The organism is Thermococcus sp. Bubb.Bath (assembly GCF_012027595.1).
Lineage (GTDB): Archaea > Methanobacteriota_B > Thermococci > Thermococcales > Thermococcaceae > Thermococcus.
This window is the reverse complement of sequence record NZ_SNUR01000001.1, coordinates 656,193-709,937: the sequence shown is the minus strand read 5'-3', so window position 1 is coordinate 709,937 and position 53,745 is coordinate 656,193. Positions and strand designations below refer to the sequence as shown.

The window sequence follows — 53,745 nt, the reverse complement described above, 5'->3', positions numbered from 1 at the left end:
GCCCGGACTGCATTATTTTGGGCAATCAGAGTCTAAAGATTGGGAATTACACTTACCTCTCCAAAGTTCATTATTCAGATGATAATTTCAAATTTGTCAGGGGTGTGGCTGAAATCGATAGCATTCGGAGGATTTCCAATCTCTCCCCGGATCTCCTCCCATTAATCGCATTCATGAAATCTGGGAATGTAACGTGCATAGCATCCGGTGGATTCTACGGTTCTATCCTTAGAAACGCCAATCTATCCCCAACCCTCGATCACCTGGTGACCGAGGGATTCCTACTCGTCTCTCCCAATAATATCAACACCTCCCTCCTGTACAAAACCCTCTATGACGAGTTCATCCCTCATTCGTACTATCCGGTTCTCTACGTTCTGGAACCGGGGTTTGTTAAGGATGTTTTGTACCCTGAAAGGACCAACTACTGGGCCGACTTCCTCAAGGCACTTGTTGTTCTCCTCCCCGCATTGCCGTTAATAGGCCTCGCAATGGCCAGGGAGGGAAGGGAGGAAGAAAAGCTCAGAAACCTCCTGGAAGTAGCTGGTGGAAATCCCATTATCTTGGATCTTCTGACGCTCTTTTTCGTTGGCACCTCGGTTTTGATAAGCCTAATCTTTGTACCAGGCGTGTATTCAGCAACTATGATGGCCTTGCTTGCAGGTATTTTTGCTTTTAGATATTATGGACGGGGGCTTAGGGTAAGTTCCAGAATGAAAAAACTAATATTGTGGTCTTCAATTTTAACCTCCGCTTTCGCCTTCATTGTCTCATCCGTTTACTGGTCCTCTTTCGTTCCCTACGACTGGTCCGCTGAGCTGACAGAATATGCAACCTTCATTTTAGTGTTCCCGTTTAAAGCTCTTGGAGAATACGTTTTTGGAATTGTTGGAGCCACGGTGTTTGGTTACCTCCCGTGGCTTGCAGGGGCGATACTTTCATCGCTACTCTTCATGGTGTACTTCTCACGTTCTGGCAGGCCCACGTGGAGAGCAACTGCCCGGGCAACTTCCTCAACGTTGGCGGTTATGATCGTCTTTGCGCTCTTTTCGGGGGTGGCGTTCTCATCTCCCGTCATGAGTCTGTACCAGAGTGTCACCAACATGAACATAGGCTCCACTGCGATAGTTCATCTGGTTGAGCCTCCCTTTAAAATGGGGGCCCCTCGGAACCTCACTGGAATATACCACGAGCAGATGAAAATATACGCTGAGCTGACTCAAGTAATAACTCAAAATGGAGGAAGATACGGAACACTCTGGAATCCCGGCTTGGTGGTTAAAAAGGCTGGTATGACAAGAGTTATGTTAGGATACGCGTACGCATACGATGAGTCCCTCATCGACTACCTGCGCTCCGCCCGTTCAAGGTGCAGGGATGCAAGATGGACGTATGCTCTTTTAATGAATAGTTACCGCTCAAAGAAGGCAATAACCTACGGATACTTCCTGAGGAGGGTTCAGCACAACGGTGAGGAGATGAGGGTAACCCTGTCCAACGAAGGAGAAGAGAAAGATATTACCTTGAGATACATGGAATCAAAGGTCTATCTTCCATTTGGGGGTGACGTCACGATTCCCCTCAACGTTCTAAGCTCGCAGAATATCACCGCTCTTCCCGGAGCAATGTTCGTGTACGGGGGTAAAAACGTGCTGAACGCAATTAAACAAATCCAGAAGGAGCATCCCGGCAGGGTGGTATACAAATCCGTTGAGTACGGAACTGAAGACGTTGTCTCAAGGTTCATTGGGAAGAGGAACATTGAAATCCCCATGGTTGCCTCAACGGTTTTGGTTGTTTTGATAGGGATAGCCCTTGGGATTAGGGACGGCAGGGAGTTGAAAAGGAAAAAGTCCCTCTTCCAGGCTGTAGGGCTGGATGGGAACGAACTCACTGCACCACTGGTGTCTTTCCTCCCGCTATCCCTTGTTGCGGCCCCAATGCTCAGGGACGCGTATGAATTTTACTCTCTTGGATTCATTAGTTCCCCTTTGAGTTTCGCCATTCTCGTGGCCCCCCTGGTGGGGGTTGTCCTTGCTCCGGTACTTTACATCTGGAGTCTGTGGAGGTGTTTGAAGTGATCGTTGCTGAGAATCTAAAGGTTATCTATAAAACTAACGGACATGTGTTCATTGGGCTGGATGGATTCAGTGGTGAGTTCGAAGAGGGAAAGATCAGTGTGGTATTCGGGCCCAGCGGTAGCGGAAAGACGAGTCTCCTCCTGAGCATAGGAACCATGCTGAGGCCAACGGAGGGAAAGGTGAAGTATGGAAACACCGACGTGTACTCTCTCACTGAGGGGGAAATACGTAAGCTAAGGCGCGGCATAGGAATATCCTTTCAGCAGCCGATGTTCGTAAATGTGCTGAGTGTCTGGGAGAACATTGAACTGGGTCTCTACGGTGCAGGAAAACTCAATGACGAATACAGACGTAGGGCGAGGGCGCTTGCCGAGGAACTTGGAATTTCAAAGATCCTTGACAAGAGGTCGGACGAGATAAGCGGCGGCGAGGCGAGAAGGGTTGCTATAGTTAGATCCCTCGCACATGATCCCAACACAATACTCCTCGATGAACCGACTGCTTACCTCGATGAAGAATCCTCCGAGAAGGTCGTTGAAGTCATTAGAGGTGAGAAAGAACGCGAAAAGACCATCGTAGTAACGACCCACGACCCATCTCTAATACGGATCGCTGACGTAAAGTTTTCCCTTAGATATGGTAAGCTGGTTGATTCTTTGGTTTAAATTCTGAATTTTTCTGTTTATCTCTAGTCCACTCGTTTTATCCGTTCGCTGTTCTAAAAATAAAAGACAAAAAGGGCCATCAGAATATCAGCGGCGCCCTGTACTCACCCCAGACCTCGCGGAGGACGTTGGTAACCTCTCCGAGCGTGGCGAGGTGCCTGTGGGCCTCGATGATGTACGGCATGAGGTTCTCGTCCTCGGTGTCCGCCGCGTTTCTGAGCTTGTCGAGTGCCTCTTCGACCTTTTTACCATCGCGCTCACTCCTAAGCTTCTTAAGGCGTTCAATCTGCTTCTCCCTGATGCTTGGGTCTACCTTGAGTATCTCCACATCCAGCGGCTCATCAACTACGAACTCGTTTACGCCGACGATTATGCGCTTCTTCTCCTCGACTTCCTTCTGGTACTTGTAGGCGCTCTCGGCTATCTCCTTCTGGATATAACCGCGCTCTATGGCCCTCATCATGCCGCCCATCTTCTCTATCTTCTCGATATACGTGAGGGCTTCGTCGTAGATGTGGTCGGTGAGCCACTCGATGTAGTAGCTCCCCCCGAGCGGGTCTATCGTGTCAACGACGCCGCTCTCGTAGGCTATTATCTGCTGCGTCCTGAGGGCTATCCTCACACTCTTCTCGGTCGGGAGTGAGAGGGCTTCATCATAGCTGTTGGTGTGGAGGGACTGCGTTCCGCCGAGGACGGCCGCCAAAGCCTGGATTGCCACGCGGACTATGTTGTTCTCTGGCTGCTGGGCGGTGAGGGTTGAGCCTGCGGTCTGAGTGTGGAAGCGGAGCATCATGGAGCGCGGGTTCTTCGCGTTGAACTTCTCCTTCATGATGTGGGCCCAGAGCTTCCTCGCCGCCCTGAACTTGGCTATCTCCTCGAGGAAGTTGTTGTGGGCGTTGAAGAAGAAGCTCAATCTCGGGGCGAACTTGTCAACGTCCATTCCCCTGTCGATGACGGCCTTGACGTACTCGATACCGTCGGCGAGGGTGAAAGCGACCTCCTGAACGGCGTTTGCACCGGCTTCTCTTATGTGGTAGCCGCTTATGCTTATCGAGTTCCACTTGGGAACCTTCTCAGCGCAGTACATTATGATGTCGGTTGTGAGCCTCATGCTCGGCTGCGGCGGAAAGATGTAGGTTCCCCTCGCTATGTACTCCTTCAGGATGTCGTTCTGGACGGTTCCGCGGAGCTGTTCCGGCTTTATCCCCTTCTCCTCCGCAACGAGGATGTACATGGCCAGAAGGTTGGCGGCGGTTGAGTTGATGGTCATTGAGGTGGAAACCTTGTCAAGCGGGATTCCGTCAAAGAGAACCCTCATGTCCCAGAGTGAATCGATTGCAACTCCGACTTTTCCAACTTCGCCCTCCGCCATCGGGTCGTCGGAGTCGTAGCCTATCTGGGTCGGCAGGTCGAAGGCAACACTAAGACCCGTCTGGCCCTGCTCAAGGAGGTACTTGTAGCGCTTGTTGCTCTCCTCTGCCGTTCCGAAGCCTGCGTACTGCCTCATCGTCCAGAACCTGCCCCGGTACATCGTTGCGTAAACGCCGCGGGTAAAGGGATATTCACCGGGGAAGCCGAGTTCTTCGAGGTAGTCCCAGTCTTCAAGGTCAGCGGGAGTGTAGAGGCGCTTTATCTCGAAGCCATCATCCGTCATGAACTTCTCCTTTCTCTCCGGCCTCTTGCTTATGAACTGTTTAACGGTCGTTTCTTCCCAGCGCTTCTCCTCTTCCTTAATCTTCTTGAGTTTCTCCTTATCGAACGTCACCGTCATCACCTGAGATGAATTTGCCTCCGAACTATAAAAACCTTTTACATACCTCAAGGAAGCCCTTGATGTTGGATAAATTGTCCATCAGTCCGGGAATTCCCTCCTCATCATCGCCCCCCACGTCAGAAGGAGCAGAGCCAGAATCATGGCCACGAACGATATGAACGTAGTTGAGGGATGCCCGGAAAAAGCCGAGAGGTTGACCTTATCAAAGCTCCCCTTGAGGAGAACCACCGTTTGATACCCCAGCGTGTATTGGCGAGGGTCGTGAACATAGGGTACCTGGGGCAGGATAAACTGAAGGAGGAAGATCACTCCGAAGGTTGTTAGGGAAGCGTAGAGGGGGCGTGAAATCGCCACAGACACGAGCATGGAGAGCGTCCCCAGCAGCGAGGCGACTAGGATTGAGACACCGAGGGCAAGGAGGAGGTCCCCCATGCTCTCCCAGAGCCCGCCCATCCCGGCACCGTAGACAACGGGGTTGTATAGCCAGATGATGACGTAGGGGGCTGCCAGCATGACCGCAAGAACCCCCAGGCCGGCGAGGAACTTCCCCGCAACCAGCTCGCTTATCCTTACGGGCCGGGCTATCAGAAGCCTCACAGTCCCCTTGTCTATCTCGCTCGCCAGGAGGTCGCTCATGAGGATGATAATGATCAGCTGTCCGATTATTCCCAGCCAGTAGTTGGGGAGCAGGTCGACCAGGAGGCCCTGAAAGGCCTTCCTCATTGCATCTATGCCCTCACCGTTCGAGTTCGGGCTGAAAAGGTAGATTATCGCGGGAAATACCATCACAGCCAAGAGAATCTTGAACCTCCTCGATTTCATTAACCGAGAGAACTCTGTTGAGAACACTATCCATAGAGGACTTTCCTTCGCTCTCTTCAGCGAATCCAAAACCCTTTGAAGTCTCTCAGTGTGATTCGTCCTATTCATTCCTCCCACCCCAGGTTGAAGCGCTTCATAAGGATTCTCTCCAGCGGGCTGGTGTGCGGCTTGAAGAGCTTGAGGGCGAGCTTGTTCTCGGAGAGGAAGAGGGGAACGTCAATGAAAAAGTTCTCCATGAAGCGCTCGTCCAGCTTGACCCTAACGACACCTTCCTCCTCCCAGACTTCGACGGCGTAGACCTTGTCCTTGAGGAACTCGATGAGCTTTCCGTTGTCGGAGACCATAACGTCGTAATCCGTGCTCTCAATGTTCACGAGCTCCCTAACGCGACCCTGCTCTATCAGCTGGCCGTCCTTTATCAGCCCCACGTAGTTGCACATCCTCTCGATCTCACTGACTATGTGTGAGCTGATGAAGATGGTCTTCCCCTGCCGGGCGAGCTCAAGAACCTTGCCTATGAACTCCATCCTCCCCAGCGGGTCGAGGTTGCTCGTCGGCTCGTCCAGGATCAGCAGCTTTGGATCCCCCATTAATGCCATTGCAAAGGTTACCCTCTGCCTCTGGCCGCTGGAGAGCTCCTTTATCTTGTTAAAGGCCAGCTTTCCAACCCCCGCGTATGCCATCAGATCCCTCGCCTCGCGGACTGCCTCCTCCTTGGGAAGGCCCTTCAAACGGCCCATGTAAACGAGGAAATCGAAGATCGTCATGTCCTCATAGGCTATCGGCCTCTCAGGCATGTAGCCAACGTACTTCATGATTTCAACCCTCTCGCGAGGCATATCCATGCCAAAAATCCTGATCTCGCCATAGGTGGCCTTTAACGCACCAGTCAGCATCTTTATCGTGGTCGTTTTTCCAGCGCCGTTCGGTCCGAGAAACCCGTAGACGGCTCCCTCTGGAACCATTAGGTTGAGGTGGTAAACCACGTTCCTCTTGCCGAAGAACTTGGTGAGCTTGTCGGTCTCGATTACGTAGGTTTCCATCTCAACACCCAGAGACCTATCGAAACGAAATTAGTTAAAGGTTTCGGAAGGATAATGAACTTAAGGTGAGAGGCGGATTTAACCTGAGTGATGTGACAATGAGGGGGATTCCATTTCTCTTCCACGAGCCAAAAGTAGGCGGTGCCTTAGCCTACTGTCCTGAAAGCGGTGGAGTATTCCAGCTCGACGAGGAAGAGTACCGAGAGGTGAAAGAGAAGAGCAAGGAAGGCCTGAAGCTCATCGAAGAAATGAAGGCTTATAACGGGAAGAAATACACCCTAAACGACTTCATCGGCCACCTCAACCCCCTTGGAATAATAAAAGAGAGGCTCTCAAGCCCAGCCTCAGTGATATTCGAGCTGACGAGGGGCTGCAACCTCCACTGCACCCACTGCATAGTCGCCGCCGGCGAACCACTGCCAAACGAGCTGAAAACTGAAGAGTGGCTCAAACTCGTTGACGAAATCAGCGAATACGCGATAAGGCTCACACTCACCGGCGGGGAACCTTTAACTCACCCGGGCTTCTTTGAAATCCTCCCCCGCGCGAAGGAGAGAGATTTGGCGGTTAGGGTACTCACCAACGGCACCCTGCTGGAGGAGAATGCCGAAAGGCTCGCCTCCCTCCTTGATGAGTGGGATGAAGTCCAAGTTTCCCTCGACGGGACAAGAGAAGTTAACGACAAAATTAGGGGGAAGGGGAGTTTTGAGAAAGCCGTCAGGGGGGATAAGAGCACTCCTCAGTGAAGGGATTAAGGTGAGCGTGGCCTTCACGCTCATTCTGGAGAACAGGAACAACACCGAGGAACTCTACCGCTTCGTTGATGAACTTGGCGTTTCCTCCTTCAACGTCGGCTGGGGAGTCCCGCTTGGAAGGCTGAAGGAAAGGGTTCCTTATGGAGAGTACCTGGAGACGGTTGAAAGGCTCAGAAGGCTCGGCCTCGACACGCCGGTTTTTGGTGGAACTTTGGGTGACCCCCTGCCTGTAAAACCCGACTCCCTTTACTCCTGCGAGGCCGGGACTTCCCAGGTCTTCATCTCATCGACGGGGGACGTTTATCCCTGCTTGATCCTCAGGCACCCGTCCTTTAGAATGGGGAGCGTTAGGGAGGAGAGCCTGATAGAGATCTGGAGGAAGAAGGAGTGGGAGAAGCTGAAGAGGAACTTAACGGGGACGAGGTGTGAATCCTGTCCGCTCTTCCCGCGGTGCAGGGGCGGCTGTCCTGGGGAGGCGCTCCTCTTCAGGGGGAGCATCAACGAGCCGGCCCCAAACTGCCGGCTGGAGGCTGGGTGGACATCTTAAAGGGCTTCAAAATCCCCCAAATCCCATACAAGCCAGCCCTCTTTCCTAAGCGTTTCCTTCCCTTCGACCTTTTTAGCAACCAGCCAGTAATGCTTCCCCCAATCATCAAGTCCAATAAGTTCAGCCTTCCTCTTCAAGTCCTTCAAAATCCCCATCGCCTCCCGCTCCCTCAGCTCCTTCCACTTTACCTCGACGAAAAGGACCTTCCTTTCATTCTCGTTTAAGGCAACTAGGTCAATCTCTTCCCCCTTATGCCACCAGCGGCCGATTTTAGTGAACCCAAAGCCGGTCAGCCTTGTGAAGACCTCCGGCTTCCTCAAGAGGCGCTCAAAGACCGCCCCCATGTACTCGTTGAAGTCCCCCCTTGAGCGCTCCCAGACTTCCCGGCCCATCCCTGCCTCAAGGTAGCTCCTGTTCGGGAAAACGTAGCGGAACCAGAAAGCGAGATAGTTGTCCGTTATCGAGTACCGGCCCCGCTTTAATGCCTCCTTCCTTGAGGCGGTGACGGGAACCTCCCGTTCCACCATTCCAAGTTTTTCAAGGACGTTTAGGTACTTCGACACGAGGCTCTTGTCAAGCCCGGTGGCGTTCACTATCTCCCCAAATCTGCTCCTCCCGCCCGCAACCGCCTGGAGTATGGCGAAGTAGTTCGCCGGCTCCCGCACCTCTTCTTTCAGGAGTATTTCGGCCTCTTCGTAGAGGAAAGCCCCCTTCGAGAGAACCCTCTCTATCACGTTTTCATCGAAGCTCTTTTCTGGGTCAAAGCGGATGAGGTAGGCTGGAATTCCTCCGAGAACTCCATAAACCTTCACGAGATCCTCGGCGGAATAATCAGGGAAGAACTCCCTCAGGCTCCAGAATGGCAGCTCATCCACCCTCCACTGGCCCGTTCTCCTGCCGTAGAGGGGGCTTTTGTAGCCGAGGGCCTCGGTCTCCATTGAGGAAACGCTCGACCCGCAGAGGATCAGCATCAGGTCGCTCTTCGAGAGCTCCATATCCCAGGCCCGCTGGATGAGAGACAATACTGGCTTATAGCGCTCAATGAGGTACGGAAACTCGTCTATTATGAGAACCACCCTTCTCCCGTTTACCCTCTTTGAGAACTCGATGAGGAGCTCGTCTATATCGCCGAACTCTATCCTCGAAAATAGCTTGTCCCCAAGGGATTTCCCCATCATCCTCTGAAGCTCGCGGAGGTTGTCCCTGTAAGGTTTCTCGCTCGCCAGAAAGTAGACGTGCTCCTTGTCCCTCGCGAAGCGCAGGAGGAGCTCGGTCTTTCCGATTCTCCTCCTGCCGTAGATTATCAGGAGTTCTGCATCTCCAGAGGAGTACCTCTCCTCCAGGAAGGCCAGCTCCCTCTCCCTGTCCACGAACTTTTGTCTACTCATGAGTATAATACCCGCGCTTCAACTATTTAAAGATTCCGGTTATCATGCTGGCGAGATAGAACGCTTCAATTATCTCTCAGAGGGCACTCTGCGAATGTCTTCCAAGTCCCAGACTAACCAGCCGTCCTCTCTAAGCCTCTCTTTCCCCTCAACTTCCTTTGCTATTAGCCCGTAGCCTTTCTCCCATCCGTCCAGTCCAACGAGTTCCCCCTTTCTCTCCAAGTCCTTCAAGATTCCTCTCGCTTCCCGTTCTTTGAGGTCTTTCCACTTCACTTCAACGAAGAGCACCTCCCTCTCCTTCTCGTTGAGGGCGACGAGGTCTATCTCTTCTCCTTTATGCCACCACTTTCCAATCCTGGTGAACTTAAAAGGAAGCTTTCCGGCTCGGTTTAACCTCAGAAGGAACTCCCTGGCAACCCCTTCGAAAACCTCCCCGAGGTAGCGGTTGTAATCCTCAAGGAACTCCCCCCAGAAGTCGAGGCTCTCAAGCTCGACCTCGTTTCTATAACGCTCGACGAAGCGGAAGTAGAAGGCCACGTAGTTGTCAGCTATAGCATAGCGCGTGTTCTTGGTCTTCGGCGGGGCAGTTACGGGAACCTCGCGCCTGAGGAAGCCGAGCCTTTCAAGCACTTCAACGTACTTGAAGAGATTGGAGCGAGGGATTCCTGTGAAGGTGCTTATCTCGTTGAAGCGCCTCCTTCCCTCAGCAACGGCCTTGAGGATCAGCTTGTAAACCCTCGGCTCCCTCAGCTCGCTCGAGAGGAGGAAGTCCCCCTCCGCGTAGAGGAAGCCCTGCTTTGCGAATGCCACCTCCTTAACGTCCTCAAAGCCGCTGAAGAGGAGAAGGTAGGCGGGAATTCCCCCAGTTACCCCGTATATCTTCACGGCCTCTTCCATGTCAACCCCCAAGAGCTTCCAAGAGCTGAAGAAGTCCAGAGGCTGGAGCCTTATCTGCCCGTCCCTCCTCCCGTAGAGAGGGGTTTTCTGGCTCAAAACGTGCTCCTCCATCATGCCAACGCTGGAACCGACGAGGATGAGGTGGATTTTAGAGTTCCTCACGACCTCGTCCACTATGTACTGGCACTCGCTCAGAACCTTTTTGTCGGACTGGATGAGGTAGGGGAACTCGTCGATGACCACGATGAGTTTCCCCTTCTCGCTAAGATACCTGAAAACGTCGGCGAAGCTTGAGAAAGAGGAGGGGGTGAGGTAGGGGCTTGGGTATTTCTCAAGAACCCCTCTTGAGAACTCCAGCAGGTTGTCGCGGTAGGTGCTGTTCCTCGCGAGGTAGTAGACTGAAGGCTTTCCCCCGATGGACTCCTTCACCAGGCGGGTCTTTCCAACCCTCCTCCTGCCGTAGATCGGGAGGAAGGAGTTCTCCTTTTGCCAGAGGGACTCCATGAAGTCGAGCTCTTTCTCCCTATCAATGAAAGTTATCAACATAGTATTATACTCAGTCTATAACTATTTAAGCCTTTCCCATGAAACGCCATCGAGATCGAGAATCCGAAAGTTCTAGAGAAACCCTATTATTGGATGCGCCCTACTTGTTAACAATGATAATACGAAACGTCGGCCTCGACAGCTCGGCACGGTTTGCCTTTCAGAGCCACGCTCACACGGATCACTTCGTCAGTGGTGAGGTTATCTTCGCCACGAAGGCAACAAAATACCTCAGCCACCTGAGGAAGGGTGGCTTTTACAGGGAGGTTCCCTTTGGGAAAACCTTCTACATAGGCGATTTCAAGGCAAAGCTCTATCCGGCCGGCCACATGCTCGGTTCGGCAGGGATAAAGCTCTGGCTGGAAAACGGCACGCTTCTCTACACTGGGGACACCAAGTGGTTCAAGCTGAGAACTGCCGAAAAGGCCCGTTTTCCCCAGGCGGACTTTCTGGTGATCGAGGCGACCTTTGGGGTTCCTCACTTCACCTTTCCGTCGCCAAGGGAAGCCGAGAAGAAGCTGGTCGCCTTCGTTGAGGAAGCCCTCGATAGGGGGAAGAGGCCGACCCTCTACGTCAACCAGATGGGAAAGGCTCAAGAGGTTATGAAGATACTCGACGTACACGGCATAACCGTTAGGCCGAGCAGGGAGATTAGAAAAGTTTCGAGGGTGTATGAAAAATTCGGGATAAGGTTCAACAACGTTGCTGCCGATGGGGATGTAATCCTCCGCTCGTACTGTTCACCCCGTCCAGAAAACTCCCTCTCGCCGTGGGAGCTCACTGTCTCCGGTTTTGGAAAGCTTAAGCTGAGTAACCATGCAGATTTCTGGGAGCTGATGAGGATAGTTGAGAGGGTTAACCCGGAGAAAATCTTCACAGTCTATGGTTTTGCGGAGGAGTTCGCGAGGATCCTTCGGGGACTCGGCTACGATGCTCTGCCGATAGAGAGAGCAACCGACCTTGAGTTGTTGGGTGTTTTGTAAATTTTGCAACTTGTCTAATTACTAGTTGGATATGCCCAACTAAATGTTCATATTCAATGTTTAATGTCCAACAATATTCTCGAAAACTTAATATACTATTAATGCACTAATTATAACTGCAGAACACGCCTAGGTTCATCCCAACCCATGTGTTTGGAATGGTGTTGCGGGCCGCGGCAGTGATGCCCGCCGTCCAGCGGCCGCAGGAGGGTTTTCAAACAACTGGACGGAGGTGGTGCGTCAAGCACCCTTTACCCCCTTGCTTCTTGTGTTCTCCCCTTCCTTTTGAGGTTGTATGCATGGTCTGTTCAGCGTGATTTTCCGTGTCTCTGTCCCTTACTCCCATAAATCTCATGCGAAAAATTTTTAAACTCTTCTCTTTTAGTTACTAATGGTGAGAAAAGAACAGGGGGGTGAGAGCCATGGTCTGGAGGAGGGACCGCTACTGGGACCCGTTCGACATAATGAGGGAGATACAGGAGGAAATTGACTCCATATTTAGGGACTTCATGCACGGTCCGAGGCTCTGGAGCTACCGTGAGCCTGGCGAGAGAACCATGGAAATGAGCGAGACCTGGAGGGAGCCCTTCGCCGACATATTCGACAGGGGCGACAGGTTCGTCATCACCGTCGAGCTCCCAGGTGTCAGAAAGGAGGACATAAAGCTCAGGGTTACGGAGGACACGGTCTACATTGAGGCTCAGGTGAGGCGTGAGAAAGAGCTCGAGCAGGAGGGGGCTATAAGGATCGAGCGCTACTACAGCGGCTACAGGAGGGTAATCCAGCTCCCAGAGGAGGTTATCCCGGAGAAGGCCAAGGCCCGCTACAACAACGGCGTCCTTGAGATAGAGGTTCCAAAGAAGAAGCCCACCAAACCTGAGGAAAAAGGAGGCTTTGAGGTTAAGATCGAGTGAATTGATTTGAGTTTTTGACAATTTTTGATGTTTATTTTATCGTTTTGTGTTGAGTTCTCTTATGTGCTATGTTTTGGGTATCTATTATCTTGAGGGCTGCCATCTTTTAGTAACCTCAGTTTGGAAAAATCGAAAAGTTTATAAAGGGTTCATCCTTTAGTAACAAACGGTAACCAAAAATTGAGAGGTGATGTGATATGACCGAGAGAAAGGAGGTTAAGCTTAAGGTTGCTCCTGCTCACCAGAGGGATGTTGGTAGGGGCATAGTGAGGATTGACAGAAGGGCTATGCGTGAGCTTGGCGTTCAGTCAGGTGACATAGTCGAGATAATCGGTACCAAGAACACAGCGGCTGTAGTCTGGCCGGCTTACCCGGAGGACGAAGGACTTGAAGTAATCAGAATGGACGGAACCATCAGAAAGAACGCTGGGGTCGGCCTTGGAGACGAGGTCACCCTCAGGAAGGCCGAAGTTAAGGAGGCCAGGAAGGTCATCGTCGCTCCAACTGAGCCGATAAGGTTTGGAGGCGACTTCGTTGAGTGGCTGCACAGCAGGCTCGTTGGCAGGCCTGTAGTCAGGGGCGATTACATCAAAATAGGCATCCTGGGTCAGGAGCTGACCTTCGTAGTTACCGCGACTACTCCAGCGGGAATCGTCCAGATAACTGAGTTCACTGAATTCCAGATCAGCGAGAAGCCCGTTAAGGAGGTCAGCAAAGCCGCCGCACTTGGGGTCACTTATGAGGACATCGGCGGTCTAAAGGACGTAGTCCAGAAGGTTCGTGAGATGATAGAGCTCCCACTCAAGCACCCCGAGCTCTTCGAGAAGCTCGGCATTGAGCCGCCGAAGGGTGTGCTCCTGTACGGTCCGCCTGGAACTGGTAAGACTCTGCTGGCCAAGGCGGTCGCCAACGAGGCCAACGCTCACTTCATAGCAATCAACGGTCCAGAGATAATGAGCAAGTACTACGGCGAGAGCGAGGAGAGGCTTAGAGAGGTCTTCAAGGAGGCTGAAGAGAACGCACCGGCGATAATCTTCATCGATGAGATAGACAGCATTGCACCGAAGAGGGAGGAGACCCACGGTGAGGTCGAGAAGAGGGTTGTCAGCCAGCTGCTCACCCTGATGGACGGCCTCAAGAGCCGCGGAAAGGTCATAGTCATCGGTGCGACCAACAGGCCGGATGCTCTCGATCCGGCTTTGAGGAGGCCGGGGAGGTTTGACAGGGAGATTGAGGTCGGCGTTCCAGACAAGCAGGGAAGAAAGGAAATCCTCCAAATACACACCAGAGGAATGCCAATTGAGCCTGAATTCAGGAAGGATGCGGTCATAAAGATCCTGGAGGAGCTTGAGCAGAACGACGCGTACAGGGACGCCGTGGAGAAGGCGCTCCTGAAGGTTAAGAAGGCAAGTGAGGCGGAGATACCTGGAATCCTCAGAGAAATCGACGAGAGGCTCTACGATGAGGTCAGGGCCAAGCTCATCGATGGCCTCCTTGAGGAGCTCGCTGATGCCACACATGGTTTCGTCGGTGCAGACCTCGCTGCGCTCGCCAGGGAAGCAGCAATGGCCGCACTGAGGAGGCTCATCAGCGAGGGCAAGATCGACTTCGAGGTCGAGCACATACCCAAAGAGGTCCTTGAGGAGCTCAAGGTCACCAGGAGAGACTTTTACGAGGCCCTCAAGATGGTTGAGCCATCGGCACTCAGGGAGGTACTCCTTGAAGTCCCGAACGTACGCTGGGACGACGTTGGTGGACTTGAGGACGTCAAGCAGGAGCTCAGAGAGGCAGTCGAGTGGCCGCTCAAGTACCCGGAGGCCTTCATGGGTCTCGGCATAACGCCACCGAAGGGAATACTCCTCTACGGTCCCCCTGGAACCGGTAAGACTCTCCTAGCGAAGGCCGTGGCCAACGAGAGCGAGGCCAACTTCATAGCCATCAAGGGACCAGAAGTGCTCAGCAAGTGGGTCGGTGAGAGCGAGAAGAACATCAGAGAGATATTCAGGAAGGCGAGGCAGGCGGCCCCGACGGTGATATTCATTGACGAGATAGACGCCATCGCCCCAAGAAGGGGAACTGATACTAACCACGTCACGGACAGGCTCATCAATCAGCTGCTCACTGAGATGGATGGAATCCAGGAGAACAGCGGCGTGGTCGTTATTGGTGCGACCAACAGGCCTGACATTATTGATCCAGCCCTCCTTAGGCCTGGAAGGTTTGACAGGTTGATACTGGTTCCGGCTCCAGATGAGAAGGCCAGATTGGAGATATTCAAGGTTCACACTAAGGGAGTCCCACTCGCCAAGGACGTTAAACTTGAAGAGCTGGCGAAGAGGACGGAAGGTTACACCGGTGCAGACATAGCGGCGGCGGTTAGAGAGGCGGCGATGCTCGCCATGAGGAGGGCCCTGCAGGAGGGCATCATCAGGCCCGGCATGAAGGCCAGTGAAGTCAGGGAGAAAGTCAAGGTAACAATGAAGGACTTTGAGGAGGCCCTCAAGAAGATAGGCCCGAGCGTGGGCAAGGAGACCATGGAGTACTACAGGAAGATGCAGGAGCAGTTCAAGCAATCACGCGGGTGAAGTACCTTAAATTTGATAAGACCAGTATCCCAAAATCTTTTAGTTCTTTTCTGTCTTTTTCTTTAGAGTCAGTAAGAGGGGGTGGACATCATGATCTACGGTGTCCTTTTGAGTATCCCGGAGAAACTCGTTTCGAAGTATGAAGACGAGGTTAGAAAGACTATTGGCCTTGGAATCGCTAGGGGAGATGTGATAAGCTTCACCGAAGCGAGATACAGGGGAGACGTTGCCTTCGTCATGCTGGCCCGTTCGAGGGGGGCCGCCCAGAGTATGGTCTCCGAGCTTGGAAGCATGCCAGTTTATGTCAAGGTCATAGAGATAGAGGGCGAAAGTTAATATCTCCTTCTTTTGTTCCATTATCCATGGGAAGCTCTTTGATGTCAGAATATTTTTAAAGAAAACATTTCTACTTCTTCTTGGTGATACGATGCAGGTAGATGTTGCAATTCTTATTATAATTTACGCATACGTAACAACTCTCGTCGTCCTCTGGTTTTTGATGAAGGTCAGACCAAAGTTTCCATCGGGGATTTCAATTGGAATCGTCGTGTTCCTAGGCATTGCGACCACTATGGCCGTGGTAACAATACTGGAGTTCGCCATTGCGCCCGTAGGCAGGCCTGCTTCGAGGGTGATAAGCATAGCTCGGGGCCTTAAAATAGCCGCCATTGAGGAGACCATGAAGCTCATTGTGGCGGCTTTGGGCATACTCATAGCAAAAAACGAGGCTAAGTGGGTTGACACAAAGCTGTCACTCGCCTTTGTTTCGGGCTTCACCTTCGGGATAACCGAGGCTCTTTTTTACGTTGCTAGGAATAGCTATTCGCTGTTCGGGCTTGTCAACCTCTTCCTCTCGAGGTTGATTCATCCGGTCTTTACCGTGAGCCTCGTAGGGGGTATACTCCTCTTCCGGTACGGAAAGAGGATTGAAGGAGTTCTTGTGGCTTCCTATTCGTACCTGGGCCATGCCCTCTTGGATCACTACTTAACCGCCTGTGCCTGTTATATTTCCTCAGCCGTTATCCTGCTGGCGCTGGCCTCTTTTGCAGGGGCTGTGTACCTTCTTATGCCGAAGATTGAGGCCGAGAGAAAGCAGCGCGGGGAGTTCGAGAAGGAAGCAACGGTTGAACTAAAGGACCACTGGCTCAACAAGATGTGATATCAAAAACTCATGGACAAAATATGTGTAGGGGGATGTACCCCCCTTCTGATTTTATCAAGGAGGGGAGGAGCGTCATGCAACCCATTCGACCTCGTACGCGACGGCGTTGAACTCTCTCATCTTCTCCTGTGCGATGGACTCCGCCTTCTTCGGGTCGTTCGTGACGAGTATAACCTCATCGGGTATGCTTCTCTTGTGATAGTATACTATTCTAGCGAGCATGGGACCACCTCCAATGTATCACTCTGAGTGAGATACTCCACGTAGCTTTTAAAAGCTTTACTGATATTTAATGTGCATCAATGAACGAAAATCCTGTTGATTTCTGGCAGTAAAATGAATCCATATGAGCATTGAAATATAAGTGTTCAGAAGAATGGAAGAAAAATCAGTCGAGTTTTTCAAGCTCGAAGATCATCGCGTTGTTGTCTTTGAGTTCCCTTACGGCAATCCTCCTGGCGTGGTCAGCGTCTTCCGCCTCGAAAACTATCTCCTTTCCGTGGTTCTCCCCACCGTGGAGTCTTACCGTCCACTTCATGATATCACCGCTCTTTCATCAAGATGACAATTGTTTATAAGGTTAATGGACGGAGATCTGTCATTCAGCCAACAAAAGGTAATTCCAGTTGACAGCTAAATAACGAGCATAAACAAAAGAATGAAGAATGGAAAGGTGCGGTCTTTAGCTGCCCAGCTTTTCTTCGAACAGCTTGAGCCCAATAACGGTTACCACGCCCGCCCCCACTATAATCGGGCTCAGCGTGGCTGAGAGAAGCCCTATTATTCCTGTGATTCCCCTGACTTCCTTTCTGAGGTGTTTTCCGAACCAGCCGGTCAGAGCTATGGCCAGCATGTACATCACGAGCAACGTTGCTCCCAGGTCGTATATCACCTGGACGGTTGTCATGAGCGTCCAGTGCTTTACTGTTATGATGAACATCTCTGGATGGGTGAAGTAGATGTAGGGGCCAATGTATCCTGCTATTGCGTACCTAACCGCGTTCATTGCCGTCTTCCAGAAGTCTCCACCGGCTAACGCTGAACCCGCGTAGCTTGCCAGTGCAACGGGCGGGGTTATGTCGGCTAGGATTCCAAAGTAGAATACGAAGAAGTGGGCTGAGAGGAGTGCTATCGCCGTTCCGAAGCCAGGAACTGGCTGGTCATAGGGTGCTAAGTTTGAGACCGCCGTGTATATTGCTGGAGCCATGACGAGCGAGGTTATAATATAGTTGGCCGTCGTTGGCACTCCCATTCCAAGGATGAGGCTGAATATCATTGTGATGACGAGCAGGAGCCAGAGGTTTCCGGAAGTGAACGACGCCATTTTGTAACCTAAGGATGAAGCCAAGCCCGTTATAGTCAGGGAACCCTGGATGAGGCCAGCGCTTGCGGCTGCCAGCATAACCGCCGTGCTGGTTTTTCCTGCCTCTATCATCGACTCGTACGTTGCCGCGTACATCACCTTTCCATCCCTCGTCTTGGAGACATAGCCAACTATGAGGGAGAAGACGATGCCGAGGATTCCGGTTAGGAGGAGTATGTTCTCCCTGTTCATCCCAATGTACTGGGCAAACGCCACGAAGAGCATGAAGAGAAGGCTGATGTGGAGCTTTTCGTTGAAGTACACCAGCTTCCTTGCCGCCGCGAGACCGATGAGGACGATCGACATCAGCACCAGCAGGTCGGCACTTATTATTGCCGTGCTCTTGCTTTGGAACATCAGAAACGTTGAGATTAAGGTGATTGCCACGTATAATGCCTCGTTTCCTGGGATGTCGTCTTTGGAAATCCACGCCACCCATATGGCAACGCCCAGTGAGGAAATTGCCGATATGTGGGCAGGGATTCCCCATATCAACGCAACAGTGATGACGAGTATTGGCAGGAGGATGTAGCTCTTTCTCAAGAAGTACTTAAGATCCTTGAAGTGCTCGCGGGGCATTCCTTTGAGTCCAAGTCTCTTGGTCTCCCTGTCTATGAATAGGTAAACTCCGGAGTAGTAAACGATGGCGGGTAGGATAGCGGCTATTATTATCTTGTTATATGGAATCCCCAGGAACTCTGCCATTATGAACGCCGCGGCACCCATGATCGGGGGCATCAGCTGTCCACCTGTGGATGAGACCGGCTCTATGGCACCGGCTATCTCTGGGGGGTACCCTGCCTTTTTCATTAGAGGGATCGTGAAGGTTCCCGTTGTCAGAACGTTGGCGACGCTGGAGCCGCTTACGGTTCCCATGAGGGCGCTCGCTATAACGGCGGACTTGGCGGGCCCGCCCGGCCTCGTGCCGAACACCGTTATCATAAACTCTGTTATGTAATCGCTGATGCCTATCTTCAGGAGGAACGCCCCGAAGAAGATGAACGCGAACACGTAGATCGTCATGACGTACAGGGGTGTGGCGAACAGTCCCTCGCTGGCAAGGTACATGTGCTCCGTGAACACCAGCCAGTTAAAGTGTATGTTGTATATGGCATACCCGAGGAACACGAGGACAACGGCCGGCAGCACCCAACCTATAACCCTCCTCGTTGCCTCGAGAACGACGAATATCGACAGCAGGGCAAAGAATATGTCTTTGTCGTAGGTCATAGCATACTGAGCGTAGCTCGGATACCTGAAGAACAGGTAGAACATGGCTATCAACGAGAGGGCTATGAAGACCCAGTCGTGCCATTCCACCTTATCGAGGTGCTTCCTCGTTCTCTTTATCGGGTACAGAAGGAACGCTATCAGGAGTATCATGGCGAGGACGAACGCTTCACCCTGCTGAGTCTGGAAAGTGTACAGGAGGGCCGAGATTTTGATGCCCATCTTTGAGAACATCGTGTATAGTGTGCCGTTGAAGTTGAATATGAACAGTATTTCGTACAGGCCGATTAGGATGGCAGCGGTTGTAACTATCTTTTCGAGTCCCGACGGCAGCTTACGCGTTCTCTCTATTATCTCCTCGACCTTTTCTATGTCAGCCTTATCCAGTTCTTCCGCCATTATCAACACCTCCTTAAGAGGACCATTATGAGGGGACATCTTCTGATTCTAAACCTCACGAGTTCGGCGTGCTTTGGGGCGACCACGAGCTTTCCGTTCACTATAACTTTGGCCCTGTTGAAGGGAATAAACCAGTAGTCTAGGCTTTTTCCGATGTACTGATCAACGTTCTTGTAGTACATTCCGTCCTCCATTCCCTGGATGTCCTCTGGCAGGCCTGCCCCGAAGTCGCTCCAGAGCATTTTTTTAACGTACATCCCGCTTGAGTTGACCGTCAGCACCTCTATCACCTCGCTGTGCTCAACGCTGTGATTGTATTCGATGGTAAGCTCCACTGTGCCCAGTCTTGTAACGTACGAAGTATTGTCATCGTGAATCGAAAGGACGTTAACCGGAAAAATCATAACCGCCAGAATGGCAATTAAAAAGAAAAGAAGGGCCTTTTTCAAAAGCTTCACCCGCTGGGTGGCTTGATCTTGTCGGGTATGGTCATGCCCTTCTCTTCGTAGTACTTGGCTGCGCCTGGGTGGAGGGGTATGCTCATACCGTCCAGAGCCGTCTGGAGGCTGATGTACTTGGCTTTGGCGTGGACAGCGCGGAGGGCATCGACGTTGTCGAAGAGAACCTTCGTCATATCGTATACCACGCTGTCTGGGAGGTCGGCGCTTACGACCAGAATGGCCTTAACGGCAACCGTTGGGGTGTCCTCGGTCATACCGTTGTAGGTGTCCTTCGAGAGGTTCTGCCTCACGTAGAAGATGTAGCCCTCGTTCTTGAGCTTGTTGAGTATATCGTCGGATATTGGGAGAACTCTGACGGGGGTGTTAACGGCTATTTCCGTAATGGCCGGGGTTGGGGCTCCGGAGACTATAACGGCCGCATCGATTTGGCCCAGTTTGAGGGCCTGGGCGGCCTGGCTGAACTTCTGGTTGACCTTCTGGATGCTGTCCCAGACACCGGCTGCCTTGAGGATCTGCTCTGCGGCAACTGCGGTACCGCTTCCTGGGGCACCTATGGCGACCTTCTTGCCATTGAGGTCCTGGAGGCTTTTTATCTCACTGTCAGCCTTGACGACGAACTGAACGGTCTCAGGATAGAGGGCGGCCACACCGCGAAGCTTCTTTATGGGCTTCCCGTTGAACATATAAAGTCCGTTGTAAGCGTAGTATGCCACATCGTTCTGCATAATGGCAGCCTGAGCGTTTCCGTTTCCGATTGCCTGGGCGTTTGACACGCTGGCACCGCTGGTGACGGCCTTTGCGTTTATGCCCGCATCATTGAGGAGCTGGGCGTATTTTGACCCAAGTGGGTAGTACACACCGCTGGTTCCGCCGGTGTAGATGGTTATCTCCCCAGTGTACTTTGAGGAGCCGGTCTGGCTCTGGCTTCCAGTGGTTGAAGAACTGGATGTTGTACCTCCACCAATGCAACCGCTGGCCACAAGGGCAAACACCAAAATGGCCACGATACTAATGGCCTTCATCTTCATTTTTTCACCTCATTCATCATTTATGTTCATTCAAATATTTCAAAGTGCATCTCAGAACATCTATATCTCTGTGCTCCGTTATATACTTTACGGTTGTAAACTTTTACGGCCCTGTAAACAATAAATGTGTGCGTATTCGCCTTTTTTCTCTGAAATCTTTTCGAAAAATCCATTACATATTTCAGTACTCCCTTCGGGTGTACCTTTTAATCTCTCCACTGATATTTACGTTTGGAAAGAAGATTGCAGGGAGATGCACTTGATTGACTACTTTAAGTGTTAAATAGTGGCTTATTCATCCCTAATGACTATCTCGATTTTTCTTCCCCCGCGGTAACCCTTCATCGCGGATAACATGCCTTTTACCGTTTTTTCAACGAGCTCTTGCACCCAGTCCTTCATTGGAAGAACCTGGCCATCGATTTTCACTGTCACTTTAGGTTTTTGGCTGAGAACAACGCAGTCCTTGAGCGTTTTCTCTCCACTGACTATCATCCTTGCCATTTGAGAACAATTGAAGCCGCAGAGGCCACAGTCTATGTTGGGGAGCATAAAAGCTCGCTTTTCTACGATGTCTGTCAGCTTTTCGGGTTCTTTGGTTGCGTCGATAACGGGGAGACTTTCAATCTCGGTTACCCCCGTGGAAGCTACAACTCCGCTTACCGCTATGGCCAGGCCGTTGTTGAGCTCCTTTACCTCCCCCGGGTTTCTGGCGCAGACCACCCTCGGCACGTGCTGGACTGATTTGAAGCCTTCTATGAGCAGAAAATCCGCAGAAACCATCGAAAAGAGGGCGTTTATATCCTTCGCCTTGAAGAGAAGGGCATCCGTGTCGTTTGCCCGGACGAGAACAGAGTCAGCCACTCTTGAGAACTTCCATGTATCCGTTCCTTCCCTGTCGAAATCGGAGTGCATGCTCTTTGCTATCGCCACGCGGTAGCCGCGCTCCTTGAGGATTCTCGCGACGGCTTCCACGGTCGTGGTTTTTCCGCTCTTCTTGTATCCAACGAATGCAACTCCCCTCATAGGAACACCTCACAGGAGGGTTATCCAGTTAATGTCGTCTATCTTCACCACGAGCTCCCGCGCCCTGTTTCCAGCGTAGTCGGTGACCTCCTTCAAGAGGAGTATCTCTTCGTCAAAGCCCCCAAGAATCCCTGAGAAACTCGCGTCGCTGCCTATGCCGACGGCTATTCTCTTCCCTTTCCATCTCTCCAGCGTTTTGTCGAGGAGATACTGCTTCTCACTCATCTTCCCACCCAAAACCAAAACCCTATAAGGCTTTTTAGCGTTTCTCCTCCGGTGGTATGAATGAGGTTGACAACGAAGAATATCGCGGTTAAGGAAGCCCTTACCCGTGAGCTCAAGGGTGCGGGGATTAAGTTTGAGATGAAAAGCAGGCCATCGTACGAGGCCTTCGTGGGCTATTTTGTTGAAGGGACGCTGGACGAGATAGGTACTATCTTGAAGGCGCTTGATGGAGTTGATTCTGCCGCCCTTATGGAGGGATACAACTCGTTTAAGGAGAGCCTCTATCACATCCTTGAGCACCTGAAGGAAGGAGCAGACTTTGGAGAGCTCCTCAACGAGGCCCCGTGGGTGGCGGACATCGTTGACCAGCTCTTCCGCGGTGGCGTAATAGAATCCGAGGGCGAACATCTGAAGCTCCGCGAGGGGGCGGACGTTGCCGGTGTGCGCTTCCAGTTTAAGTTCCCCTTTGAGCTTGTCACGGATCCCGAAAAGCTGCCGGAGACCGTTAAGCAGTTCGTCTTCACGGACCTCGTGGTCGAGTATGAGTTTGAGATACTGGAGCTCGACATAGGGCGCATTAACTCTCTGGGCTCGATAGCGGGCAAGTATTTCCCAGAGGACTACGTTTTGAAGGTCTACTTCGCCCTGATTGGGCGGGCCATCCTGGCCAGCGAAGTCCTAAACGCGCTTGGGGCAGGGAAAGTAGACCTTGAAGGTCTTGAGAAGTCGTTCCTCCGCGCCATGCCTCTTGAAATACCAACAGAGAAGGGAAGCCTTGTCGTCCATGCAACTAAGGAGTCGATGGACGAACTCCTCCGCTTCCTAGAGAAGGAGGGCTACGTGGACATCAAGGCCGGGAAAGTCCGGAAGCTCCGCGACCTCTAGTGATCTTTTCTTTCGTATATTTCTATTTCTCCCCAAGAAATCTTGTCTTTTAAAATTAGCCAGGATTGGTTTTTTATTGTATTTATCCTCTTCTGTTAAAAATGCTTAAACGCCAGTGAAAATAACGCTGAAGCTTTTGGGAAATCTTGAATGTCGTCAGCGATTTGCTAGATAATACATGGAATTCCAGAATTAGCAGGATACCACGGGTTTGTTTTTCTCTTAACGCCCGAAGGGCGTTGTACTCTGAGTAAACCCTTTGAAAATTGTCGATTAAATGTGAGAATCCCACTAGAATAAGGCGAGTATTCGCGGACATTCACTTTTCAAACAATCCAGTTGAACCAGTCAAAAACATTCCGTCATCCGTTAAGGACGCTTGAACGATAGTGAAAGCGGCGCTGAAACTTTGCAAGCAAAGTTTCATCAAAGCTTGTGGTTCTTGTCAAAAGTGCTGTTTTTAGGAGATTTTCTTTAGAAGCTTCTTCTCTCATTTTGAATTCCAGTTTTAGTGGGCTTGTTTTCTATGAGTTTGCTTTGTAATAGACGCCCGTAGGGCGTCAAAGTGAGAGAAACTCTTTTTTAGTAGGCTGAATTTTGGAATTCATGCCTTTTTAGCCTGTGTATCACGAAAATCATTGTAGAAGGGCAATTTTAAGAAGAACCACGAACTTTGATCAAACTTTTGCTTGGCAAAAGTTTGTTTTCTGGCGGGCCGGGCGGGATTCGAACCCGCGGCCACGGGGTTAAAAGCCCCGCGCTCTAACCAGGCTGAGCTACCGGCCCACAACCCCCGATGAGGTATTGGGTTGGCTTTTATAAGCTTTGCTCTTCACCCCAAGTGGAAAGCTTTTTATGTTTGGAATTTGAGATTAATACGGAGGGTCCTTCATGGAGCCAAACGAGTTCAAGCTCACGGAGGAGGGAATAAAGGCGGTCCTTCCCCCGCTTGAGGCGGAGATAATGGAATACATGTGGAAGGTCAAAGAGGCGACCGCTGGAGAAGTCTATGAGCACATGAAGACCGAACACCCGGACATGCGCCGCTCCACGGTTAGCATACTCATGAACCGCCTGTGTGAGAGGGGTCTCCTTAGCAGGAGCATGGATCACGGCAGGGGTGGCATGAGGTACGTTTACCACGTGACGACCACGAAGCAGGAGTTCGAGGAGAGAGTAGTCCGGCGCATACTGACCGCGCTCATGAGCAACTTCAGGGAAGCCACCTACGCCTATCTCTCCCAGATAAAGAAGGATTGAGGCGAGATGGATGTTGCTGCTTCCCATTGCCCTGCTGTTTGGTCTTGCGTACGCTGTTGCCGGCCAGTGGGGACTGGAGCTTGGCCTCGTCACGATGGGAGCGGTTCTTTTCATCGGGTTACTGGGTCTCCCTAGACCCGACAGGAGGTACATCCCCCTTGAAGAAACCTCCTCCGGGGAGATCTTGGAGGGCGTGCGCGCCCTTGCAGAGAGGGCGGGTATTGAGAAGTTCCGCGTCTACATCCTAGACGATTACATCCCCAATGCATACTCCTTTGGGAGAAATATTGTCCTCTCACTCGGATTGTTTGAGATACTCGATGAGGAGGAGATACTCGCAGTTGCTGCCCATGAGCTGGGACACATAAAGAACAAGGACACAATCTTCTTCCCTATCGTCACGTACCTCAGGGTATTCTCCTTCGTGATGTTCATTCTGCTGACCATTTTAAGCAGGAGTTTCTGGGTGTCCATTCTGGCGTTTATGTTCTACGTCTACTACGAGTTCGAGCGCTCGCGCTTTCTGAAAAACAGGGAGTTTAAGGCTGATGATCTCGCGGTTCGCATACTCAACGTTCCGCTGAGTCTGAAGCGCGCCCTGGAGGAGCTTAAATATTACGAGGACCTTAGGGAGGGCGTTAAAAATGAGACCCTGCCCGGGATAGAGCCCTCCATCGAGAGGCCAGAGAAGAAGAACTCAAAGCAGATATGGCACCAAAACGTCCTTCTTTTCCCCACACATCCCTCTTATGAGGAGAGAATCTTCCGCATAGTTACTAGCGTGGAGGACATGGTTCACTCCAGTAGGAGATGATTGAATGACCGTTGAGGTAGTTCTTGATGAAGCAAAGGCAGAGCGAATCAGGAAGCTTCGGCCCACAAAGGATGAGTACTTCATGCTCATAGCGAAACTCATTTCCCTTCGAGCGACCTGCCCACGCCTTCGTGTGGGTGCTGTGGCGGTTAAAGACGGCTATATCCTCGCCACCGGTTACAACGGCGCGCCGAGGGGAATGGATCACTGTATCGACGTCGGCTGTCTCATAGTCGACGGCCACTGTCATAGGGCTGTTCATGCCGAGCAGAACGTCATAGCGATGGCCGCTCGGAAAGGTATAAGCCTCGAAGGCGCTACCCTCTACGTCACCCACTTTCCATGCGACGTCTGCTTTAAGCTCGTCCTCAACGCGGGCATAAAGGAGGTAGTCTACGAGGAGATGTATCCCAACGAGGCCACCGAAATACTCTTAAAAGAGGCCCAAGAGAAAGGGATAGTAAAAATCCGGCAGTTCAAGCTGAAAAAAGAGAGGGTGAGGCTGTTCCTGGAGGAGCTCTTTGGAGGAAACTTTTGATCCTAAGGATCGATTCTTAGAGTCAGCGTTTTTCTGCTTCTTCCAACTTTTTGAGCTTCTCGTTGATTTCCTCAAGTTCGATGGCCACTTTTCTCGTGAGTTCGGTTATCTCCCTCTCTGTCCTGTCGATTTTGATGTAGAGCTGGAAAAGCAGGAGGAATATCAAGCCTATGGAGAGGACGAAGAGTGCATCCAGCCCCCTGCCGAGGCCGAGTACCTTCTTTATCTCCATTGATATCCTGATCGGGAACAGCGCTATCACTATGAACACGCTGAATATCAGGCCCCATGAGATTACTCCTGACCACTCTATCTTACCCCTTTTGTAGTCTTGGAAAACCCTCCAGAGCAGGTAGAGCATCGTAACTATCGCAACATACTGGGCCACGTACATTCCCATCACCTCAACTTGTCAAACAGTAGGTTCAGGGCTATTTTTATGCCCTCCATAACGTTCGTTCCTTTCTTCATTGAGTACTCCGTGTAAACGGCCTTTATGGGCACTTCAACAACTCGGCACTTGTTCTTAACCGCTTCTATTATTATCTCGCTTGAGACCGCGTACCTGTCGCACGTAATCCTTATCTTGGATGCACATTCGCCGCTGAAACACCTCAGCCCGCTTTGGCTGTCGCTGACGTATTTGTGTGCAAAGATCGCAGTGATGGTGTCGAGCACGAAGTTGCCGAACTTCTTGACGAAGGGCATCTGGCTCGTGTCCCCCTTCAGCCTGGAGCCAACGGCGAAGTCGGCCTTCCCCTCCGCCACGGGCTTCATAACCCTTAGCGCATCGCTTATCAAGTGCTGTCCATCGGCGTCGAAGGTTATAACGAGCTTAGCCCCCCTTCTGATCGCATAGCTCAGCCCCGTTCCAAGGGCTCCACCGAGGCCCCGATTTACGAGGTGGGTGAGAACGTGGACACCGTAGGAACGGGCTATCTCCTTCGTTCTGTCACGCGAGCCGTCGTTGACGACCACAATCTCCTCGGGCTTAAAATAGCAAAGCAGATCCTTGAGGACGGATGAAATGGTTTTCTCCTCGTTGTACGCGGGAACGACAACGTAACTCGATAGGAGGCGTTCTAAAAGTGGAACGAATTCCTTCATGGTTGGAATCTCAAAGTTTGGGGTCGCATCAACCGAGAAGCTCATCCTGCCGGATTCGTGGGAGGTGATCATAACGCTTAGTACCCCTGCCTTCCCAGCCGCTATGATGTCGTAGCCATGGTCACCAACCACAAGCGCCTTTTCAGGCGGGATTCCAAGATCCTGGAGAACCCTCATTATCTGGCCTGGCTCGGGTTTGAGGTCCTCAGGAGGAACGTCTTCCCTGGCAACGATGGAATCAAAATAGTCCATAATGCCATTCTTTTCAAGGGCAAGGAGTGCCGCATCCCTTGAGCTCCTCGTCACCACTGCGGCTTTTATGCCCCGCTCTCTGAGGAACTGGAGGGATTCCCTAACTCCATCAAAGAGGAAGCTCGCCTCCATCCTTTCCTTCTCGAGTTCAACCTGAATCGAGTGGAGTTCTTCGAAGGGAATTCCAGTGGCTTTGGATATCTTTATCAGGCTCTCGTACATTGGGGTCAGGTCGCCGATGACACTCTCTTTTAAGCCTTTCTCAAGGAGTTTCTGCCTCAACTCCTCCTTTATTTCGGAGAATGGCCTTGGGGCCCCCACAAGTGTTCCATCGAGGTCGAATATCACGAGCGTTATGTCCATGTCAGCCACGCTCCACCCAGCACTCCTTTGGGGCTTCATAAACGACGCTCCACTCTATGTACTCCAGGGTCGTTCCGAGGGAACGTTTCAGCCGCGAAGCAAACTCCTTCATACTGTCCATGTCCTTGAATTCTGCTATTATTACCGCCTGGGTTCTGCCGCTGGTTCTGTATAATGACTGCACTTCACTGGAGCTTGCTATCGATTGGAGGATTCTGTCTATATCCCTTCCCTCCACTCTGAGCTTTATCAGGAACAGAATTTTAACGTAGTTTCCGAGGAACGCAGGGTCGACGACTGCAGAATACCCTTTTACCGCCCCTAACTTTTCGAGCTTCTCAAGCCTGTTCTTGACGCTAGCTGGGGAGAGGTTCACCCTTTTCCCCAGCTCAGTTAGGGTAATCCGGCCCTCTCTCCGGAGGATTTTGAGCATTTCAATGTCCTTCTCGTCGATTCCTGGCATTTTATTCACCGAGATAGCGGTTGGGAGTAAAAGCAAAAAGAACGAAAAAATCAGCGGGTTATCTTCGCCTGGTTCATGAGCTCGAGCGGCTCGGGGTGCCTCTCGAAGTAGTCCCTGACTGGCTTGAGGAGTTCGATGAGGTAATCAGCGACGCCGTTTTTGAGGTCGAGCGGGTGAAGCTTGCCCTCTGCAAAGTCCCTCTTGAGTTCCTCGAAGGTGGTGTAGGTTATGTCCCCGCCGAACTTGGCCGGGCGGTGGATGGTGAACTCCGTGGGTTCTTCCCTGAAGATTATGTGCTCGGCCCAGTCGAGGACGGGGTTGTAGTTGACCTCCTTGGCCGGGCAGAAGGCTTTTCTGAGCTTTTCCTTTATCCCTTTGGGTCTATCGTGGATGAAAACGGCCGAGTAGGGCTTGCTCTTGCTCATCTTCATCTGGGTCTTGAGCTCCTTGAACTGCTCCTCGCTCTCTATTGGCCAGACAGGCGGTTCCTGCAGACCGAGGAGGAGGTGGTGGTGGAGCGCGATCGGCTTGAGTTTCTTCCCCTTCCATTCAAGGGCGTGGTACTTGAGTTTTTGAGCGACCTCAATGGCAATAACGTGTGCCTTCCTCTGGTCCATTCCCGCGTGTGCTATCGTAACACCCTGGTAGTAGATATCCGCCACCTGCATGGCCGGGTAGATGAGCTTGGCGAAGTCTATGGCCTCACCCATCTGGCGGCCCATGATCGTGATGGAGCGCATCATTCTGGCAAGGGTCACGTTCTTGGAGATGTCAATGACGGTCTGCCAGTAGTCGCCCTTCTCAAGTATCTCGCTGGCCAGGACAAACTCCACCTTATCCGGGTCGCCGCCCATGACTTTTATGCTCTGCTTCATGCCCTCCTTGAAGTATGTAAGCGCGACCTTCTGGATGGTCTCGAGGTCTCCACCGAGCTTGTCGTTTATCCAGCTGTGCCAGTCGGCGAGGAAGATTCTCGTCTTGACACCGGCCTTCTGGAGGTCGGCGATTTTAGCCCCCGCCATAAGTCCGGTTCCGAGGTGAATGTAACCGCTTATTTCGAAGCCTATGTAGTGCTGCATCGGGATTCCAACTTCCAAGAGGTGTCTGAGGTTCTCCTCCGTTAGAAGCTCCTCAGTTGGTTTTCTCATGATGAGCTCGATTCTCCTCTCCATGTCCATTCTAACCACCTAAACGATGAACGGCTTTGAGTTTAAGGGTTTTGCGGCCGAAAGCTTAATTAGGTTTCATGACTACAATGGTCTGAACGTTATGGAGGTGTTCGACATGAAGGTTCTGTTTCTGAGTGCCGATGAGTTTGAGGATCTTGAACTGATATACCCACTCCACCGCCTCAAGGAGGAGGGACACGAGGTCTACGTGGCCAGCTTCGAGAGGGGAAAGATTATGGGAAAGCACGGCTACACCGTCGAGGCTCAGCTCTCCTTCGATGAGGTTGATCCAGACGAGTTCGACGCACTCGTTCTCCCGGGCGGAAAGGCCCCTGAGAAGGTCAGGCTGAACGAGAGGGTAGTGAGCATAGCCAGGAAGATGTTTGAGGAGGGCAAACCCGTCGCCAGCATCTGCCACGGGCCGCAAATACTAATCTCAGCTGGCGTCCTCAAGGGCAGGAAGGGAACCAGCACGATAACAATCAGGGACGACGTAAAAAACGCAGGGGCAGAGTGGGTCGATGCAGAAGTTGTTGTCGATGGCAACTGGGTCAGCTCTAGGCATCCAGGAGATCTCTACGCATGGATGAGGGAGTTCGTGAAGCTCCTCCGCTGATGTCTGTTTTTGTATTTTTAACAATTTTTTGTGTTTTATACAATTTTGTTTACTCAAAGAAGGCATTCATTCTTCTGGTAATGAAGTTTTGTCGCTGGTATTTTTCCAAAATTTCATAAAATTTTGAAGCTTGGCGAAATTTTGTTGGATAAAATCTAGCAAATTTAATCTAATGTTGTGAAAAATTCAACATTTTGCTAATTATTTTGGAAAATCTTTAAATAGGATGAGCGCATAGTATCTCATGGAGTGATGGATATGAAGACCTGGGAAGGGGTCAAGATGTATGAAAACGTTGTCTGCAAATCATCGGAGGATCTCTTTCTGCTCATCCAGGAAGCACTCCGCATAGGGGACGGGGCCCTCGTTAGGGTGTTCCTATCGAGCGGAAACTACTACTTCCACCTCCTCTTTGACGATGAGAAGCTCCTCCTTGGGGAGGCGCGTTCGCTGAGGACGAACGGCAGAATAACCGGAAGGGCTATGCTGGGTATGCTCATGGAAACCCTCAAAGGGCCGTTCGTGGCCGACGTCATGGCAGTTACGGACTCGGACATAAAGAACACCCTGCTGGCCAACATCGACCTGTACGAGGTGACCCCAAAAGTTCTTCTCTTTGAGATGTTCACACCGAAGCTTTGGCAGTCCCCCCTCACCCCCGAGTCGGGACTCGAATCAGAGCCCTCACTCTCGCTTTAATCAGGGGCTAAAATCAGCCCTTCTTTTCTATCAGCGTGTAGAAGAATCCTATGGTTTTATGTCTGTGGGGCCAGGCCCTCATAGTTCCTTCAAGGAAGCCAGGGTCGTAGGGCCCGCTTAAAGGTATGAGTTCAGCATCAGGGTGCCTCTCAAGGAACCACTTCACAACTTCCTCGTTCTCCTCCGGGAGTATCGAGCATGTCGAGTATAGAAGCCTTCCACCGGGCTTTAAAATTCTCCAGGCGCTCTCTATGAGCTCCTTCTGAAGGGCAACCACCTTGGAGATATTCTTCTCGCGGAGGCGCCACCTAAGCTCCGGGTTTTTGGCTATCGTGCCGTCGCTGGTGCAGGGGGCGTCGAGGAGGATCCTATCTACCGTTTCTTCGCCGAGGATTTCGGGGGCTTTTCTTCCATCGGCTTTGATGACTTCGGCGATTTCAACACCGGTTCTCCTGAGAACCTCGTTCATGCGCTTTATCCTGGCTTTATCAACGTCGAAGGCATAGATTCTACCCTTGTTGTTCATGAGTTCGGCCATGTGGGCCGTTTTTCCCCCAGGGGCCGCCGCCAAATCAACCACCGTTTCGCCCGGCTTGGGGGATAGGACGAGAGAAGCAGCTGCCGCGGCCTCCTCCTGGGCTATTGCCCAGCCTTTATTGAAGAGCCACTCGGGGTTGAAGGGGTCGAGGATTCTGATGACGGTCTCAACCCTCTCGCTCCTCTCGAAGCGGACGCTTTTCTTTCTCAAATAGTTCTCCACCTCTTCCATGCTCGCCTTCAAGCGGTTTATCCTTATGCTTGTCGGAAGGGTCTCGTTTAGCGCCTTAAGAAGCTCCTCGGCCTCCTCTCCAAGGAGGCCACGCATCCTCGCTATGAACCACTCGGGAAACAGGTAGCCCCACTTCAGCCGCTTCTCTTCGGAGTCTATCACAGGCACGTATTCGAGAATTCTCGGCAGGAGGTCGTAGTAGTAATAGCCCACGTATGGATGGGTTCTCTTCGAGAGGAACTGGGCGATGCCTTTGAGGTGCTGGAAGGTCTTCTCGTTTGGGTCGCGGAAGACCGCCACTTCAACGGCCACCCTCAAAGCCGCCCTCAGCCAGGGGTCGAGGATGAGGGGAGAAACGCCGATGAGTCCCTCAATGACCTCGTCTATTAATCCCAAGCGCCTCTGAATGGAGTAGAATATACCAGTCAGCTTAGAGTTCTCCCAGCCATCGATTCTGTACTTTGCGAAGGCCTTCCTCTTCGCCCCCTGGCTGGGCTTTACCTCTTCACCGAGCTTGACTGCCTCAATTATGGCATAAAGCTGTCGGTCGCTGAGCTTGAGCTTCCCCATCTCAACCCCTCTCAAAGCGGTAGATGTCAACCATTATCCTCTCGAGCCTCTTCCGGTGAAAGTGAAACTGCGCCGGAATCTCGAAGGGTAAGGTCAGGCGGTGGGTGATCTTAAAACCGTTGTCCCTGGTGAAGGCCTCTATGAAACCCCGCACCTCTGGCTTTGCAAGGTGGATTGAGTAGAGGATGTCGCTCACCTCGAAGGCCTTGATGAGGAAGGGTCTGTCGGCGTGTGGTTTCTGGCTCCCAAAGGGGGGGTTCATTACTACGGTATCCACGATCTTTGAGAACTCCGAAACGTCGGCGTTTACGAACTTGATTTTCTCTTCAACGCCGAGCGAGCGAGCGTTTTCCCGGGCGATTTCGAGGGCTTTTTTATCTGTTTCAACTGCATAGACCTTTTCTGCACCCATTAGAACTGCGCCGATGCTCAAAACCCCCGTTCCCGCCCCCAAATCCGCGATAACCTTTCCCTCTATCTCGCCGAGAGAGTAAGCTAACCAGAGCAGCTCAGCGGCAATATCGCCGGGAGTCCTGTACTGCTCCAGTTCCGGTTTAGGACTCTCAAAGCCCCTAAGCTTTGAAAGGAGCATCGCGAGGTGTTTTTTCTTCATTCTCACGTTCATGCCACGAACCTTTAGGGAAACCTGTTTATATCCTTAGCGCATCATTGCATCATGGGGGATAGCGATGGAGCTGATACCAACAGAGATACCTAGTCTTGACAAGGCCCTCAACGGTGGATTTTCGAGGAGTTCGACTATTCTTCTTGCAGGAAACCCTGGTGCGGGGAAGACACACTTGGCAATCCACGTTCTCTACAACAACATGGAGAAGGGGTTTACATTTCCTTTGCGGAGACGAAGAAGCAGTTCTACAGGAACGCACTCCAGAGCGGGATTGATCTCCAGAAGATGGAGGATGCCGGCCTCTTCAGGTTCTACGACATGCTGACGGTTCCCAAGGACGAGCTTGAGGGTATGATCGCGTATCTCATAAATGACATCGTCGAGTTCAGGCCCGATATAATAGTTTTTGACTCCGTTACGGTCTTTGGTCAGATGTTCGGTGAGGAGTACCTGCGCTCCTTCCTCCACTCCATCATAGGGCGCCTCGTAAATGCCTTCGACGCCCTGGCCATCCTCATAGACGAGATACCCTATGGCGAGAAGATGGTGGGCTTTGGCCTTGAGGAGTTCGTCGTTGACGGCGTTATAGTTCTCGAGCTTGAGAGGATGGGCGAGGTGATAAGGAGGTACCTCACGATTCCGAAGATGCGCGGCAGGCCGCTCAAGCGCTCCGCCTACGAGTACGTGATAACAGAGAGGGGCCTTGAGGTCCTTGCCATCCCCGAGCTTGAGTTCACCGAGCGCGAAGCTCTAAAGTCCCGCTTTGAGACGGGAATCCCCGGCATGGACGAACTCCTTGGGGGCGGCATCTACGAGGGGAGCATAACGCTCATAGCTGGCCCAACGGGTTCAGGAAAGACGATACTCGCCCTCAACCTTGCCTCAAACCTCTCCAAATCCGGAAAAAAGGTTCTCTACATAGCCTACGAGGAGAGCCTAGCTGCTCTAAGGGACACCCTGGAAAAGCTCGGCCTCGAGGAGAACTTCAGGATAGTCTCAATGGTTCCGGAGGGGAGGACTCCCGTCGAGTACTACGCCCTCATAAGGGAGCTCGTTGAAAAGGAGGGCTTTGACGTCCTCGTTATAGACTCCCTCTCCGCAATGCAGAGCCACATGGACGGGAAGGAGTTCATAAAAGCAGTTCGCTACCTCCAGCTCCTGACGAAGGAGAAGGGGGTAACCTTCATACTAACCTACATTACCAGGAGCACCTACAAGCTCGCAACCACGGGCTTCAGCACCATTGTGGACAGCCTGGTATTCCTGACCTATGACGTGCCCGAAAAGGTCGGGGAATCCCTACGGAGGCACGTCCTCGTGCTCAAGGCGAGGCGCTCGAAGAACGACCCAACGCTGAAGGACTTCACCATTGGCGAAGGGGGAATAAGTATTGAGTGAGATGAAGGCCGAGCTCAACCGGGCCCTCATAGTTGCCACAGTGAGGGAGCTCCTAACCCAGTTTGGCCCCCATTTCCTACCAACTCTCGAGGCCTACTTAAATGCCAAATACAACGCAACCCTTGATATCGCCGGCGAAGACCCTTCGAAGTTCTATAGAGCTGTGGAGGAGCTCTTCGGGGAGTTCGGGGCATCAATGTTCTTCTACACTCTACTGATGGAGCTCCACCTCAAGCCGGATAAGAGGGATAAGGAAACCGTGATCTCCACCCTGAAGAAGTTTGCAGGTGTTGAGAATGGTGAGTGAGCTCATCCGCGTCCTCAAGGAGAAGTACTCCTTCCTCTCGGTGATGCTGGAGAGCATAGAGAGGGCTATTGCGGACATAGAAGGAGGCAAGAATCCCGAAGAGATTTATTACACCCTAACCACCTTCCTCGGAGAGTTCCCAACGAGGGCCATTCTCCAGAAGCTGGCCGACGAGAAGGGCCTCGGAATAAAAGTCAAGGATAAGGAGAGCGCCGTTGAGGCCATCAAGATGCTCGGTGAGTAACCAGGCCCCTTGACTTCGAGGCCATCTCCTCTAAGATTCTTATCGCGAGCTTCTGCTCGTCTGGTGAGGCGGTCTTTTTGATCCTTTTGAGCAGGGGCACGTACTCCTTGAGGAGGTCCACCTTTTCTGTGGGAACTGAGGCGACGATGGCATCAAACACCATTAACGCGTCGAATCTGAACTCATCATCTTCGAGGAACCCATTCAGCCCAGAGAGGACCACCCTGGCTGTCTTCTCGTCCCAGGTTTCCAGAAAGTAGTAGCTGAAGAACTCCAGCGCGGGCACGGTTCTCTCCTTCTCTCCGGAGAGGTAGTCCTCCAGGAACTTCCCGACTATCTCATCCCCCCTCCTGCTCTTCAAAGCCAGAGTTGCCAGGGTCTTCACGGCCCTTATCCGCATCCATCTGTTTCTCGTCGAGTGGGCAACCTCGAAGAGCTTCCCCACAACAGGCTCCAGAATGAAGGTGGCTTTCGGTTCGACTTTCTCGGCGAGCTTTGAGAGTGCCCAGAGGGCGTCCATTTTCTCAAACTTGTCCCCTTCCTCAAGCTTTCTCTCCAGCTCAAAGACCGCTTCCGGCTTTCTCAGCGCCAGCTCCGTAAGTTCGGAAGCTTTTCCAGAGGTTATCGCCTTTTCCAGCTCCTTTTTGGTATCTTCATCGGGCATCTTGGAGGTTTGTTCTGGTATTTCAATGTTTTTGGTCAGCTTTTCAAGGTCAATCTTTCCACCCTTGAACTTGTAGAGGTTGGGTATGTTTATGGTTTTCTGAGCTTTCCTCTCCTGTGGTATGAATGGGTATTTCGGTTCAGGTAGGACCCTCTCGTTTATCTTCAACCTCTTCTTCTCCATCCTCTCAAGCTCCTGTGCCACCCAGTTGAGCACGTAGGTGTCCCCCACTGCTAGGGCAAGGTCAATTGCCTCGTAAAAGCGCTCGTTTATCAAAAGCTCCTGGATTTTTCTCCTTGCTTCCTCGGGCCGGTCTTTGTAGTATCTGTATGCGGCATCCTCAAGCTTCTCTGCAACGAGCCGCGCCTTGTCGCTTACTTCGGATTGTTCTTGTAATGCAAGGTTCTTCACGAGGGTCAGAACACCGGCGACGTCATCAACGAATTCCTCACGCAGAGGATGATGGGTTATTTCGAGGAGCAGGTTCAGGGCGAAGTCCACCAGAAGAGTATCCTCCATGGTTAGCATGTCCCGAACTTCATAAAAAATCGTCTTCAATAGAGAGGGATCGCCCGTGTATGCGCTCGTGTTTAGGAGGAGCTTGAGTCCCATTGCCTTAAGCCTGAGATTCTTGGAGCGGAGGAGCCTGGCTATAACGTCGTGAACTCTCGGATCCGAGGAGGTAATTCTAACGTTCTCAAGAATAGGTGGAATTTCCAGGAGGATCATCTCGTTCCTGCGCGCCTTTATGATGTCTTTGAGCGCGTGGCCGAGCTTCACGAAGCTCTCAGGGTCAAGAGGGAGTCCAGCAATAAGGGCTTTTATTGCCCTGAGGGCGTAGATTGAAACTCTATCATCCTTTTCCAGTGCCAGTGTTATCAAGCCGTCAAAGGTCTTCTTTAGAAGTCTAAGGCGCATTATGTCGGGCATTTTCTTTAGGGCTTCCTCAAGGGCCATAACTGCCGCCAGCTTTATTTCAGGGTCCTTGCTGTATAGAAAAGACAGCAGGGCAGTTAAGGCTTCCCCGTTGTTAAGAACTAACTCAGATGTCTTTTTAATCTTCCCAGAATTAAGGTACTCCTCGAGGAGCTTTGATTCTCCGGACACCGTGCACCGCCGTACTGTTTTCTACTTCAAACCTTATTAGGCTTTTGTAGTACGAACACAAAATATGAAAAATTTTAAAAAATTTTAACAGAGTGTCGGATCAGGAGTGTAGACTTATCCCAAGGGGCTCGTCTTCCTTTCTCTCCGCGCCGAGAATCTCGTCGAACTCGTAGTCTCCCCTAAGACCGAGCAGAATCTCAACTTCCCTTGGGGTCAGCACGGGCTTCCTCCAGTTCTCGTAGTCGTCTATCGGAACGCGTGGGCAGGCCACGACGACGTAGGCATCGAATTCGAAGCCTTCCAAAGCCTGATAGCTTATGTGGTTCATCGCCAAAAGCCTCGCGTACTTCCCGCGCTCGCGGAGGAGTTTAACTATCCTCTTCGCCTCTGAAAGTCTCAGCTGTCCCTTCTTCGTGCTCGTTATCACTCCAAAGCGCTGAGCGTCCATCGCCTTCGCTATCTGCGCCCACCTCTTCCTCACGAGCTTCTCCGCTTCCCCCTCCATCCATATCGCGTCGCTGGAGTAGGGGTTGATTGCGAGTGTCGGCTTCTTAACGGCCATAGCGACGCCTATCGGGTGGAAGTAGCCGGCACCGATGAAGAGAACGCCCTCAGCGTCAACCTTCGCCGCGCTGAAGTTGCACCCGAGAACCTGCCCCGGCCAGCTCACCCTTGAATCGCCCTTACCAACCAGCACATCAAAGCCGTTATTTTCCAGAAATTCCTTCGCCCGTTCAAGCTGGTGGATGTGTTGAGCCGTCGTGACGAGTGCTATCCTCTTTCCGAGCTTTCTGATTTCTTCAAGGTTTTTCTCAAGGGCTGGAACGACGTCCACCTTCGCAAACGCGGGCACGAAGATTGTAGGGACCTCAAGGTGGAGCGTCATGTAAGAGTGCCCGATGTGGGTCAGTACATCGCATCCTAATCTCTTTGCCTCTGTATCTGCCGGGTCGCAGGCGCCGTAGTTTATGTCCCCGCTTATTATTGCCTCGATTCCGTTCTCCTCAATGAAGTCCGCAAGCTCCTGTGCTTCCCTCTTGAGACCCTCTGGGGTCTGGATTAACACCCTGTGAGCGTTAAGCTCGCGGAGCTTTTTGAGGATCTCACCGAAGGGAATCTCGTGCATTCTATCACCTTTCTGACTTTTCCTCGAAAGCCTTAAATACTTCTTCATCGCCATATACCTCGAAGTTCGATGCATCGAGGTGATTGGTATGGAGACAGTTGGAGGCGTTATCGCCGTGACGACCGAGACGATTCCCAGCTACCGCATTGTGAAAACCCTGGGCATAGCAAGGGGAGGCGTCGTCATGGCAACCCATCTGAGGAGGGACATACTGGCTGGTCTCAGAAACCTAGTGGGAGGTGAGGTGAAGGAGTACACCGAGATGATGGCAAAGGCCAGAGAGATAGCCTTCCAGAGAATGGTTCAGAAGGCGGAGGAACTTGGAGCCAACGCGGTCGTTAATGTCCGTTTCGCCACGTCGAACGTCGGCTCAAGGATGGCGGAGGTCTACGCCTACGGACCGCGGTAGTTGTAGAGGGGGAGGAGTGAGAATGTATCTCCCGCCGTTTCCCATCCTCGGCGGACTCCTGGCCTGGGGCACGGTTTATTTCCTCGGCTTCAAGAAGCAGAAATGGGCCGAGCTGATTCTCGGTGGAGTTGCCTTCCTTCTCGCAATGGTCATTCAGAACCCAATCCAGCAGTTCCCGCTCCTTGGAATGGGGATACGAAGCAACGCCGATGTGATTGCACGGGGGACGGCGTTTACTCTTGGCGTTGCCATCTGGGTGGGCATCGTCGCTGGCTTCGTCCAGGAGGGAGTTAAGTACCTCCTTGTCAAAGATAAGGGTACCAGAACGGCTCTATTCGTCGGCCTAGGCTTCGGGATTACCGAGGTTCTCTTCGTTGCAGTTACACCGATCATCGCAGTGGCAGCCACGGGAGGAAAAATCGACGTTCCGGTTTTCCAGGCGCTTCTCTCGATGGTAGAGCGCTACTTTGCGGTCCTCTTCCACGTCGGCACCACGGTTTACCTAGCTTACGCGGCCAGGAACGGCTTCGGGAAAAAGGGCTATCTTGAGATGACCGTCCTTCACGGCTTCGTTGATACGCTAGCGGCCTACGGTCAGCTGCTCTTCTTGGAAAGTAAAGAGCTGGCGATGAAGTTCACCACCGGTCTGGAGGTCATCTTTGCGGTCATATCAATAGCTTTAATCGTCTACACATTGCCATTTGCCAGGATAAAGGAACCCGAGGAAGAGACGGTAATCTGGTGAGAGGCGTTGCTTGGAAAGGGCGAGGAGAAAGCACTCAAGAAGCTCAGAAAGGAGCTCCGCTCCGGCCTCTACTCATTTTTAGTGCTCTCAGTTCTTGAGAGGGAGGGCGAACTCCACGGCTACGCAATACGGAAGAGGCTGGAGGAGCTGAGCGATGGGAAATTAGTGCCGAGCGAAGGAGCATTGTACGACCTCCTGAAGAGCCTCAGGAAGCTCGGCCTCCTCCGGGACAGCTGGGCCGAAGTTGGGGGGAGGCCAAGGAAGTACTACTCCATCACAGAGACGGGAAGGAGAGTTCTTGCACAGCTCAGAGATGAGGTAAAAGCTATCGAGTCCGTTCTTGGGAAGCTGGGGGGAGTTGAATGAGTGAGCTGGTCTTCGAAATCTTTATCTCACTTACCCTATTGGCCGCGGGGTTGCTGACCTTCGCCTTCAGGAACAAAAGGAACTACTTCATCGGCTTCAGGGTGGGCTACACTTATATGTCTGATAAAGCGTGGAGGGAAAAACCAACACCTTTGTGGGTGTGTCCATGGTTTCCCTCTTGGCCTTCCTCTTCGGGTTGTCCCTCACCGGTGTGGACATAGTGACCTTTACCCTCTTAATGCTGGCGGGCATCCTCGTTGTTATCGTGGCCGGATTCCGGATTGCAAAGAGGGCATATGAAGAGGAGGAACTCTCAATCCAGGCTCCAGAGAAGCCGGGAGAGGTAATCAGGGTCAATGTTAGGCCTTACCTCTTATCCCAGTTGCTGGCGATGGGGGTTTACTTCCTCCTTGCGGCCCTGCTGTGGGATAAACTGCCGGGGAGGGTTGCTATCCACTCCAACGCTTCCGGGAAGCCGGACAGCTTCGCCTCAAAGACCCTTGGTGTTCTATTGTTTCCCCTGGTGGTTTACCCGCTTTTCCTCGCTGTGACTTACTTCCTTCAGGAGCCGGCCTTCGCACCCCAGCTGAGGTTCAGTGAGAGGGGGTGGAAGGCCTTCGCGGAGTTCATGACCTTTATGGCCCTGGGGCTGGTCTTCTTGGATGCCCTACTCCTGCTCTACAACGCCGGATACATCCCGTCCGGTTGGATTGGATACTCGGTCTGGGTTTTCCTGGCCGTTACATTTGGGATGATCTTCAGGCTTTTGCGGGAGAGGGGGGAGGGAGCTTGAATCCCTACTTCATCCTCAGGGTTCTCTACGGCGTTTTCCTTGGACTGGCTTTCATGATAGGAGGCATACTGACCGCAACCTCAAGGGCGAACCGGGGATAGGGTTCAGAATCGGATACACCTACCTCAGCGAGCAGGCTAGGAAAAAAGCGAACAAGATAACTGGAATCGGCCTGATAGTACTTGGTGTACTGTTTATCCTCTCCTCCTTCTTCCTGCCGCTTTACGGCATGTCCGTCCTACTCATAGGGGGAGTCACCGTTGTCCTTGCGATCGGCTACGTCGTGGCCAGGCGCGAGTACGAGCTTGAAGACATCTCAAGAGAAGCGCCAGAAAAGCCAGGAAAAAGCATAGAGCCGCCCAGGTTCGGAAAGTACTTAGTTGCACAGCTGGTCCTCGCTTTTCTTCTCCTGCTCATGTCCCCGAAGCTTCCGAGGGGCATGGCCATTGTCCTTGGCTCAATGATGGCCCTCTTCATGGGCCTAACGCTCCTTGCATCCCGGCCGTTTGTCTTCCAGCTCGCTCCAAAGTTTTCAGGGATAATGGCGCGCGGCTTTACAAAGGCCCTCACGATCTTCTCTGCGCTCTTGACATTTGGAGCCTTTCTGGTATGGATGGGCTTTGACAATGACATTCTAGGAATACTGCTCATTCCGATTTTTCTGCTAGTGATTTTCTACGCGGCATACGTCATGCTGACTTCTGCCTATGAGGAAGGATACTATTAATCGGGCCTATCTCCCGTTATCTTTAAATAATTTCACCAATTTTCTTTCGTGGTGATACCATGTCCCTTGAGGGGCTCTACAAATACGCTAGGAACTACATGGAGCCGAACAACGAAGGCGCCCGAAAGAGGTTCAAAGGGCTCGTGGAGTTCTTCAAAAACCCCGACTTACCAAGGGGTGGGCGGATTCTCGATCTCTGTGCCGGGACTGGGATAGTGGGTACCGCCCTTGCCAAGGCAACGGGGGCTAGGGGTTTGACCCTCGTCGACCTCAGGGGAGAGGACCTTGGAAGGGTCTGCGAGTGGCTGGAAATTGGGGGGGTAAACGTCGACGTCGAGACCGTTGAAGGAGACATCCGGGAGCTTCCAGAGCTGGTGGGGGAGCATGACATAGCGACCCTCTTCGGGAACACAATGATACACTTCGACCCCTTTGATGCCGTGAAGATTTTCTCCGGCGTTGCCTCGGTTCTGAGCAATGACGGGGTTTTCATGATCGAGGACACGGACAGAGTCTACCGCTTCCTCTACCTCGTAGGATACAAGGAGTTCTTCGTGGAGCAGAGGGGAGAGGACTACAGCCTGGCCTCGGTACACGAGGGCTATGACATCAGACGGGGCACGTTCAGGAGGAGCTACTACCTGCTCCCGGGCTTCAAAAAGGTGGGAACTTTCGACTACCACCACTGGGATCTGGCAACCCAGCTCGCCATTGGAAGCATCTTCTTCAGGGAATACCGCATGATAACCCCCGCGGAACATGGCTTCTCCAGGGTGGGACACGTGCTGGTATTCAAAGGGCCTAAGGAAAGCTTATAAGTTCCTGAAAGGATTACCCTTTGGGTGAGTACATGGAGAAAAGGCTTGTGCGCTCAAAGAAGGACCGCATGTTCCTGGGCGTGTTGGGCGGCCTTGCTGAGTACCTGAACGTAGACCCAACCCTGGTTAGGCTGGTATTCGTTATACTCCTCGTTTTCAATCCGGTCACGATGGTGATACTCTATCTCTTGGCCGCCATCGTCATACCCGAGGAGGGGGATGTAGAGGAGAAACCCGTTGAGGAGAGGCTCAACGACATCATGAAAGAGGCGGAAAAGGTAGTCTCCGGAGAGTCGGAGAATGAACTCCTAAAAATCCTAGCGATCGTCCTCATCCTAATCGGTGCCATGTACCTTGCAGTTTTCGCGCTGCCAGCGCTCTTCCTATTCCGCACACCTACCGGAACAAACCTACTGGCTATCCTCCTGATACTGCTCGGGATAATCCTCCTTTTCAGGGGTGACTGAAATGGGGAAGAAGCTCGGAGTCATCCTCGTCCTCCTCGGGTTTCTCCTCCTTTTAAAGCACTCTGCCCCTGGAATGGAGCTTAAAAGCCTCCTGGAACCCTACAGATACGCGATAAGGCAGTACTTCTGGGGAATAACTTTCATAGCCGCGGGCCTCTATTTGATAACTGAAAAGACCCTCCGAAAGGTCGTTTTGGCACTCTACATCATCTACCTACTCCTCTACCTGGTGGTGTGAATGGAGCGCTGGAGAATCGTTAAGGCATTCACCCTTGGCCCACTGCTTGAAGCCGTTATCCCCAAGCCGGGCAACGTGAACCGCTTCGCCGACTTCAGGGATTTAAGTCTCTACCACTTCCTCTTCGGCAACACCGCGGTTCTCCCGGTGTACTACGAGGCGGTCGAAACTGGGGAACTCGTCAGGAAGGGTATTATCATGCCAAACGAAGCGGGTATCGGGGAGCTGATTAAAAGAGCCGTCTCCGAGTCGAGGAAGATCCAGGACGCAAACCCAAACTTCGGTGTGATAACGCTTTCCATTCCCCTCATGATGGGCCTTGCAATGGCCAGGAACATAATGGAGGGGCCTGAAAAAGCGGCCATGCTCATCAGGGAGTCAACTGTTAGGGACACGATGGAGCTTTACAGGGCGATAAGGATAGCCAACCCAAAAGGCATCCCCAGCGGGGTCAAATACGACGTTTACAGCAACGACGCATTCAGGGAACTCTTCCGCGACGGGATCAACCTCTGGGCCCTCGCCGAGATGAGCTGTGAAAGGGAGCTGATATTCTGTGAGTGGATTAACTCATACAACCTATCCTACTCCACCGCAGACCTTCTGGTCGAGGAACTGAAGAAACACTCCCTTGAGGAGGCAGTCGTTAGAGTCTTTTTGCGCATTCTGTCGGAAAAGGTGGACACCCTAATCGCCAGAAAAGCGGGGGCAGAAGAAGCCAAGGCTGTAATGGAACGCGCGAAGAGGGCCCTAAGGGGGGAGATAAGTCTAGAGGAGTTCGACTCCTTCCTGCGCGAGAAAGGCGATCTGAGGAACCCCGGGAGCATCGCGGACATAGTTGCTGTTGCGACGAGTCTCCTGGTGGCTGCGGGTCTGAGGGTCAAGGTCAGAAATGGAAAAGTCTTTGGGGTTATAGGACAACCTTGAAGCGTTTGGCGCCCCCAAGTCCCATGCCAAGGGTTTTGCTGTCTATGACAACGGCGTCCCCCTCCAGTTCCTCTACGATCCTGACTCTGATTCCAGAGAGCTCGGCCACCTCCTCGTCTCCGCCGAACTCCTCGTTCACCTGCTCTCTAATGAATTCGTAGGCCTTCCTGCCAACCAGAACAACGTCCGGTTCATAGCCATCGAGCTTTAACTCGTTGGCCTTTTCTTCCACAGAGCTCAAGATTCTTATCAGGTTCCCTCTCATGGTATCACCAGAGCCAGTTGTCCCTTCGCGTATTAAACTTTCCCTCAGAGGCCAAAAGCTCCCTTTATACCGTTGATTATCATCTGAATCGCCATCGAGGTCAGTATGAGACCCATCATCCTCGTCATGACCTTGATGCCGACTCTTCCAAGCCGCTTCTGTATTCTGTTTGAGGAGCAGAGGATCAGCCACACCGTAAGGCCTATCGCCACTATGCTCCCTATCACCGTCGCCTTATTGGAAACGTGACCGCTTTTGGCCATGTAGAGCATGACCGTTGTTATAGCTCCAGGGCCGGAGATAAGTGGAATCGCGAGGGGGATTATGGCCACTTCCTCCAGCGTGATCACTTCTTCGCTGAACTTCTCGGTCTCCTCGGTGCTTATCTTTACAGATGACAGCTTTCCGGAGAGCATCTCCATGGCCATCTTGAAGAGGAGAATACCGCCGGCTATGGCGAACGCGTCAGTGGTTGATCCGAAGAACTTGAATATCCACTCGCCGATGAGTGCGAAGATGACGAGGGTCACGACAACGGTTATAGAAGTTTTCGTCGCTATCTCCCGCCTCTCTCTCCAAGATAGATCGTGGGTAACACTCAGGAAAACCGGAACGGCACCTATTGGATTCGTTATCGCGAACAGCCCACCGTAGAGAAGTATGAAATACTTGAGGAGACCTATCACGCTATCACCTAAGAATGAGGAGTGAAGGGGGTTAAAAAGCTACTCCTCGGGGAGAATCTCGAATGAGTACGTCAGCTCGGCCCCGCTGAGCTTGACGTGGGCCGAGGCGGAGCAGTACTTGTCCTGGCTGAGCTCTATAGCGCGCTTGGCCTTTTCCGGGTTCACGTTTCCCTTTATCCTGTAGTGGAGGTGCACCTTATTGTATATCCTTGGGTGCTCCTCCCTCCTCTCACCGCTTATCTCGACCTCTAGGCCCTCTACGGGCTCGCGCATCTTCTGGAGTATCATTACGACGTCGTAGGCCGTGCAGCCCGCAACACTCAGGAGGAGGAGCTTCATAGGACTTATTCCACCCTCTCCGAGTATCACAGAGCAGCTGTCGCTCTCAACGCGCCCAATGAACTGGTAATCCTTAAACCATTCAACCTTTCCCTTAACCGGTTCCGACATGAGCACCACCAACTCACCCTCGGGGAAGGCATTTAAATTAGTTTCCCAATTTGAGAGCATGTACATAAGGCCCTTCGACCCCTGGAAGGCGGAGCTCTGTACCTGCCCCTTCAAGTACACGCTGAACGTCTACACCGGCTGCGACCATGCCTGCGTCTACTGCTACATAACAAGCTACATCCCAAACGCCTTCCGTGTGAGGACTAAAGAAGGCCTTCTGCCAAAGCTGGAGCGGGAGCTGAGGAAGTTCGACAGGCGATACATAATAGCCCTCTCGTACTCCTCAGACCCCTATCCCACCGTGGAAAAGGAACTGGGGGTAACGCGGAAGGTGCTGGAGCTCTTCAGGAGATACGATGTCAGGTGCCTTCTACTCACAAAGTCTGACATCTTCGAGCGTGATTTGGACGTTTTGAGCGAGCTGAAGTGTGCTGTGGGAGTAACGGTTACAACCGTCGATGAACGGAAGACTAGACTTCTGGAGCCGAACGCTCCCTCCCCACGAGACAGAATTCGGGCGCTCAAGAAGGCGAAGGAAGCCGGGATCCCAGTTTACGCTCGCATAGACCCAATAATCCCGTTCTACACCTGGGAAGATTTCGACGAGACCCTCAATGCACTCTCGTTCGTTAGTCACATAACCGTCTCAACCCTCAAGCTCCGTCAAGACTCGAAAAAGAGGATGTTCGCCAAGTTTCCAGAGCTGATGAAAAAGCTGTGGCCGCTCTACGAGAAGGGAGAACGCATCGGTGGTTATTACTACTTGCCGCGCGAGCTGAGGTTTGAGATACTGAAAGAGGCGGAGAAGAAAATTCTAGAAAATGGAATCACCTTTGGTTCGTGCCGGGAAGGCTATCGCTCGTTTCCGAGCTGTGACGGCTCGCACTTGGTTCCTTAGCTTTTTGGCTCTTCAAGCTCTATGTTCTCTCTGTTTATGCGGCGGCGCTGGCTTTCTCTAGCTGCTTCGATGAACGCTTTGTAAAGACCATTCATCTCATCCAGGTATTCTGGCCGCCACTGAACCCCAATGTAGAACCCCTCATCCATCTCAATTGCCTCGGGAATTCCATCTATTGAAAAGGCGACGGGTTTAAAGCCCTCTCCAACCCTTTTTATGCCCTGGTGGTGGAAGCTGTTGACCTGGAGGAAGACCTCGTTCGTGCTCGATACGCTCAAGCTGTCTTTCAGGCTCTCATAGAGGTGGGTGGATGTCTTCATTCTTATGCTGTGGAGCCGCTGGAACGGACTGGTGTTACCGATGTCCCAGTCGTGTTTTATGGCCTTGGGTATCTCCTTTGCGAGGTCTTGGTAGAGATTCCCTCCTGTGGCAACGTTCATTATGTGCATTCCTCTGCTTATTCCAAGGACTGGAACCTCCGTTTTAAGGGCGTTTTTGAAGAGCTCTATCTCGAACTTGTCCCTGCTGTAGTCGACGTTTCCAAGATGGGGGCTGGGGTCCTCACCGTAGAAGTAGGGGTGGACGTCTGGACCATCCATGAGTACTATCCCATCGACAACGTTCGCAATGTCCAAGGGGTCACCTGAAGTGTCAAAAGCCGCTGGAATTCCCCCTGCTTTCCTCACAACCAAGAACTGTCTAGCGATTTCTGATAGATCTATTCCATTTCCTACTATGATTCCAATGAGCGGTTTCACTATCACCACCTTGGAGAGATGGGCGATTCTGTATAAAAACATTTGGAGCGGAAGGCCTTTGCAAATTGTGGAAATGAGAGGAAGAATAGAATTGGGCCTTTCAGCCCTTTATCCTCTGGAGTTCCTCTTCCACGACCTCTGCGAGCCGCTTCACGCCCTCGCGTATCTTTTCCTCCGGAACGTATGTGAAGTTGAGTCTCATGGCGTTCTTAACCTCTCTGTGGGCGAAGAAGGCCTCTCCAGGTACGTAGGCAACGCCTTTCGATACGGCCTTTTCGAGCATGAGCTTTGAGTCTATGCCTTCTGGAAGGGTTACCCACACGAACATTCCGCCATTGGGCTTTGTCCATCTGATTCCCTCTGGCATATACTCCTCAAGTGCCCCCAGCATGGCATCGCGTCTTGGCCTGTAGAACTCTACTATCTCGGGTATGTGTCTATCAAGATGGCCGTCCTCAACGTACTTCCAAGCTATTACCTGGCCAAGCATGTTGGTGCAGAGGTCAATGCTCTGTTTTGCTATCTCCATCTTCCTTATGAGGTGCGGATGAGCTGCTATCCAGCCAACCCTAAAGCCTGGGGCTAGTATCTTTGAGAATGTGCCTAGGTAGATGACTCTTCCATAGTCATCAAAGTGTTTTATTGGTGGAACTGGCTCACCTGAGTACCGAAGCTCCGTGTAGGGACTGTCCTCGACGATGAGGAAGTCATATTCATCAGCCAGTTCGACGAGCCTTTTTCTTCTCTCTACACTCATGGTGACGCCCATGGGGTTCTGGAATGTTGAGACGGTGTAGAGAACCTTAAGTCTCCTCCCCTCACGCTCAAGTTCGGTTAGCTTATCCTCGAGGATGTCCACGATCATCCCTTTGTCATCCATGGGTATTGAGAGGAACTCTGGGTCATAGTACTTGAAAGCCTGAATGGCCGCGAGGTACGTCGGTCCTTCAACCGCTATAACGTCGCCCGGGTTGATGAATACCCTTCCAATCAGGTCTAAAGCCTCCTGGGAGCCGGCGACGGTCATTATCTCAACTTTGCTCATTGGTATACCATAGCGCTTTTCCATCCACCTTGCGAGGGCGAGGCGCAGTGGAGTGAATCCTTTGGTCGTACCGTATTGAAGGGCTTTGTCAGCGTGCTTCTCAAGAACCTCCGAGGTTATGTTCTTTATAACTTCAACGGGGAAGGTCTCCGGGGCCGGAAGCCCACCGGCTAGACTTATAACATCGCTGGTCTCGACGAGTTTGAGGAGTTCCCTTATCTCTGAGGCCTTCATTTCCATGGCCTTCTTGGAGAAGAACGATTCAAAGTTCAAGGGCTTGGCGGCGAGCTTCTTTTCAAGTTTCTTTGCCTTTTCCTCCATCTCACTCACCCCAATGAACAATCATATTCATCCGTACTAACCTGTACAGAGAGAGTAGGAGATTAAGGTTATAAAGTTTTCTGAAAAAATCTCTTCTCCTCTTTCCATTCAACAAGGAAACATCTTAAAAAAATCAATCAATGTTAATGGTCTTGTTGATGCTTTAATGGACTAAATGGAGCTCTAGTGATGCTATTTTTCTTTGAGACTGGAGCTGGAATTCACTGCGAGAGCTATTAATTTGCATTAGAATCTTTTGGCGCCGGGGCAGGGATTTGAACCCTGGTGGGCAGAGCCCACTGGCTCTCCAGGCCAGCGCCTTCCCAGGCTAGGCTACCCCGGCGCATAAATAAGAGGAATTAGGAGATGAGCTCGATCTCAATGGTGACATCCTCGGGAACGCGGATGCGCATAATCTGGCGCATCGCCCTCTCATCCGCCTCGATGTCGACGAGCCTCTTGTGAACACGAAGCTCGAACTTGTCAAAGGTGGCGGTGCCCTCTCCGTCTGGGCTCTTTCTGGTGGTTATCCTTATCCTCTTGGTCGGGAGCGGTATTGGGCCGCTCATTCTGACACCGGTTCTCTCGGCGATCTGCTTGATCTGGTCTGTGACATCGTTGAGGGCCTTAATGTCCGTGCTTGCAAGCTTAATCCTTGCCTTCTGCATTCCAGTCCCCCCTAAGCATTAAAGGATGTAAAGGAAAGGCCGGGGAAATCACTCGGCCTTCTGGATGGATATAACCATACCCGCAGCAACTGTCTGGCCCATGTCACGGATGGCAAACCTGCCCATCTGCGGGATCTCCTTGACCGGCTCGATGACCATCGGCTTGGTTGGCCTGAGGACAACGATGGCTGAGTCACCGGTCTTGATGAACTGTGGGTTCTGCTCGACGACGTTACCCGTCCTCGGGTCGAGCTTGGCGAGGAGCTCCTCGAACTTGACTGCTACCTGGAGGGTGTGCGCGTGGAGGACAGGGGTGTAGCCGACGGTGATAGCGGTCGGGTGGTTGAGGACGATGATCTGGGCCTTGAAGGTGTCCTTCGGCCTGACGACGGTCGGTGGGTTGGTGGTGTGTCCGGCAACGTCACCGCGTTTTATGTCATTCTTACCAACGCCACGGACGTTGAAACCGATGTTGTCACCTGGGTAGGCTTCCTGCATGGGCTCGTGGTGCATCTCGATGCTCTTGACCTCACCCTGTATGGCCTTGTGGAAGATGGTGCTGGCTGGCTCGAAGATGACGACATCACCGACCTTGAGGACACCGGTCTCAACACGACCAACCGGGACGGTACCGACACCCTTGATGGAGTAGACGTCCTGGATCGGGATGCGGAGCGGCTTGTCGGTCGGCTTTGGCGGCTCCGGTATCTGGTCGAGGGCCTCGAAGAGGGTCGGGCCGTTGTACCAGGGCATCTTGTCGCTCTTGTGGACGATGTTGTCGCCCTCCCAAGCGCTGGTCGGGATGATCTGGACGTCCTTGTAGCCGAGCATCATGAGGAGCTTCTTGACCTGGTCGGCGACCTGCTTGAACTTCTTCTCGTCGTAGTTGACCATGTCCATCTTGTTAATGCTGACGATCATGTAGTTGATACCGAGGGTTCTGGCAAGGAAGGCGTGCTCCTTGGTCTGCGGCATGACACCGTCGGTGGCGGCGACGACGAGAACGGCGGCGTCGGCCTGGCTGGCACCGGTGATCATATTCTTAACGAAGTCCCTGTGGCCTGGAGCGTCGATGATGGTGATGTACCTGTGAGGGGTCTCGAACTTGGTGTGGGCAACGTCGATGGTGATACCCCTCTCGCGCTCCTCCTTGAGCCTGTCCATAACCCAGGCGAACTTGAAGGACTTGCCCTTCTCACCCATCTGCTCGAACTTCTGGATGATGTTCTCCGGAATGTTCTGGCTGTCGAACAGGAGCCTTCCGACGGTGGTGCTCTTACCGTGGTCGACGTGTCCGATAAAGACAATGTTAATGTGTGGCTTCTCCTTAGCCATTTTCAAACACCTCCAAATTTTGGTCTAGCCTCATTGACTAGGATGGCTTTTTAAATCTTTCGAACCTCGGTCCCCTCTGGCAGGAAACCTGCCCCTTAAGGGAGGACCTCACGAGTTCCGTCCTTAACTAGCGGGACGGCTTTAAAAAGTTAACTACGGGGGCTTTAGAAAAATTATGATAATGTTAATTCGTGTCTCCTGGACGGTAGAGCCCCTTCAGGATACTTCCAGGAGATTGGTTGCTGCGGGTGCATCCCCTGATGTACTCTTCAAAGTCGTAGTGGAAAGTGAACTCTTCAGTCTTCCAGCTGTCGATGTCGTACACAAAGAGCTCCATCCTACAGCGCTGGGTCCCGTTTTCCAGCGTTGTGCACACCTTTGTATATGCCATGGATGGGATTATCTTTCATTAGGGGTTATATGTTTTGTTTTGGAGTATCATCAAGCGAGCTAAAAGGCGCCGAAAAACGATGACTCAACAAAGAGAATGGGATAGAAAAGCCCGCATCACTGCTGCGGGCAGACGTCCTGCTCCTTCGGTGGGTTTGGGTCGAGGCCCTTCCTCTGGCGTATCTGCCTGATGATGTTGACCGCGAGCTCGCCCGGAACCCTCTTGAAGCCAGCGTGCTCGGTGCTCCAGAGGGCCCTTCCACTGGTGGCACCACGGATGGCCCCGGCGAATCCGAACATCTCCGCTACTGGGGCCTCGGCGATGATTATCATTACCTCTCCTTCCTGCCTCATGTCGATGAGCTGGCCGCGCCTCTGGTTGATCTCCCTGCTGGCGGCGCCCATGTACTCGTACGGGAGGTTGATGACGACCTTCTGGTACGGCTCGTAGAGGATCGGGTTGGCCTTCATCATGGCGCAGTGGATAGCTGTCCTGATGGCCGGGTAGATCTGGGCCGGACCGCGGTGGACGTTGTCCTCGTGGATTTTAGCGTCGTGGAGCCTGACCATGACCTTCATGACGGGCTCCTTGGCGAGCGGGCCCTCGTCCATAGCCTGGTGGAAACCGTCTACAAGGAGGTCCATTACCTCGTTGAGGTACTGGATACCCTTGGTGTTGTCGAGGAATATGTTGCCCTGGTAAACATCCACGATGCCCTTCGCGACCTCGTAGTCCATACCGAGCTCGGCAAGCTTCTTGGCGACAGCCTTCGGGTCCTTCGGCCTGCCTTCGGGTATCTCCCCCTCGTGGATGGCTTCATATATCTGATCTGGAAGCGGCTCCACGGTTATGTAGAACCTGTTGTGTTTGTTGGGGGACTTGCCTTCGACTATCGGGCTGACCCTGCTGACACTCTCGCGGTAGACAACGATGGGCTCACTAACGTCAACCTCAAGCTTCCAGTCCTCCTTGAGCTTGACGAGCTTGACCTCAAGGTGGAGCTCACCCATACCGCTGAGGAGGTGCTGGCCGGTTTCCTCGTCGATCTTAACGTGGAGCGTCGGATCCTCCTTGGCAAGCTCCCTGAGGGCTGTAACGAGCTTTGGAAGGTCCTTAACGTTCTTGGCCTCGATGGCGACGGTAACGACTGGCTCACTCGCGTAGTGGAGGGCCTCAAACGGCTCTATCTCCATCTGTGAAACGGTCTCACCGGCCATGGCATCCCTGAGTCCGGTGACGGCGACTATGTTTCCTGCTGGAACTGCCTCAATGTTTATCCTCTCAGGGCCCATGTAGATACCGACCTGCTGGATCCTGGCCTTCCTCTTGGCGCTGATGAGGTAAACCTCCTGGCCGGTCTTTACCGTTCCGCTCCAGACGCGCCCTGTGGCGACCTCACCCGCATGCTTGTCAAGGATGATCTTGGTGACGACCATGGTCATTGGGCCCTTCGGGTCGCACTTGAGCATAGCCTGCCCGATATCGCTGTTAACGTCTCCCCTCCAGAGGTGTGGAATCCTGTACCTCTGAGCCTGAAGAGGGTTCGGGAGGTGCTTGACGACCATATCAAGGACAACAATGTGAAGCGGGGCCTTCTTCCTGAGGGTCTTCAAATCACCGCTGTTGGTGAGCTCGACGATGTCCTTGAAGGAAACGCCGGTCTTCTTCATGTACGGGACGCTGAGGGCCCAGTTGTAGTAAGCTGAACCGAAGGCAACGCTTCCGTCCTCGACCTTAACCATCCACTCGCTCTTGAACTCCTTGGGGGCGTACTTCTTGATGAGCCTGTTGACGTCGGTAATGACCTTGGCAAAGCGGTTGAGTATGTCCTGCGGACCAAGCTTGAGCTCCTTGATGAGCCTGTCGACCTTGTTTATGAAGAGGACGGGCTTGACGTACTCCCTGAGGGCCTGCCTGAGAACGGTCTCGGTCTGGGGCATAACTCCCTCAACGGCGTCGACAACTATAATCGCACCGTCAATGGCCCTCATGGCCCTCGTAACATCACCACCGAAGTCGACGTGACCCGGGGTGTCGATGAGGTTGATGAGGTAGTCGTTGCCCTCGTAGTTGTGGACCATTGAGACGTTGGCCGAGTTGATGGTGATTCCCCTCGCCTGCTCCTGCTCGTCGAAGTCGAGAACGAGCTGCTTTCCGGCGAGCTCCTCGCTGATCATCCCGGCTCCCGCGAGCAGGTTGTCGCTCAGCGTGGTCTTACCGTGGTCAATATGAGCAGCGATACCCATGTTCCTAATCCTCTCAGGCTGGTTCATAAGCTCCTTAATCTTCTCAATCATCTCTTCTCTTCTTCCCATAAGACACCACCTATCCTTCAAATGAGCTTGTCGGCTTAACTTAAAAGGTGCGGTTATAAAGCTTTTCCCGGTTTAAAATTGGTGGATAGGAAATGCGCTTGAAGTACTTAAGGGTTTTGGAAACATGAGAACTTCAAAGAAAATCTGAAACATACCTATTGACGGCATCTATCACGTCCCTTTTCGCGTAGACGTACCATCTCCAGTGGACGTCCTTCATATCCACCAGGGATCTCACGAGGGGCGAGACCTCGCTGAGTCTTTTCAAGCCATCGCATGCCTTAACGAAGGCGTTCCTCTCCTCGTACTTGGGCTTTGGGGGATAATCCAGGAGCGCAAGGTGGCCGAATTCCTCTTTAAGGCCTGTTTCAAGCTCTCCGAGAGTTCCTGGTTCAAGTTCTGTTCTAGAGCAGTAGGCCCGCTTATAGAGCATCCGGTTGTCTATCGCCTGCATGAGCTCCCTAACCTCAGGCTTCTCGCTGCCCCTCAGCCTTGAGACGAGGTCTATCTCGTCCATCAGACGAATCTCTTCGAGGGGTATCCCCTCTATCTTAACCGCCTCCCGGAGCATTCTCTCTGCTATCTTTGCAGTATGGTGGAAGTAGACTGTAGGGTACATCATCGCCCTCGCCAGAAGTAGGTTCTGCGCCGCGATGAGGCCCTTTTCCCCGATTATCAGTCTTTCCCCCTCAAAGATAAGGTTCCCTACGACCCTTTCGAGGTCTACTACACCATAAGCCGCCCCTGTATAGTACGCGTCCCTGACGAGATAGTCCATCCTGTCCGCGTCTATATCGCCGCTGACGACCGAGTTTTTAAGGGGCTTCAAGAACTCTGAAACCGAGTACTGCTCCCGGAGAACGTCCCCGATGGTTCCGTGCTTTATTGTCCAGACGGTGTTTTCCTCGTGCCTTGGGAAGAGACTCTCTAAGGTATGGGAAAATGGGTAGTGCCCAAGGTCGTGGAGCAAGGCGGCATAGAGGGCTCCTTCCTCGATTTCCGGGTTGTAGGTTCGGATTTTCTTGGCAAGGTGGAACGTTCCCAGGGAGTGCTCAAAGCGAGTGTGTGCCTCGCTGAGGGATAAGCCAGGAAGGCAAAACCGAGCTGGGTTATCCTCCTCAACCTCTGGAACTCAGGCGTGTCAACGAGCCTTACCGCAAAGTCGTCGAGTTCTATGTAGCCGTGAATCGGGTCGTGGATGAGCTTCATTTAATCACCGGAGTGGAGTTTGGTACAGTAGAATAAAACCTTAACTCGCCAAGTCGCTGTGGGGCAGTATCTCAGTACACATTCTCCCGCTTTCTAACCTTCAAAACCTTTACAGCGTGTTCATTTTTGTTGTACTCAAAGATTACCCTGTACTCTCCAACCCTGAGGCGGTAGACGTTTGCGTAGCCCTTAATCTTTTGAACGTCCAGACGAGCGAGAGGAAAGAAGGTGAGCTTGGATATTCGATCCTTGAGAAGCTTTCTCTCCGTCTCTGGTAGGGAGGAGAGCTCTTTTAGCGCTTTTTTGCTTATCAGAACTTTGTTCTCAAAGCTCATGCTTGACCACGTCCCACTCAACGAAGTCGTCCTCTCCGCGTTCATCTATAGCTTTCTTTTCCCACTCCTCAGGCTCAACCTCTTCGATGAGCTGGAGGTTGACCTCTATGAGTTCCCGTAGAAATCGTTCTATCTCGTCTATCCTGCGGAGAACTTCGTTGATGGAGACCCCCATACTCCCACCGTTTGAATTTATGAAAAATGAGATAAAAGCCTTTTCCTCAGTTCCACGTCTCGGCAATAACGTCGTGCTTGTGGATGCTCTCGTTGCTGACGACCCGCACGTGGATTTTGCCGTTGAACCTCTCCTTCGCCTTGGCGAATATTTCCCTGGCAACGTCCTCGACGAACTTGGGGTTGGCGAACATTCCCTGCACGACGGCGTTCTCGTCAACGGTCTTGAGGAGCGTGTAGGTGGGGTGGCTAAATGAACTCTCCACGACGTCTATCATGTCCTCAAGCGTTATCTCCTCTTCGAACGGTGCTCTAATCTCCAATTCTCCAACTGCGCGCTGTATGTGGGTCTTTCCGTTGTTGTTGGCCATCGCGTGGGGGCAGACAGTGTTTCCGACCACCTTAACGCGGAGAACCTTCTCAAAGGAGCCGTCCTCTTTCTTGATGACCCCGACCTCGACATCGTATGGCTCGTAGCTCGTCTTCCCGCTGGCTGGGGTCTTCCTTGGGATTATCAGGTGCGTCTTTATCC

Annotated in this window: 61 protein-coding genes, 2 tRNA genes and 2 pseudogenes (2 of these 65 running past the window's edge); 29 read left to right on the top strand and 36 right to left on the bottom strand. The window is 52.3% G+C overall.

What is annotated here, in order from left to right; genetic code table 11:
- Together E3E29_RS04010 and E3E29_RS04005 are read left to right on the top strand one after the other, a co-directional pair.
- Positions 1 to 2,081, top strand: partial view of a hypothetical protein gene (locus E3E29_RS04010; RefSeq protein ID WP_167909561.1) — the 3' portion only. The gene continues 394 nt to the left of window position 1, outside the view; the window shows 2,081 of its 2,475 coding nt (coding positions 395–2,475); its start codon lies off the left edge, out of view; the stop codon is at positions 2,079 to 2,081.
- Positions 2,078 to 2,746, top strand: a complete 669-nt coding sequence (locus E3E29_RS04005) for an ATP-binding cassette domain-containing protein (protein WP_167909560.1) — start codon at positions 2,078 to 2,080, stop codon at positions 2,744 to 2,746. The genes E3E29_RS04010 and E3E29_RS04005 overlap by 4 nt, the downstream gene beginning before the upstream one ends.
- A gap of 79 nt (positions 2,747 to 2,825) precedes the next feature.
- On the opposite strand, the gene E3E29_RS04000 is transcribed toward E3E29_RS04005, so the two are convergent.
- The 3 genes from E3E29_RS04000 to E3E29_RS03990 all read right to left on the bottom strand — a co-directional run bounded on the left by E3E29_RS04000 (position 2,826) and on the right by E3E29_RS03990 (position 6,385).
- Positions 2,826 to 4,511, bottom strand: a complete 1,686-nt coding sequence (locus E3E29_RS04000) for a methylmalonyl-CoA mutase family protein (protein ID WP_167909894.1) — start codon at positions 4,509 to 4,511, stop codon at positions 2,826 to 2,828.
- An 87-nt stretch (positions 4,512 to 4,598) separates the two neighbouring features.
- The gene (locus tag E3E29_RS03995) at positions 4,599 to 5,450 is read right to left on the bottom strand and encodes an ABC transporter permease (RefSeq protein WP_167909559.1); all 852 of its coding nucleotides are present in this window, start codon (positions 5,448 to 5,450) and stop codon (positions 4,599 to 4,601) included.
- Positions 5,447 to 6,385 (bottom strand): ABC transporter ATP-binding protein, encoded by a 939-nt coding sequence (locus E3E29_RS03990; RefSeq protein WP_167909558.1) that lies wholly within the window; start codon positions 6,383 to 6,385, stop codon positions 5,447 to 5,449. The genes E3E29_RS03995 and E3E29_RS03990 overlap by 4 nt, the downstream gene beginning before the upstream one ends.
- 98 nt (positions 6,386 to 6,483) lie before the next feature.
- Between E3E29_RS03990 and E3E29_RS03985 the strand changes: the two genes are divergently transcribed.
- Positions 6,484 to 7,131 (top strand): radical SAM protein, encoded by a 648-nt coding sequence (locus E3E29_RS03985; protein WP_167909557.1) that lies wholly within the window; start codon positions 6,484 to 6,486, stop codon positions 7,129 to 7,131.
- Positions 7,091 to 7,687 (top strand): SPASM domain-containing protein, encoded by a 597-nt coding sequence (locus E3E29_RS03980; RefSeq protein WP_167909556.1) that lies wholly within the window; start codon positions 7,091 to 7,093, stop codon positions 7,685 to 7,687. Before E3E29_RS03985 ends, E3E29_RS03980 begins: the two co-directional genes overlap by 41 nt.
- Here the strand turns inward: E3E29_RS03980 and E3E29_RS03975 are convergent.
- Both E3E29_RS03975 and E3E29_RS03970 read right to left on the bottom strand, forming a co-directional pair.
- On the bottom strand, positions 7,684 to 9,075 hold the full coding sequence (locus E3E29_RS03975) for an ATP-binding protein (protein ID WP_167909555.1): 1,392 nt from the start codon (positions 9,073 to 9,075) through the stop codon (positions 7,684 to 7,686). The genes E3E29_RS03980 and E3E29_RS03975 overlap by 4 nt on opposite strands.
- Before the next feature lie 69 nt (positions 9,076 to 9,144).
- Positions 9,145 to 10,518, bottom strand: coding sequence for an ATP-binding protein (locus E3E29_RS03970; protein WP_167909554.1), 1,374 nt, complete (start codon positions 10,516 to 10,518; stop codon positions 9,145 to 9,147).
- 113 nt (positions 10,519 to 10,631) lie between these two features.
- Between E3E29_RS03970 and E3E29_RS03965 the strand changes: the two genes are divergently transcribed.
- The 5 genes from E3E29_RS03965 (at position 10,632) to E3E29_RS03945 (ending at position 16,159) form a co-directional block, all read left to right on the top strand.
- Positions 10,632 to 11,501: an MBL fold metallo-hydrolase gene (locus tag E3E29_RS03965; RefSeq protein WP_167909553.1), complete on the top strand. Its 870-nt coding sequence runs from the start codon at positions 10,632 to 10,634 to the stop codon at positions 11,499 to 11,501.
- A gap of 422 nt (positions 11,502 to 11,923) precedes the next feature.
- Positions 11,924 to 12,415: an Hsp20/alpha crystallin family protein gene (locus tag E3E29_RS03960; protein ID WP_167909552.1), complete on the top strand. Its 492-nt coding sequence runs from the start codon at positions 11,924 to 11,926 to the stop codon at positions 12,413 to 12,415.
- A 197-nt stretch (positions 12,416 to 12,612) separates the two neighbouring features.
- Positions 12,613 to 15,000, top strand: coding sequence for a CDC48 family AAA ATPase (locus tag E3E29_RS03955; RefSeq protein WP_167909551.1), 2,388 nt, complete (start codon positions 12,613 to 12,615; stop codon positions 14,998 to 15,000).
- Between the two features lie 90 nt (positions 15,001 to 15,090).
- Positions 15,091 to 15,336 (top strand): hypothetical protein, encoded by a 246-nt coding sequence (locus tag E3E29_RS03950; protein ID WP_167909893.1) that lies wholly within the window; start codon positions 15,091 to 15,093, stop codon positions 15,334 to 15,336.
- Positions 15,337 to 15,427: 91 nt separating this feature from the next.
- Positions 15,428 to 16,159 carry a hypothetical protein gene (locus E3E29_RS03945; protein ID WP_167909550.1) on the top strand — a complete coding sequence of 244 codons (732 nt, stop codon included), beginning with the start codon at positions 15,428 to 15,430 and terminating at the stop codon, positions 16,157 to 16,159.
- A gap of 75 nt (positions 16,160 to 16,234) precedes the next feature.
- Here the strand turns inward: E3E29_RS03945 and E3E29_RS03940 are convergent, their stop codons facing one another.
- From E3E29_RS03940 to E3E29_RS03910, 7 genes are all read right to left on the bottom strand, one after another.
- Positions 16,235 to 16,384, bottom strand: a complete 150-nt coding sequence (locus E3E29_RS03940) for a hypothetical protein (protein WP_167909549.1) — start codon at positions 16,382 to 16,384, stop codon at positions 16,235 to 16,237.
- A 166-nt stretch (positions 16,385 to 16,550) separates the two neighbouring features.
- Positions 16,551 to 16,700: a hypothetical protein gene (locus tag E3E29_RS03935; protein WP_167909548.1), complete on the bottom strand. Its 150-nt coding sequence runs from the start codon at positions 16,698 to 16,700 to the stop codon at positions 16,551 to 16,553.
- A 144-nt stretch (positions 16,701 to 16,844) separates the two neighbouring features.
- Positions 16,845 to 19,154 carry a TRAP transporter fused permease subunit gene (locus tag E3E29_RS03930; RefSeq protein WP_167909547.1) on the bottom strand — a complete coding sequence of 770 codons (2,310 nt, stop codon included), beginning with the start codon at positions 19,152 to 19,154 and terminating at the stop codon, positions 16,845 to 16,847.
- Positions 19,155 to 19,156: 2 nt separating this feature from the next.
- Positions 19,157 to 19,612 carry a DUF1850 domain-containing protein gene (locus E3E29_RS03925; RefSeq protein ID WP_342764659.1) on the bottom strand — a complete coding sequence of 152 codons (456 nt, stop codon included), beginning with the start codon at positions 19,610 to 19,612 and terminating at the stop codon, positions 19,157 to 19,159.
- Positions 19,609 to 20,643, bottom strand: a complete 1,035-nt coding sequence (locus tag E3E29_RS03920) for a TAXI family TRAP transporter solute-binding subunit (RefSeq protein ID WP_167909545.1) — start codon at positions 20,641 to 20,643, stop codon at positions 19,609 to 19,611. Before E3E29_RS03920 ends, E3E29_RS03925 begins: the two co-directional genes overlap by 4 nt.
- A gap of 291 nt (positions 20,644 to 20,934) precedes the next feature.
- Positions 20,935 to 21,669 (bottom strand): molybdopterin-guanine dinucleotide biosynthesis protein B, encoded by a 735-nt coding sequence (gene mobB / locus E3E29_RS03915; RefSeq protein WP_167909544.1) that lies wholly within the window; start codon positions 21,667 to 21,669, stop codon positions 20,935 to 20,937.
- A 9-nt stretch (positions 21,670 to 21,678) separates the two neighbouring features.
- Positions 21,679 to 21,894: an LSm family protein gene (locus E3E29_RS03910; RefSeq protein ID WP_167909543.1), complete on the bottom strand. Its 216-nt coding sequence runs from the start codon at positions 21,892 to 21,894 to the stop codon at positions 21,679 to 21,681.
- 60 nt (positions 21,895 to 21,954) lie between these two features.
- On the opposite strand from E3E29_RS03910, the gene E3E29_RS03905 reads away from it, so the two are divergent.
- Positions 21,955 to 22,779 (top strand): hypothetical protein, encoded by an 825-nt coding sequence (locus tag E3E29_RS03905; protein ID WP_167909542.1) that lies wholly within the window; start codon positions 21,955 to 21,957, stop codon positions 22,777 to 22,779.
- Positions 22,780 to 23,487: 708 nt separating this feature from the next.
- Here the strand turns inward: E3E29_RS03905 and E3E29_RS03900 are convergent.
- Positions 23,488 to 23,565: transfer RNA gene (locus E3E29_RS03900), tRNA-Lys, on the bottom strand.
- Between the two features lie 105 nt (positions 23,566 to 23,670).
- On the opposite strand from E3E29_RS03900, the gene E3E29_RS03895 reads away from it, so the two are divergent.
- Genes E3E29_RS03895 through E3E29_RS03885 form a run of 3 tightly spaced genes read left to right on the top strand, consistent with a single transcriptional unit; the run spans position 23,671 to position 25,391 of the window.
- Positions 23,671 to 24,039, top strand: coding sequence for a BlaI/MecI/CopY family transcriptional regulator (locus E3E29_RS03895; protein WP_167909541.1), 369 nt, complete (start codon positions 23,671 to 23,673; stop codon positions 24,037 to 24,039).
- A gap of 10 nt (positions 24,040 to 24,049) precedes the next feature.
- A complete protein-coding gene (locus tag E3E29_RS03890) occupies positions 24,050 to 24,853 on the top strand; it encodes a M48 family metallopeptidase (protein WP_167909540.1) in 804 nt (267 codons plus the stop codon).
- A gap of 4 nt (positions 24,854 to 24,857) precedes the next feature.
- On the top strand, positions 24,858 to 25,391 hold the full coding sequence (locus E3E29_RS03885; protein ID WP_167909539.1) for a cytidine/deoxycytidylate deaminase family protein: 534 nt from the start codon (positions 24,858 to 24,860) through the stop codon (positions 25,389 to 25,391).
- A 22-nt stretch (positions 25,392 to 25,413) separates the two neighbouring features.
- On the opposite strand, the gene E3E29_RS03880 is transcribed toward E3E29_RS03885, so the two are convergent.
- Genes E3E29_RS03880 through E3E29_RS03865 form a run of 4 tightly spaced genes read right to left on the bottom strand, consistent with a single transcriptional unit; the run spans position 25,414 to position 28,754 of the window.
- On the bottom strand, positions 25,414 to 25,785 hold the full coding sequence (locus E3E29_RS03880; RefSeq protein ID WP_167909892.1) for a DUF2304 domain-containing protein: 372 nt from the start codon (positions 25,783 to 25,785) through the stop codon (positions 25,414 to 25,416).
- A 5-nt stretch (positions 25,786 to 25,790) separates the two neighbouring features.
- A complete protein-coding gene (locus tag E3E29_RS03875; RefSeq protein WP_167909891.1) occupies positions 25,791 to 27,113 on the bottom strand; it encodes an HAD hydrolase-like protein in 1,323 nt (440 codons plus the stop codon).
- A 1-nt stretch (position 27,114) separates the two neighbouring features.
- Positions 27,115 to 27,576, bottom strand: a complete 462-nt coding sequence (locus E3E29_RS03870) for an Lrp/AsnC family transcriptional regulator (RefSeq protein ID WP_167909538.1) — start codon at positions 27,574 to 27,576, stop codon at positions 27,115 to 27,117.
- Between the two features lie 50 nt (positions 27,577 to 27,626).
- Positions 27,627 to 28,754: a tyrosine--tRNA ligase gene (locus E3E29_RS03865; RefSeq protein ID WP_167909890.1), complete on the bottom strand. Its 1,128-nt coding sequence runs from the start codon at positions 28,752 to 28,754 to the stop codon at positions 27,627 to 27,629.
- A 106-nt stretch (positions 28,755 to 28,860) separates the two neighbouring features.
- On the opposite strand from E3E29_RS03865, the gene pfpI reads away from it, so the two are divergent.
- Together pfpI and E3E29_RS03855 are read left to right on the top strand one after the other, a co-directional pair.
- On the top strand, positions 28,861 to 29,361 hold the full coding sequence (gene pfpI, locus E3E29_RS03860; protein WP_167909537.1) for a deglycase PfpI: 501 nt from the start codon (positions 28,861 to 28,863) through the stop codon (positions 29,359 to 29,361).
- Between the two features lie 252 nt (positions 29,362 to 29,613).
- Entirely contained in the window at positions 29,614 to 30,060 is a 447-nt protein-coding gene (locus tag E3E29_RS03855; RefSeq protein WP_240922773.1) for a hypothetical protein, read from the top strand.
- A gap of 13 nt (positions 30,061 to 30,073) precedes the next feature.
- Here the strand turns inward: E3E29_RS03855 and E3E29_RS03850 are convergent, their stop codons facing one another.
- Complete coding sequence (locus E3E29_RS03850) at positions 30,074 to 31,399, bottom strand: RsmB/NOP family class I SAM-dependent RNA methyltransferase (protein ID WP_167909536.1); 1,326 nt, start codon at positions 31,397 to 31,399, stop codon at positions 30,074 to 30,076.
- Position 31,400: 1 nt separating this feature from the next.
- A complete protein-coding gene (locus tag E3E29_RS03845) occupies positions 31,401 to 32,012 on the bottom strand; it encodes an METTL5 family protein (protein WP_167909888.1) in 612 nt (203 codons plus the stop codon).
- Between the two features lie 76 nt (positions 32,013 to 32,088).
- Between E3E29_RS03845 and E3E29_RS11765 the strand changes: the two are divergent.
- From E3E29_RS11765 to E3E29_RS03830, 4 genes and pseudogenes are all read left to right on the top strand, one after another.
- A pseudogene (locus E3E29_RS11765) lies at positions 32,089 to 32,684 on the top strand (RAD55 family ATPase); the annotation flags it as partial.
- The gene (locus E3E29_RS11760; protein ID WP_342764676.1) at positions 32,673 to 33,425 is read left to right on the top strand and encodes an ATPase domain-containing protein; all 753 of its coding nucleotides are present in this window, start codon (positions 32,673 to 32,675) and stop codon (positions 33,423 to 33,425) included. The pseudogene E3E29_RS11765 and the gene E3E29_RS11760, both read left to right, overlap by 12 nt.
- A 1-nt stretch (position 33,426) precedes the next feature.
- Positions 33,427 to 33,732 (top strand): NitrOD5 domain-containing protein, encoded by a 306-nt coding sequence (locus E3E29_RS03835; RefSeq protein WP_240922771.1) that lies wholly within the window; start codon positions 33,427 to 33,429, stop codon positions 33,730 to 33,732.
- Entirely contained in the window at positions 33,722 to 33,976 is a 255-nt protein-coding gene (locus tag E3E29_RS03830; RefSeq protein WP_167909534.1) for a hypothetical protein, read from the top strand. The genes E3E29_RS03835 and E3E29_RS03830 overlap by 11 nt, the downstream gene beginning before the upstream one ends.
- Here E3E29_RS03830 and E3E29_RS03825 read toward each other — a convergent pair.
- Positions 33,957 to 35,747: a hypothetical protein gene (locus tag E3E29_RS03825; protein ID WP_167909533.1), complete on the bottom strand. Its 1,791-nt coding sequence runs from the start codon at positions 35,745 to 35,747 to the stop codon at positions 33,957 to 33,959. The genes E3E29_RS03830 and E3E29_RS03825 overlap by 20 nt on opposite strands.
- Positions 35,748 to 35,847: 100 nt before the next feature.
- The gene (gene dph2 / locus E3E29_RS03820) at positions 35,848 to 36,873 is read right to left on the bottom strand and encodes a diphthamide biosynthesis enzyme Dph2 (RefSeq protein WP_167909887.1); all 1,026 of its coding nucleotides are present in this window, start codon (positions 36,871 to 36,873) and stop codon (positions 35,848 to 35,850) included.
- A gap of 88 nt (positions 36,874 to 36,961) precedes the next feature.
- On the opposite strand from dph2, the pseudogene E3E29_RS03815 reads away from it, so the two are divergent.
- The 9 genes and pseudogenes from E3E29_RS03815 to E3E29_RS03775 all read left to right on the top strand — a co-directional run bounded on the left by E3E29_RS03815 (position 36,962) and on the right by E3E29_RS03775 (position 42,363).
- A pseudogene (locus E3E29_RS03815) lies at positions 36,962 to 37,302 on the top strand (heavy metal-binding domain-containing protein).
- Positions 37,303 to 37,304: 2 nt separating this feature from the next.
- Positions 37,305 to 38,027 (top strand): YhfC family glutamic-type intramembrane protease, encoded by a 723-nt coding sequence (locus E3E29_RS03810; RefSeq protein WP_167909886.1) that lies wholly within the window; start codon positions 37,305 to 37,307, stop codon positions 38,025 to 38,027.
- Positions 38,028 to 38,033: 6 nt separating this feature from the next.
- Entirely contained in the window at positions 38,034 to 38,393 is a 360-nt protein-coding gene (locus tag E3E29_RS03805) for a PadR family transcriptional regulator (RefSeq protein ID WP_167909531.1), read from the top strand.
- A 166-nt stretch (positions 38,394 to 38,559) separates the two neighbouring features.
- Complete coding sequence (locus tag E3E29_RS03800) at positions 38,560 to 39,186, top strand: DUF1648 domain-containing protein (RefSeq protein WP_240922742.1); 627 nt, start codon at positions 38,560 to 38,562, stop codon at positions 39,184 to 39,186.
- Between the two features lie 229 nt (positions 39,187 to 39,415).
- Positions 39,416 to 39,913: a hypothetical protein gene (locus E3E29_RS03795; RefSeq protein ID WP_206205756.1), complete on the top strand. Its 498-nt coding sequence runs from the start codon at positions 39,416 to 39,418 to the stop codon at positions 39,911 to 39,913.
- A 59-nt stretch (positions 39,914 to 39,972) separates the two neighbouring features.
- Positions 39,973 to 40,731 (top strand): class I SAM-dependent methyltransferase, encoded by a 759-nt coding sequence (locus tag E3E29_RS03790; protein WP_167909530.1) that lies wholly within the window; start codon positions 39,973 to 39,975, stop codon positions 40,729 to 40,731.
- Between the two features lie 20 nt (positions 40,732 to 40,751).
- Positions 40,752 to 41,198 (top strand): PspC domain-containing protein, encoded by a 447-nt coding sequence (locus E3E29_RS03785; protein ID WP_342764658.1) that lies wholly within the window; start codon positions 40,752 to 40,754, stop codon positions 41,196 to 41,198.
- A gap of 1 nt (position 41,199) precedes the next feature.
- A complete protein-coding gene (locus E3E29_RS03780) occupies positions 41,200 to 41,436 on the top strand; it encodes a hypothetical protein (protein WP_167909529.1) in 237 nt (78 codons plus the stop codon).
- Positions 41,437 to 42,363, top strand: coding sequence for a triphosphoribosyl-dephospho-CoA synthase (locus tag E3E29_RS03775; RefSeq protein WP_167909528.1), 927 nt, complete (start codon positions 41,437 to 41,439; stop codon positions 42,361 to 42,363).
- Here E3E29_RS03775 and E3E29_RS03770 read toward each other — a convergent pair.
- From E3E29_RS03770 to E3E29_RS03760, 3 genes are read right to left on the bottom strand one after another with little or no spacing between them, the layout of a single operon-like run.
- The gene (locus E3E29_RS03770; protein ID WP_167909527.1) at positions 42,347 to 42,628 is read right to left on the bottom strand and encodes a family 4A encapsulin nanocompartment shell protein; all 282 of its coding nucleotides are present in this window, start codon (positions 42,626 to 42,628) and stop codon (positions 42,347 to 42,349) included. The genes E3E29_RS03775 and E3E29_RS03770 overlap by 17 nt on opposite strands.
- 44 nt (positions 42,629 to 42,672) lie before the next feature.
- Positions 42,673 to 43,314, bottom strand: coding sequence for a neutral amino acid NAAT transporter SnatA (gene snatA, locus E3E29_RS03765; RefSeq protein WP_167909526.1), 642 nt, complete (start codon positions 43,312 to 43,314; stop codon positions 42,673 to 42,675).
- Between the two features lie 39 nt (positions 43,315 to 43,353).
- Positions 43,354 to 43,764, bottom strand: a complete 411-nt coding sequence (locus tag E3E29_RS03760) for an OsmC family protein (protein WP_167909883.1) — start codon at positions 43,762 to 43,764, stop codon at positions 43,354 to 43,356.
- Positions 43,765 to 43,822: 58 nt separating this feature from the next.
- Here E3E29_RS03760 and E3E29_RS03755 point away from each other — a divergent pair, with 58 nt between their 5' ends.
- Positions 43,823 to 44,662 (top strand): radical SAM protein, encoded by an 840-nt coding sequence (locus E3E29_RS03755; RefSeq protein ID WP_167909525.1) that lies wholly within the window; start codon positions 43,823 to 43,825, stop codon positions 44,660 to 44,662.
- Here E3E29_RS03755 and E3E29_RS03750 read toward each other — a convergent pair.
- The 12 genes from E3E29_RS03750 to E3E29_RS03700 all read right to left on the bottom strand — a co-directional run.
- Positions 44,659 to 45,429 (bottom strand): gamma-glutamyl-gamma-aminobutyrate hydrolase family protein, encoded by a 771-nt coding sequence (locus E3E29_RS03750; RefSeq protein WP_342764657.1) that lies wholly within the window; start codon positions 45,427 to 45,429, stop codon positions 44,659 to 44,661. The two genes, E3E29_RS03755 and E3E29_RS03750, sit on opposite strands and share 4 nt — an antisense overlap.
- 91 nt (positions 45,430 to 45,520) lie before the next feature.
- The gene (locus E3E29_RS03745; RefSeq protein WP_167909523.1) at positions 45,521 to 46,786 is read right to left on the bottom strand and encodes a PLP-dependent aminotransferase family protein; all 1,266 of its coding nucleotides are present in this window, start codon (positions 46,784 to 46,786) and stop codon (positions 45,521 to 45,523) included.
- Between the two features lie 257 nt (positions 46,787 to 47,043).
- Positions 47,044 to 47,129 (bottom strand) — tRNA-Ser (locus E3E29_RS03740).
- A gap of 16 nt (positions 47,130 to 47,145) precedes the next feature.
- Entirely contained in the window at positions 47,146 to 47,454 is a 309-nt protein-coding gene (gene rpsJ, locus E3E29_RS03735) for a 30S ribosomal protein S10 (protein WP_167909522.1), read from the bottom strand.
- A 48-nt stretch (positions 47,455 to 47,502) separates the two neighbouring features.
- On the bottom strand, positions 47,503 to 48,789 hold the full coding sequence (tuf, locus tag E3E29_RS03730; RefSeq protein ID WP_167909521.1) for a translation elongation factor EF-1 subunit alpha: 1,287 nt from the start codon (positions 48,787 to 48,789) through the stop codon (positions 47,503 to 47,505).
- A gap of 184 nt (positions 48,790 to 48,973) precedes the next feature.
- Positions 48,974 to 49,180, bottom strand: a complete 207-nt coding sequence (locus tag E3E29_RS03725; RefSeq protein ID WP_167909520.1) for a hypothetical protein — start codon at positions 49,178 to 49,180, stop codon at positions 48,974 to 48,976.
- A gap of 116 nt (positions 49,181 to 49,296) precedes the next feature.
- Entirely contained in the window at positions 49,297 to 51,495 is a 2,199-nt protein-coding gene (locus E3E29_RS03720; protein WP_167909519.1) for an elongation factor EF-2, read from the bottom strand.
- Between the two features lie 133 nt (positions 51,496 to 51,628).
- Positions 51,629 to 52,513 carry a phosphohydrolase gene (locus E3E29_RS03715; protein WP_342764675.1) on the bottom strand — a complete coding sequence of 295 codons (885 nt, stop codon included), beginning with the start codon at positions 52,511 to 52,513 and terminating at the stop codon, positions 51,629 to 51,631.
- Positions 52,423 to 52,704, bottom strand: a complete 282-nt coding sequence (locus tag E3E29_RS12030) for a hypothetical protein (RefSeq protein WP_342764656.1) — start codon at positions 52,702 to 52,704, stop codon at positions 52,423 to 52,425. The genes E3E29_RS03715 and E3E29_RS12030 overlap by 91 nt, the downstream gene beginning before the upstream one ends.
- A gap of 71 nt (positions 52,705 to 52,775) precedes the next feature.
- A complete protein-coding gene (locus tag E3E29_RS03710; protein ID WP_240922741.1) occupies positions 52,776 to 53,060 on the bottom strand; it encodes a type II toxin-antitoxin system RelE/ParE family toxin in 285 nt (94 codons plus the stop codon).
- Positions 53,029 to 53,214, bottom strand: coding sequence for a hypothetical protein (locus tag E3E29_RS03705; protein WP_167909518.1), 186 nt, complete (start codon positions 53,212 to 53,214; stop codon positions 53,029 to 53,031). Before E3E29_RS03705 ends, E3E29_RS03710 begins: the two co-directional genes overlap by 32 nt.
- Before the next feature lie 46 nt (positions 53,215 to 53,260).
- Positions 53,261 to 53,745, bottom strand: the 3' portion of a protein-coding gene (locus E3E29_RS03700; protein WP_167909517.1) for a GTP cyclohydrolase IV. Its footprint extends 319 nt past the window's final position; the window shows 485 of its 804 coding nt (coding positions 320–804); its start codon lies off the right edge, out of view; its stop codon occupies positions 53,261 to 53,263.

What these genes read in the sequence shown, in the direction of transcription:
- rpsJ (WP_167909522.1), bottom strand. Translation starts at nt 47,454, where the DNA reads ATGCAGAAGGCAAGGATTAAGCTTGCAAGCACGGACATTAAGGCCCTC.
- E3E29_RS03835 (WP_240922771.1), top strand. Translation starts at nt 33,427, where the DNA reads ATGAAGGCCGAGCTCAACCGGGCCCTCATAGTTGCCACAGTGAGGGAG.
- E3E29_RS03795 (WP_206205756.1), top strand. Translation starts at nt 39,416, where the DNA reads ATGTCCGTCCTACTCATAGGGGGAGTCACCGTTGTCCTTGCGATCGGC.
- E3E29_RS03895 (WP_167909541.1), top strand. Translation starts at nt 23,671, where the DNA reads ATGGAGCCAAACGAGTTCAAGCTCACGGAGGAGGGAATAAAGGCGGTC.
- E3E29_RS03830 (WP_167909534.1), top strand. Translation starts at nt 33,722, where the DNA reads ATGGTGAGTGAGCTCATCCGCGTCCTCAAGGAGAAGTACTCCTTCCTC.
- E3E29_RS03885 (WP_167909539.1), top strand. Translation starts at nt 24,858, where the DNA reads ATGACCGTTGAGGTAGTTCTTGATGAAGCAAAGGCAGAGCGAATCAGG.
- E3E29_RS03725 (WP_167909520.1), bottom strand. Translation starts at nt 49,180, where the DNA reads ATGGCATATACAAAGGTGTGCACAACGCTGGAAAACGGGACCCAGCGC.
- E3E29_RS03960 (WP_167909552.1), top strand. Translation starts at nt 11,924, where the DNA reads ATGGTCTGGAGGAGGGACCGCTACTGGGACCCGTTCGACATAATGAGG.
- E3E29_RS03775 (WP_167909528.1), top strand. Translation starts at nt 41,437, where the DNA reads ATGGAGCGCTGGAGAATCGTTAAGGCATTCACCCTTGGCCCACTGCTT.
- E3E29_RS03810 (WP_167909886.1), top strand. Translation starts at nt 37,305, where the DNA reads ATGTATCTCCCGCCGTTTCCCATCCTCGGCGGACTCCTGGCCTGGGGC.
- E3E29_RS03745 (WP_167909523.1), bottom strand. Translation starts at nt 46,786, where the DNA reads ATGGAGGAAAAGGCAAAGAAACTTGAAAAGAAGCTCGCCGCCAAGCCC.
- E3E29_RS03990 (WP_167909558.1), bottom strand. Translation starts at nt 6,385, where the DNA reads ATGGAAACCTACGTAATCGAGACCGACAAGCTCACCAAGTTCTTCGGC.
- E3E29_RS03850 (WP_167909536.1), bottom strand. Translation starts at nt 31,399, where the DNA reads ATGGGGAAGCTCAAGCTCAGCGACCGACAGCTTTATGCCATAATTGAG.
- E3E29_RS03945 (WP_167909550.1), top strand. Translation starts at nt 15,428, where the DNA reads ATGCAGGTAGATGTTGCAATTCTTATTATAATTTACGCATACGTAACA.
- E3E29_RS03790 (WP_167909530.1), top strand. Translation starts at nt 39,973, where the DNA reads ATGTCCCTTGAGGGGCTCTACAAATACGCTAGGAACTACATGGAGCCG.
- E3E29_RS03845 (WP_167909888.1), bottom strand. Translation starts at nt 32,012, where the DNA reads ATGAAGAAAAAACACCTCGCGATGCTCCTTTCAAAGCTTAGGGGCTTT.
- E3E29_RS03880 (WP_167909892.1), bottom strand. Translation starts at nt 25,785, where the DNA reads ATGTACGTGGCCCAGTATGTTGCGATAGTTACGATGCTCTACCTGCTC.
- E3E29_RS03855 (WP_240922773.1), top strand. Translation starts at nt 29,614, where the DNA reads ATGGATATGAAGACCTGGGAAGGGGTCAAGATGTATGAAAACGTTGTC.
- E3E29_RS03720 (WP_167909519.1), bottom strand. Translation starts at nt 51,495, where the DNA reads ATGGGAAGAAGAGAAGAGATGATTGAGAAGATTAAGGAGCTTATGAAC.
- E3E29_RS03985 (WP_167909557.1), top strand. Translation starts at nt 6,484, where the DNA reads ATGAGGGGGATTCCATTTCTCTTCCACGAGCCAAAAGTAGGCGGTGCC.
- E3E29_RS03770 (WP_167909527.1), bottom strand. Translation starts at nt 42,628, where the DNA reads ATGAGAGGGAACCTGATAAGAATCTTGAGCTCTGTGGAAGAAAAGGCC.
- tuf (WP_167909521.1), bottom strand. Translation starts at nt 48,789, where the DNA reads ATGGCTAAGGAGAAGCCACACATTAACATTGTCTTTATCGGACACGTC.
- E3E29_RS03870 (WP_167909538.1), bottom strand. Translation starts at nt 27,576, where the DNA reads ATGCCAGGAATCGACGAGAAGGACATTGAAATGCTCAAAATCCTCCGG.
- E3E29_RS03705 (WP_167909518.1), bottom strand. Translation starts at nt 53,214, where the DNA reads ATGGGGGTCTCCATCAACGAAGTTCTCCGCAGGATAGACGAGATAGAA.
- E3E29_RS03940 (WP_167909549.1), bottom strand. Translation starts at nt 16,384, where the DNA reads ATGCTCGCTAGAATAGTATACTATCACAAGAGAAGCATACCCGATGAG.
- E3E29_RS03950 (WP_167909893.1), top strand. Translation starts at nt 15,091, where the DNA reads ATGATCTACGGTGTCCTTTTGAGTATCCCGGAGAAACTCGTTTCGAAG.
- E3E29_RS03930 (WP_167909547.1), bottom strand. Translation starts at nt 19,154, where the DNA reads ATGGCGGAAGAACTGGATAAGGCTGACATAGAAAAGGTCGAGGAGATA.
- E3E29_RS03800 (WP_240922742.1), top strand. Translation starts at nt 38,560, where the DNA reads ATGGTTTCCCTCTTGGCCTTCCTCTTCGGGTTGTCCCTCACCGGTGTG.
- E3E29_RS03920 (WP_167909545.1), bottom strand. Translation starts at nt 20,643, where the DNA reads ATGAAGATGAAGGCCATTAGTATCGTGGCCATTTTGGTGTTTGCCCTT.
- E3E29_RS03970 (WP_167909554.1), bottom strand. Translation starts at nt 10,518, where the DNA reads ATGTTGATAACTTTCATTGATAGGGAGAAAGAGCTCGACTTCATGGAG.
- dph2 (WP_167909887.1), bottom strand. Translation starts at nt 36,873, where the DNA reads ATGCACGAGATTCCCTTCGGTGAGATCCTCAAAAAGCTCCGCGAGCTT.
- E3E29_RS03875 (WP_167909891.1), bottom strand. Translation starts at nt 27,113, where the DNA reads ATGGACATAACGCTCGTGATATTCGACCTCGATGGAACACTTGTGGGG.
- E3E29_RS03995 (WP_167909559.1), bottom strand. Translation starts at nt 5,450, where the DNA reads ATGAATAGGACGAATCACACTGAGAGACTTCAAAGGGTTTTGGATTCG.
- E3E29_RS03955 (WP_167909551.1), top strand. Translation starts at nt 12,613, where the DNA reads ATGACCGAGAGAAAGGAGGTTAAGCTTAAGGTTGCTCCTGCTCACCAG.
- E3E29_RS12030 (WP_342764656.1), bottom strand. Translation starts at nt 52,704, where the DNA reads ATGAAGCTCATCCACGACCCGATTCACGGCTACATAGAACTCGACGAC.
- E3E29_RS03910 (WP_167909543.1), bottom strand. Translation starts at nt 21,894, where the DNA reads ATGAGTGAGAAGCAGTATCTCCTCGACAAAACGCTGGAGAGATGGAAA.
- mobB (WP_167909544.1), bottom strand. Translation starts at nt 21,669, where the DNA reads ATGAGGGGAGTTGCATTCGTTGGATACAAGAAGAGCGGAAAAACCACG.
- E3E29_RS03760 (WP_167909883.1), bottom strand. Translation starts at nt 43,764, where the DNA reads ATGTCGGAACCGGTTAAGGGAAAGGTTGAATGGTTTAAGGATTACCAG.
- E3E29_RS03780 (WP_167909529.1), top strand. Translation starts at nt 41,200, where the DNA reads ATGGGGAAGAAGCTCGGAGTCATCCTCGTCCTCCTCGGGTTTCTCCTC.
- E3E29_RS03975 (WP_167909555.1), bottom strand. Translation starts at nt 9,075, where the DNA reads ATGAGTAGACAAAAGTTCGTGGACAGGGAGAGGGAGCTGGCCTTCCTG.
- E3E29_RS03865 (WP_167909890.1), bottom strand. Translation starts at nt 28,754, where the DNA reads ATGGACATGGAGAGGAGAATCGAGCTCATCATGAGAAAACCAACTGAG.
- E3E29_RS11760 (WP_342764676.1), top strand. Translation starts at nt 32,673, where the DNA reads ATGCGCGGCAGGCCGCTCAAGCGCTCCGCCTACGAGTACGTGATAACA.
- pfpI (WP_167909537.1), top strand. Translation starts at nt 28,861, where the DNA reads ATGAAGGTTCTGTTTCTGAGTGCCGATGAGTTTGAGGATCTTGAACTG.
- E3E29_RS03905 (WP_167909542.1), top strand. Translation starts at nt 21,955, where the DNA reads ATGAGGTTGACAACGAAGAATATCGCGGTTAAGGAAGCCCTTACCCGT.
- E3E29_RS03755 (WP_167909525.1), top strand. Translation starts at nt 43,823, where the DNA reads ATGTACATAAGGCCCTTCGACCCCTGGAAGGCGGAGCTCTGTACCTGC.
- E3E29_RS03935 (WP_167909548.1), bottom strand. Translation starts at nt 16,700, where the DNA reads ATGAAGTGGACGGTAAGACTCCACGGTGGGGAGAACCACGGAAAGGAG.
- E3E29_RS03965 (WP_167909553.1), top strand. Translation starts at nt 10,632, where the DNA reads ATGATAATACGAAACGTCGGCCTCGACAGCTCGGCACGGTTTGCCTTT.
- E3E29_RS03890 (WP_167909540.1), top strand. Translation starts at nt 24,050, where the DNA reads ATGTTGCTGCTTCCCATTGCCCTGCTGTTTGGTCTTGCGTACGCTGTT.